Below are 54,915 nucleotides of genomic sequence, written 5' to 3'. Positions count from 1 at the left end.
CGCATCTGCACGCGCAGGCTGGCGTCCAGGTTGGACAGCGGCTCGTCGAACAGGAACACCTCCGGCTTGCGCACGATGGCGCGGCCGATCGCCACGCGCTGGCGCTGGCCGCCGGACAGCTCCTTGGGCCGGCGCTTGAGCAGGGGCGTGAGCTGCAAGGTGGCGGCGGCGCGCTCCACCGCCTCCCGCACCTCGGCCGGCTTGTGGCCGGCCAGCTTGAGCGCGAAGGCCATGTTCTCGTACACCGTCATGTGCGGGTACAGCGCGTAGGACTGGAACACCATGGCGATGCGGCGCTGGGCCGGCGCCACGTCGTTGGCCAGGCGCTCGCCGATATGCAGCTCGCCGCCGGTGATGCCCTCCAGGCCCGCGATCATGCGCAGCAGGGTGGACTTGCCGCAGCCGGACGGGCCGACGAAGACGACGAACTCGCCGTCGCGGATGTCCAGGTCCACGCCGTGGATGACGGGATGCTTGTCGTAGTGCTTGACGACGTTCTTGAGGCTGACGCTGGACATGTTTTAGCTCGCGGTGACGGCTTGCGCTTCGCCGCGGGGCTCGTCGCCGGCGCCGGAATGCATGGGGATCAGCTGCGACAGGATGGCGACCGGGATGGCGCTGATCAGCACCCAGATGAAGAAGGCCTGGTAGCCCAGCGCCACCTGGATGTTCCCGCTGACCCATTTGAACAGCACGAAGCCCAGCTGCATGACGCCGGTGGAGAAGGCGTAGTGCGCGGTCTGGTATTTGCCGGGGGCGACCACCTGCATCATGTACAGGATGATGCCGACGAAGCCGAAGCCGTAGCCGAACATCTCCATGCTGAGCATGGCGCCGATCAGCGTCAGGTCCGTCGGCTGCCAGGTCGACAGCAGGTAGAACGCCAGGTTGGGCAGGTTGACCGAGAGGATCAGCCACAGGATGGCGCGCTTGAGGCTCAGCCACGAGGTGAAGTAGCCGCCGGCGATGCTGCCGACGATGAAGGCGATGGTGCCGCTGGTGCCGTACACCGCGCCCACCTCGGCGGTCGACAGGCCCAGGCCGCCCAGCTCGCGCGCCTCGCGCAGGAACAGCGGGCCGATGGTCTGGATCTGCGCCTCGCCGGCGCGGAACAGGATGATGAAGGCGATCGAGACCCAGATGCCGGGCTTGCGGAAGTAGTCGATGATCACGTCGCGCAGGGTGCGGGCGATGCCGGCGGCCGTGGTGTCCGGCGCGATCACGTTCTTCGCCAGCGGCAGCGACCAGCTGTGGTACAGGCCCAGCGCGACCATGGTGATGGCCAGGATGCAGAAGATGATGGTCCAGGCCGGGACCACGCCCTGCGACTTCTCCAGGTAGCCGGCCAGGATCACCAGGCCGCCCAGCGAGATGAAGCGGCCGGCGTTGAAGAAGGTGCCGGTCCAGCCGGCGTATTCGGCCTGCTGCTTCTCGGTGAGGCTGGCGATGTACAGGCCGTCGCAGGCGATGTCGTGGGTGGCCGAGCAGATCGCCACCAGGGCCAGCATGGCCACGCAGGCGGACAGCCAGAACGGCAGCTGCAGCGCCAGCGCCACCAGGCCGAGGCAGACGCCGCCCGCCAGCTGGAAGGTCACCACCACGATCTTCTTGCTCGAGACCAGTTCCAGGAAGGGGCTCCACAGCGGCTTGAAGATCCAGGCCGCGCCGATGTAGGCGGTCCAGTGGGCGATGTCCTCGTTGGCCACGCCCATGCTCTTCAACATCAGGCTGGCGATCAGCGCGACGGCGAAGTAGGGCAGGCCCTGGGCGAAGTACAGCGTCGGCACCCAGGTGAGCGGGCTGCGCTTGGTGGTGATGTCCATGTTGCGATGTCCCTTTAGTGTAACCCCAACCCAAAGCGAAGTCCGGGGTCAGGCCCGCCGGGTCTGACCCCGGCGGTTGCGGTAGGTTTTTATTCGAATCCCGGCACCGGGCAGCGGCCCTTGGCCTCCAGCTCGCCCGCCAGCCACGCGTTCACCGCCTCCAGCGCCGGCGCGGCGAAGCCGTAGGTCAGCAGCGCGGGAGCATCTATGTCCAGCGCCTGGTAGGGGTTCCACAGCGCCAGGTGCAGGTCCGGCCTCCACGTCGCGCGCGGATGCTCGCCGTAGCGCAGGCGCGAGGTCGAGGCCAGCACCGTGTAGCGCCCGTCCCGCGGCAGGGCGCTCCAGTCGAAGGTGTTGGCGTCCGCGAAGGTCACCAGTTCGACGTCGTACAGCTTGCCCAGCGACGCGGCCACCACGCCGGCCGGCACGCCCGCCTCGGACACGCCGTCGCTCACCACGTCCTGCCGCGCCACCAGGCGCAGCCTGGCGCCGGGGGCCGGCCGCCGCGGATTGCCGCGCGCGGTCAGGGCGCGGCGCCAGCCCTCGGCCATGATGGCGCGGTCCGCCGCGTCCTCCTTGTACGAGCGCGGCTTGCACGGATAGGCCTGCGCCAGCGCCGACAGGCGCGCCAGGCGCTCGTCCACCTGCGCTTGCGCCAGCGTGCCGTCGGCCAGCGCGGCGGCGATGGCGTTCAAGGTCTCGTCCTGCGTTTCCGGCGTGCCCAGCGCCATCACCATGTCGGCGCCGGCCGCCAGCGCGCGCACGGCGGCGTTGCCCACGCCGTAGCGGCCGGCGATGGCGTGCATGTCCATGCCGTCGGTGATGATCACGCCGCGGTAGTTCCATTGCTTGCGCAGCAGGCCGTCCAGGATGGCGGGCGACATCGTGGCCGGGTTCTCGGGGTCGATGGACGGGTAGACGATGTGCGCCGTCATCATCGCCGGCGCCGTGCCGGCCGCCAGCTTGAAGGGTTTGAACTCGAAGTTCTCCAGCTCGGACAGCGGCTTGTCCACGGTCGGCAGGTCGCGGTGCGAATCGACGTGGGTGTCGCCGTGGCCGGGGAAGTGCTTGACGCAGCAGGCCACGCCTTCCGCGTGGCTGCCCGCCATCCAGGCCATCGCCAGTTCGGCGGCGCGCTGCGGATCCTCGCCGAAGGAGCGTTCGGCGATCACCGGGTTGTGCGGGTTGTTGTTCAGGTCCAGCACCGGCGCGAAGTTCCAGTTGAAGCCCAGCGACTTCACGGCGCGCGCCACGGCGGCGCCGGTACGCTGGGCCAGCTCGGCGTCGTCGGCCGCGCCCAGGCCCATGGCGGCGGGCGGCGCGGGCACCCAGGTCGAACGCACCACCGCGCCGCCCTCCTGGTCGATGGCGATCAGCGCGTCCGGGCCGATGGCCTCGCGCAGGTCGGCCGTCAGCTTGGCGAGCTGGATGGAGTCCGTCATGTTCCCCCGGAACAGGCACACGCCGCGGATGCCGTTGGCGCGGATGAAGTCCGCCGTCGCCGCGTCCAGCACGGTGCCGGGGAAGCGGATCATGATCAGTTGACCGGCGATTTTTCGCAGTTCTTGTTGGGTGTTCATTTAACGGCTCCATCCATGCCACGCATGAAATATCGTTGAGTAAAGAGGAAGGCTGCCAGCGTCGGCAGGATGGTGAGCACCGTGCCGGCGGCGATCACGCGGGTGCTGCTGCCGAAGGTGCCGCGCAGGTACAGCACGCCCACCGACAGCGGGAATTGATCGGGCTTGCTCATCACGATGGAGGGCCAGATGTACTCGTTCCAGGCCTCCACCGCCGTCAGGATGCCGACCGTCGCCAGCCACGGCGCGATCAGCGGCAGCATGACGCGGGTGAAGATCATCCATTCGGAGGCGCCGTCAACGCGGGCGGCGTCGATCAAGTCCTGCGGCACCTCCTCGAAGGCCTGCTTCAGCAGCAGGATGGCGACGGCGGTGACCACGTTGGGCAGGATCACGCCGGCGTAGGTGTCGACCAGGCTCAGTTTCGTCACCGTGATGAAGTTGACCAGGAAGTTCACCTCGGACGGCAGCACCAGCGTGGCCAGGATCACGCCGAACACCAGGCGGCGGCCCTTGAAATGCATGCGCGCCAGCGGGTAGGCCGCCATGGAGCACAGCACCAGCTTCCAGAACACCGTGAACGCCGCGATCAGCACCGAGTTCTTGAAGAACGCCAGGAAGGGGATCACGCGGAAGGCCTCGGCGAAATTGTCCAGCGTGGGCGCCTTGGGCCAGAAGGTGGGCGGGAAGGCGAAGATGTTGCCCTCGCTGGACAGCGCGGTCACCACCGTCCACCAGAACGGGAACACGCACACCAGCGCGATCGCGCACAGCGCCAGGTAGTGCAGGAGATAATGTAGCGAGATTCGGGCGCGCGGATGGATTGAAGCGTTCATCGATGCCTCGGCTTCAGGTAGCGCAGGCACAGCATGGCGATGCCGACACAGAAAATCGACACGACGAAGCTGGCGGCCAGCGCGCGCGGCAGCTTCAGGTGCTTGAGGCCCTGGTCGTAGGCGTAGTACAGGGCGGTGAAGGTGGAGTTCATCGGGCCGCCCTGGGTGAGCACGTCGACCTCCTGGTAGGCCTTCAGCGCGGCCAGCACGGACAGGATGGAGCACACCATGATGGTGGGCCGCAGCATGGGCACGGTGATCCGCCAGAAGCGCTGCCAGCGGGTGGCGCCGTCCAGGATGGCGGCCTCCTGCATGTCGGCGGGGACCGCCTGCAGCGCGGCCAGGTACATCACCATATACCAGCCCAGGCCGCGCCACAGCGTGACGAACATGATGGCGAACAGCGCCAGCGTGTCGTTGGAGAGCCAGCCCACGGGCGCGTCGACCAGGCGCATGGCCATCAGCACGTAGTTCAGCGCGCCCTGTTCGTGGAACATGAAGCCCCACATGATGCCGACCACGGACACGGTGGTCACCACCGGCACGTAGAACGCGGCGCGGAACAGGCGGATGCCGGGCAACTGGTTGTTGACCAGCACCGCCAGGCCGAGCGCGCCGACCTGCACGAAAGGCACCATCAACAGGAACACCAGCGAGTTTTTCAGGCCGGTGACGAACATCTCGTTGTCGAAGATGTAGCGGAAGTTGTCCAGGCCGACCCAGTGGGTGGGGCGTATCAGGCTGTAGTCGGTGAAGGCCAGGTAGGAGCCGAAGCCCACCGGCCAGAACGAAAACGCGGCCAGCAGGAGCAGGGCGGGGGCCAGGAACAGCCACGCCTGCAGGGTGGTGCGGCGCGCGCTCACGGCATCGCCCCGTTGGCGAGCTGAGCCCCATTTGGGGCCTGGCCCCAAATGGGGCTCAGCTCGCTTTGCGGGCCGGCGGCGCGCGTTTTCGCGAGCTTCTTGTTCCAGATCGCGGCGGCGGCGTCGAGCGCCTGCTTGATGTCCTGGCGGCCGGTGACGCCGGCCTCCACCGCCTTCACCAGCGAGCGGCGCAACTCGTCGTAGTCCTCCACGCCGGAGACGTACATGGTGCGCGAATACGGCATCGACACGGCACCCGCCGATACCGCCTTCTCGGCCGCTCCCGCGCCGGGCGGCACGTCCATGAAGAACGGGTCGCGCGACGCGGCCGCCGCCGCCGGGTACACGGCGGCCTGCTTCGCGAACGCCAACTGGTTCTCGTCGTTGGTCAGGTAGCGCGCGAACTCGCCTATCGCGGGCAGCATCTTGCCGTCCACGCCGGCCGGCACGGCGAAGTGGATCAGCCAGCCGCCGTCGGCGATGCCGGTCGGCCCCAGCGGCGCCGGCGCCACGTCGGTGACCGCGTAGATGTCCCTGGCGTCGGTCTGGATGCGCTTCACGGCCGTCGGCGGCGCGAGCAGCATGCCGAGCCGGCCGCCCTTGTAGGCGTCGATGGCGGCGGGGAAGTTGTCCTCGGCGAACAGGCTGTCCTTGAGCAGGCCGCCGGCCTTGTAGGTCTCGGCCAGCTTGGCGATCAGCGCGACATGCGCGGGCGAGTTGAAGGCGGCGCGGCCGTTGGCGATCACGGGCAGGCCTTGCTGCATCATCAGGCCGTCGATCTTGGACAGCGCGGGACACAGGCCGGCCTTGCCGGTGCGCTGCGCGATCCGGCGCGCGAATTCGAGCTGCTCGTCCAGGCTGCGCGGCGCGCGCGTCAGCCCGGCGGCCTTGAAGATGTCGGTGTTGTAGGTGATGACGGCGACGTTGCTGTACAGCGGGAAGCCGTAGGTCTTGCCGCCGAAGGTCAGGTCTTGCAGCGCGCTGGCGAGGTAGCGCGGACGGGCCTCGCCCAGCAGCGCGTCGACCGGCGTGAGCAGGCCGTCGCGCGCGAATTCATCGGCCCACGGCACGTTCAGGTTGACCAGCGCCGGCGGCGTGCCCGCCACGATGCGCGTCACCAGCTTGGTCTGGATGATATCCCAGGGGAAGTCCACCCATTCCACCCGCGTGCCGGGATGCGCCGCCTCGTATTTCTTGACGATGCCTTCGAAGTAGGGCGTGAATTTGGGCTTCATGCTGAAGGTCCAGAATTCGATCTTTTCGGCCGATGCGGGCATGACGAGCCCCAGGGCCATCAATGCGGCAAGCATTTTCTTGATCTTCATCGATGGCTGGGCGGAAGGCGCGGTGGTTGCTTAGTTGGTCTTGGTGACTTTGCTCAGGTGACGCGGACGATCCGGGTCCATGCCGCGCGCGGCGGACAGCTTGGCCGCCATCACGTAGAAGGCCTGGATGGCGACGATGGGGTCGAGGTCCGGCGTCGCCGCGACCGGCAAGGTCAGGTCGCGCTGGGCCACCTCGGCCGGCGCGGCCAGCAGCACGCGCGCGCCGCGGCCGCGCATCTCGTCGGCCAGGGCCAGCAGGCCTGCCTGCGTCGGGCCGCGGGTGGCGAAGATCAGCAGCGGGTAGCCTTCCTCGATCAGCGCCATCGGGCCGTGCTTGATCTCGGCGCCGCTGAAGGCCTCGGCTTGCAGCGCCGAGGTCTCCTTGAACTTCAGCGCCGATTCCAGCGCCACCGGGAAGCTGATGCCGCGTCCCACCACCATGATGTTCCTGGCCGGGGCCAGCACGTCGATGGCCTGCGACCAGTCGGCTTCTCCGGCCTGCGCCAGCGATTCCGGCAGCGCGGCCAGGCCGGCCAGCAGCTCGGGATCGTTCTGCCATTGCGCCACCAGGCGCGCGCCGGCCACCAGCGACGTGATGAAGCTCTTGGTCGCCGCCACGCTTTGCTCCTTGCCGGCGCGCAGAGGCATGGCCCATTCGGCCGCTTCCGCCAACGGGGAGCTTATGTCGTTCACCAGCGCCACGGTGGTGGCGCCGCCGTCGCGGAAGTAGCGGATCGGCTCCACCACGTCCGGGCTCTGGCCGGACTGCGAGACCGCGATGGTGAGCGTGTCCCGGGTGATCAGCGGCGACTTGTGCAAGGTCACCAGCGACATCGGCAGCGAGGCCACCACGCGCCCCAGGCGCGCCATGATCAGGTAGGCGATGTAGTTGCACGCGTGGTCGGAGCTGCCGCGCGCCACCGTCAGCGCGGTCGAGAAGGACGTGCTCCTCAATTTGCGTCCCAGGTCCGCGTAGCGCTCCGTGTCGTTCGCCAGTTGCAGGGCGACGCATTCGGCGGCGGACAGGGCTTCTTTAAGCATCATTGAGGTCACAACGTTCTCCTTCGATATAAACGGCTTTGAGTTTGAGATCGCGATCCAGTACCACCAGATCGGCGTACGCGCCCGGCGCGAGGCGGCCGCGTTCCCGCAGGCCGAGGTAGTCGGCCGCGTGGGTTGAGACGCGGGCCGAGGCGTCGGCCAGGTCGAGTCCGAGTCCGACCAGGTTGCGCAGCGCCTGGTCCAGGGTGAGGGTGCTGCCGGCCAGCGTGCCGTCCGGCAGGCGCACGCCGCCCATGCATTTGTGCACGGTGTGCCGGCCCAGCATGTACTCGCCGTCCGGCATGCCGGTGGCGGCGGTGGAATCGGTGACGCAGTAGAGGCGCGGGATGGCGCGCAGCGCCGTCTTGATGGCGCCCGGATGCACGTGCAGCAGGTCCGGGATCAGTTCCGCGTATTCGGCGTGGGCCAGCGCGGCGCCGACCATGCCGGGCTCGCGGTGGTGCAGGCCGCTCATGGCGTTGAACAGGTGGGTGAAGCCGGCCGCGCCGTGCTCCAATGCCGCCACGCCGTCGTCGTAGGAACCCAGCGTGTGGCCGATCTGCACGCGCATGCCGGCGTCGGCCAGCTCGCGCACCAGCCCGAGGTGGCCGGCGATCTCGGGCGCCACCGTGATCACGCGCAGCGGCGCCAGCGTCTCCAGCCTGCGCACCTCGTCCAGCGTGGCGGCGCGCGCGAAATTGGGCTGCGCGCCGAGCTTGCCGGAGTTGATGTAGGGGCCCTCCAGGTGGGCGCCCAGCACGCGCGCCTCGTTCCTGCCGCGCTGGCGCACCGCCTTGCCGATCGCGGTCAGCGCCACGTCGATGTCCTCCGGCGGCGCGGTCATGGTGGTGGCCAGCATGCTGGTGGTGCCGTGGCGGGCGTGGATGCGGGCGACGGTGTGGACCGCGTCGCCGCCCTCCATCACGTCCTTGCCGGCGCCGCCGTGCACGTGCAGGTCGATGAAGCCGGGCAGGATGTAGTCGTCGCCGTTGCTGTCGGGTTGCGCCGCCGTGCCTTTGACCGCCGCGATGCGTTCGCCGAACGCGATCTCGCCGCTGATCCAGCCGCCGGGTGTCAGGATATTTCCGTAAATCGTTACATCGCTCATCGACGCGACTCCGCTACAAATTCATAATAATCGCTGCGGCAGTAGGAGTGGGTCAGCTCCACGGCCGCGCCGTTGTCCAGGTAACTCACGCGCGTGATGTGCAGCATCGCCTCGCCGGGCGCGATGTTGGCCAGCTTGGCCTGTTCCGCGCTGGCGTTCACCGCGCGGATGTGCTGCAGGGCGCGCATGGGCACCGTGCCATTCGCTTCCAGGTAGCCGTACAGCGAACCGGTGACGCTGTGCGGGTTGGGCATGTAGGCCGCCGGGATGGTCGAGGTTTCGATCGCCATCACCACGTCGTCCGCCGTGCGCAGGCGCTTCAGGCGCGCCACCGGCATATTGGGCGACAGTCCCAGCGACAGCAGCTCCAGCGGCGCGGCGATGCCGATCTCGCGCTGCAGCCAGCGCGAGCCCGCAGTGAAGCCGCGCTGGCGCAGCTCCTCGGAAAAGCTGGTCAGGCGCGACAGCGGCTGTTCCAGCTTGGGCGTGATGTAGGTGCCCGAGCCGCGTTTGCGGGTCAGCATGCCGCGGTCGCACAGCATGTCGATCGCCTTGCGGGCCGTCACGCGCGAGATGTCCAGCATTTCCGACAGCACGCGTTCGGACGGCAGCGCCTCGTTGGCCCGCCAGTTGCCGCTTGAGATACCGTCCGACAGCTTGTTCGCCAGCTGCATGTACAGCGGCGTGTCGCTCTCGTGATCCGGCCGGAAATCGCTCAACTGTTCCAGCATCGCCTACTCCCCCAAATGTTGTCGTATCAGCCGCAGCGCGCCGGCGGCGGAATCGCCTTGCGGCGGGACGATGCGCTGCAACAGGTCCACCGGCAGGTAGGCGCGCAATGGTTCTCCCAGGCCGCCGCACAGCGCGATCGGCAGCGTGCCGGTGCCGTCCAGCGCCTGCGCGATCAGCGCCACCTGCTTGCCCGCCTCGACCAGGATGGCGCGCGCGGTGTGGTCGCCGTCCGCGTGCTGCAGCACGATGCGCGCCAGTTGCGCGTAATTCGTTTGCGTGGCGTTGGCCAGCCACACCTGGATGGCGTTGCGCTCGCCGCCGCAGGCCGCGATCACCGCGCCGGAGAGGGCGCCGCCCTCGGCGCGGCCGTCGATCACCTGCTGTATATGGTTCACCGCGCGCAGGCCGATCCAGGCGCCGCCCGCCTCGTCGCCGGCCGGGAAGCCCCAGCCGCCCACTTCCTTGCGCGTGCCGTCGGTGCGCAGGATCTCGCCCACGCTGCCGGTGCCCAGCGCGATGATGGCGCCGGCCCTGCCCTGGTGCGCACCCAGCACGGTGGTGTAGGCGTCCGTCTCCAGCGCCACCGCCGCGTAGCCCGGATTGGAGGTCACGAAATTGGCCGCCCACTGGCGGTTGTGCACGCCCGCCAGGCCCAGGCCGATGGCGATGCGTTCGCGGTCCGGGTAGGCCAGGCCGCCGGCCTGGAACGCCTTGTCCGCCGCGTCCTCGACCGAGGTCCACGCGTTCTTGATGCCATGCAGCAGGCCGGATGGGCCGCTGTCGCCTTCGCCGACCGGCACGCCATTGGTCCGCACGACGCGTACCCGAGTGCCACTGCCGCCGCCATCGACGCCGATTAAGAATTCGATCATGTTTGTCTTCAAGTGAGGAGCTGTGGGGCACTATAAGTTTGCCTAACCAGCTTGTCAACAGGTATTTAACTGGTATTGTAATTTTCGGAAGTGGACTGGCGTGGAGGGGACTTTGTTGATGGTTAAGTGATTGTTTTTTAAGGAAAAGTAATTTTCGTGTTTTGGTATTGCATCTGGTCTGGCCTAATGCCAGTTTTCGCTCCGGAAAAGCAAAACGCCCGGCGCGTGGCCGGGCGTTGCAAGGGAGGGCGGGGAGCCTAGTTGGTCTGGCGCACGCCGCCCCGGTCTATCATCACCACGCGGGCGGCGTCGCCGGTGTCGCTCTGGTTGTTATCCGTGTTCAGCTTGCCCTGCACGTTGACCACCGCGCTGCCGGGGCCGCGCACCACCACGTCGGCCTTTTTCGCCAGCAGGCCGCGCGCCTCCAGGCTGCCGGAGCCGGTCAGGCGGGCGTCCAGGCTGGCGGTGCTGCCGTCCAGGCGAACCTGGCCGGGGCCGCTCATGGTCACCTTCACGTTCTCGCACTCGGCCGTGGTCTTCAGTTCGCCGGAACCGCGCACCTCGGCGTCCAGCGAGCCGCTCACCTTCTTCAGGTAGATGTTGCCGGGACCGCGGTTGCGGGTGACGGCGCGCGCCACCACCAGCTCCTTCGCGTCCAGGTCGCCCGAGCCGTTCACTTCCGCGCTCAGCGTGGTGCTGCTGCCGGACAGTTCCACGTTGCCCGAGCTGTCCAGGATCACGCGCACATTGTTGCTGGACAGGCCTCGCGCGCTCAGGTCGCCCGAGCCGTGCACCTCCGCGTCGAACTTCTTGATGTTGCCGGCGATGCAGGCGTTGCCCGGACCGCGCAGCATGGCCGTCGCGCTCTCCACGTTCAGCTTGCACGCCTCCAGGTCGCCCGAACCGCTCAGCTCGGCGCGGATCTCCTTGCTGCTGCCCTGCAGGCTGACCGTGCCCGGGCCGTGCAGCATGGCGTTGACGGTGTTGACGCGCAGCTCGTGCGCCTCCAGGTCGCCCGAGCCGCTGACCTCGGCGTTGAAGTCCTGCGTCACCTGGCCGGCCTGCACGTCGCCGGGGCCGCTGAGCTGCATGTTCAGGCTGGCCGAGCGCAGTTGGCGCAGGTCCAGGTCGCCGCTGCCGCTGCCGCGCACCACCAGGCTGGCAACATTGCCCTTGGCTTCCACGTCTCCGGAACCGGAGGCGGTCAGCGAGAATTGCGGGCCATGCAGGCGCTCGGCTTGCACGTCGCCGCTGCCGGATGTCTTCAGGCTTTTCAGGTCGGCCGCGCCGATGTAGACGGTGGCCGGCTCGGCGCTCTTGCCGAAACTGATGCTGAAACCGTTCTTCTTCAGCGAGCGCACGATCAGCGTGCCGTTCTCGGTGAGGACTTCGATGTTGTCCAGTTGCTTGCGGGTGCCGCGCACTTCCAGCGAGCGCTGGCCGTCGTCCTTGATGACGACGTTGAACGGGCCGGCCAGCTCGATGGCGCTGAACGCGCCCACCGCGCGGGTCTCGCTGGAGACGGCCTGCGCCGCGTTGCTCTCGGCATGGCTGGATTGGTAGACGCAACCGCCCAGCGCCAGCAGGGATACGACGGCGGTTTGTTTGATCAGCTTGTTCATTTTTGTTTTCACACTGTTGAGGTAGGTCTCGGCAAGTGTGTGAACAATATGATAAACAGTGGCGTTTGGCGCGGGAAAAGGGACGAACGCGCGTTTTGACGGGATCAGATGCAAAAAAGCGGCGCTGAAATGCAGCGCCGCCCGGTCCGGATTATTTCGGCGAGTTATTTCAGCAAATCGAAGTGCTGGGCCATGGTCGACTTGTGGTTGCGCACCGCTTCCACCGCCTCGGCCTTCACCTCGTCGCGGCCGCGCGTGCCCTCCTGTTTCTGCACCACGGCGCGCGGGAAGTTCACGCTGGACACGGCCATCTCGGTGGCGGCGCTGGCCACCACCAACGGCTTGGCGCTACCGGATTTCGGCGCGGCCGCGGTCGCGGCGTCGTCGGCGTAGGCGGAAGTGGCGAAGGTGGCGCCGATGGCGAACAGGGCGGCGAGCAGTTTCTTGGCATTCATGGTGAGGCTCCTTTTGGGTTCGGGGTGAGCAATCGCTCATCGATGGTGCTAGTCTATACATTGCGTTCCCAACAAAAAAGGCGAATAATCGCAATGCACAATTTCTGAATCAGCAATGATGGAGGCGGGGATGGACAGGCTGCAATCGATGCGGGTATTCGCCAAGGTGGTCGAGCAGGGCAGTTTCGCGCGCGCCGGCATGGCGCTGGAAATGTCGAACGCGGTGGTGACGCGCCACGTGGCGGACCTGGAGCAGCACCTCGGCACGCGCCTGCTGAACCGCACCACGCGCAAGCTGTCGCTGACGGAAACCGGCACCGGCTACCTGGACCGCGTGCGCCAGATCCTCAGCGACATCGATGACGCCGACGCGGCGGCCTCCGCCACCGCCTGCAAGCCCAGCGGCACCCTGCGCATCTACTGCCATCCCAATTTCGGCCAGACCCAGCTGGCGCCGCTGCTGCCCCGCTTCGCGGCCGAGTTTCCGGACGTGGTGCTGGACGTCACCCTGGCCGACAAGACGGTGGACCTGGTGGAGGAGGGCTACGATCTCGGCTTCTTCATCGGCGTGCAAAAGTTCGACGGCAGCATGATCGCGCGCCAGCTGGCCAGTTCCAGCGTGATCGTGTGCGCCTCGCCGGACTACGTGAGGCGGCGCGGCGCCCCGGCCCATCCGCGCGATCTCACCGAGCACGACTGCCTGAACCACGCCTTCGAGCAGGTGCGGCACACTTGGAACATGCAATGCGGCGGCAAGGAGGTGCGGGTGCCCATCGTCAGCCGCATGGTGTCCAACAACGTGGAGATCCTGCGCCAGGCCGCGATCGCCGGCATGGGCGTGGTGTTGCGCAGTACCTACACGCTGCAGGACGACATCGCGCTGGGCCGGCTGGTGCGGCTGCTGCCGGACCACTGCACCGGCAAGCTGACCGTGCTGATGGTCTATCCCAGCCGCAAGCTGTTGTCGGCCAAGGTGCGCGCCTTTGTCGATTTCATGACGGCGACCTACCCGGACCCGGAGGCCGATCCCTGGTTGTCGGCTTTATAAGCCTACAGTTTCCGCTGTTGCGGTCCGTTAAGTTGAGTAGCGGCATAGCTAGTCAAATGCATGTCCGTTTGGCGTGGAAATGTCATAATGCTTGCAGAGTTATGCCGGAGAACCGAGATGATCAAGTACATAGGGACCAGAAAGACCAGCGAAGGCGGCACGCTCTATGTTTTCCTGATCAACGGCCTGCAGAAGGAAGTCCGCGAGAGCGCGCTCAAGCAGCATCCCGGCTGTTACGACGCGCTGCCGGCGGCCGCCAAGGCCAGGATCAGTGCGAACCGCGCATGGATGTCCAAGCTATAGCCGTGCCCGCCTTTCCGCCGCGCCGCGCCGCCAGCCTGTGCCTCGCCGGCGCGCTGGCGCTGGGCGCGTGCGCCGTCCCCGCCCGTGCGGCGCCCCCCACCAATTTCGGCACCGTCATCGGCGGCGGCCTGCTGTGCAACGACCAGACCAGCAACCGCTACTACTACGACTACATGGTGCGGTTCTTCGGCCCGCCGTACAAGCGCGACGGCGGCGCCTGGTGGTTCCGCACGCAGGACGCGCGGCTGTGGAACACCGAGATCAGCGAGGTGATCGTCAGCGACGACACCTGGCCGCTGGTGTTCGTGGGCGCCGTGGCCGAGGCCACACCGGACGAGTTGGAGCAGGCGGTCGCCGCGCAAAGTGGCGTGCGGTATGCGAAAATCGACAGTTCGCGCTTTCCAGTGCGTGAGACGCGGCCGGGCAGCCGCATCGTGTATTTCGACCGCAGGTCCAAGATCTACTGCGCGAAGTTCCAGCCGCTGCCGCCCGCGCTCAAGTAAGGGCGTCTTACCAGGGACTTCATGTACACGCAATTCTTCCAGCTGAAACAATCGCCGTTTTCCATCGCGCCCGACCCACGCTACCTGTACATGAGCGAACGCCACCGCGAGGCGCTGGCGCACCTGCTGTACGGCGTGGAGGGCGGCGGCGGTTTCGTGCTGCTGACGGGCGAGATCGGCGCCGGCAAGACCACCGTGTGCCGCTGCTTCATGGAACAGATCCCCGCGCATTGCGAGCTGGGCTACATCTTCAATCCCAAGCTGACGGTGGAGGAACTGCTGCTGTCGGTGTGCGACGAGTTCCGCATCGAACTGCCGGAGGGCACGCCGGGCGCGCGCGCCGTCAGCGTCAAGGGCTATGTGGACGCGATCAACCGCCACCTGCTGGACAGCCACGCGGCGGGCAGGAACAGCGTGCTCATCATCGACGAGGCGCAAAACCTGTCGGCCGACGTGCTGGAACAGCTGCGGCTGTTGACCAACCTGGAGACCAGCGAGCGCAAGCTGCTGCAAATCATCCTGATCGGCCAGCCCGAGCTGCGCGCCATGCTGGCGCGGCCCGAACTGGAGCAGCTGGCGCAGCGCGTGATCGCGCGCTACCACCTGGGCTCGCTGTCGGTGGAGGAGGCCGGCAGCTACATCGAGCACCGGCTGGCGGTGGCGGGCGCCCATGGGCCGCTGTTCCCGCGCGGCCTGATGCCCCATATCCACCAGTTGACCAAGGGCGTGCCGCGCCGCATCAACCTGCTGTGCGACCGCGCGCTGCTGGGCGCCTATGTCGAAAACGCCGCGCAAGTCACGCGCGGCATCGTGCGCAAGGCGGCGCGGGAAGTGTTCGCCGCGGACGCGGCGGGCGCCGGCACGCAGCGTCGCTGGCCCGCCGTCGCCGCCGGCGTGCTGGCCGGCGCCGCCCTCACCGCCGCCGCCGCTTGGCAACTGATGCCCCCCGCCGCCCCCGTAGTTGTCACTTCAACATCGGTGTCAGGCACCGGACAGGACACGAGCCCGGCCGCTGGCGGGGCGGCGCGCGTCGACCGGCCCACCGCCGTTGCGCCAGCCTCGCCGCGGGCGGGCAACGCCCTGGCCCAAAGCGGACGTGTCCCGACGGGCCCGGGCCCGGTTGGGGGGGCGCCCGCCGCGATGGCTGTTGGGCAGCTGCCCTTCGCGGCGCACGTCCCGGCAACGGTGCCCGGCGCGGCGCGGGACACGAGCCTGGCCGCGCACCTCCCAGCGGCGATGGCGCGGGCCGGCCACGACACGGGCCTGGCTGTGCGCCCCCCCGGGCCCGGCGCCGGCCTGGACACGAGCCAGGCCGCGCTGCGGCAATTGGCCAGCCTGTGGGGGCAAGCGGTGCCGGATGGCGAGTTCTGCGCGTCGGCCGCCAGGCTGAACCTGCGCTGCCTGCATGGCAAGGGTGCCTTGGACGAGTTGCGCCTGCTGGACCGTCCCGCCGTGCTGAAGCTGAACGACGATCCGGTCGCGCCGCGCTATGGCGTGTTGACGTCGCTGTCCTCGGGCGGGGCCACCCTGGCGGTCGCCGGCAAACAGGAAACGCTAAGCCTGCAGGCGCTGGCGGCCCGCTACGACGGAAGCTACACCACCTTGTGGCGCGCGCCCCGCGCCTGGCGCGACGAGGTTTCCGCCGGCGATCGCGGCCCGGACGTGGACTGGCTGGCCAAGCGCCTGGCCGCGCTGAACGGTGCCAGGAAACCGCAGGAAAACCAGCCGCTGGACGGCACCACGCAAGCCCGTCTGCGTGAATTCCAGGTCAGCCAGAAACTGAAGGCCGACGGTGTGGCCGGTCCCAAGACCTTCATCAGACTCAGCCAGTTGGGCGGCGTGCAGGAGCCGCGGCTGCTGGCGCCGGGCGCGGCGGGGAAATAACCATGTCCTACATACTCGAAGCACTCAAGAAGGCCCAGGCGGAGCGCCAACTGGGCGCCACGCCCACCATCCACGCGCCCACGCTGGACGTGGCCGCCACGCGCGGCGCGGGACGCCGGCCATGGCAGCCGGTCGCGCTCGCCGTGGCCGGCGTTGCAGTGGCGGGGTTGCTGGCGCTGCTGTGGCGCCAGCAGTCCGCCGCGCCGGGCACTGCGGCGGTTCCGGCCGTGGCGGTGGCAGCGGGCGCGCCGGCGGCGCAGCCGTCCAGCGCTCCGGTGGTCCAGCCTGCCATGGCGCCCGCCGCCGGACATGGCGACGTCACCGCGCCCGGCCTAGCCCCGTCCGCCGCGCGCGACGACGGCGCCGCAACGGTCGCCCAGCGCGCTCAAGACGCGCCTGCCGCCGCCAAGCGCGGAGCGGCGCCAGCCGGCCAGGGCGCCAACGACGCGCCGTCGGCGCCACCACTCGAGGCGGCGCCGTCCGCCCAGCGAGCCAACGACGCGCCGTCGGCGCCCCCGCGCGAAGCGGCGGCATCCTCCCGGCGCGCCAACGATCAGGGTCCGGCCGCCGCGCGCGAAGCGGCGCCGGTCGCCCTTGCCGCCGAATCCAGGTCCGCGAAGCCGGGCAAGCCCGCCGCGCCGTCCGGCCCGGAGGTCGCGATGGCCGATCCTGTTGGCAAACCGGCACTGGCCGCCAAGCCCGAGCCCGCGTCGGCCAGACCCAAATCCAAGCCGGCGCCAGCCGTGGATGAGGCCGAGGAAACCGCGCAACTGCTGCGCGAGTTGCCCGAACCCATCCAGCGCATCGTGCCGCCGGTCACCATGAGCGGCTATATGTATTCGAGGAACCCGGCGGACCGGCTGGTGCTGATCGACAAGGTCCTGCGCCGCGAAGGCGAGGAGGTCGCCCCCGGCCTGGTGCTGGAAAAGCTGCAGGCCAAGGCCGCCGTGTTCTCGTTCAAGGGCTATCGCTACCGCGTCCCATATTAATCAAAGGAAAGTAATGCACCCAGCACCATCCGCGCCGCGCGACGTGATCGGCATCGTCGGCAGCTCCGGCAGCGGCAAGACCACATTGCTGGAATTCCTGGTGGCCCGGCTGTCGGCCCAGGGCCTGCGGGTCAACATCATCAAGCACAGCCATCATGACATCGAGGTGGAGCCGCCGCGCAAGGATTCGGCCCGGCTGCGCATGGCGGGCGCGGCCGAGGTGATGGTGGCCTCGCCCTACCGCGTCGCCATCATCCAGGAGTTGCGCGGCGCCCCCGAACCCACGCTGGACGAGCAACTGTCCCGCATGTCGCCCGCCGACCTGACCTTGGTGGAGGGATTCAAGTCCTACGCCTACGACAAGCTCGAAGTGTTCCGCCCGCTGGCCGGCAAGGCGCCGCTGTACCCGTCCGATCCGCACATCGTCGCGGTCGCCTCCGACCAGCCCGCGCCGGACGACAAACCGGACGGCGTGTTGTGGCTGGACCTGAACGCGCCGGGCGTGGTGCTGGACTGGCTGCGCCTGCGTTTGAAAAAAAATGGCGAGGTGGCCTAAAGATCCGAACAAAACGTCCGTAAACAGGGGATAGGCCTTACTGGGGGAATCTCATGGACGTTACAGGAATTGCACGGTTGTCAACGACGATCGCGGACACCGGCACCAAGCAGGACGTGGCTGTGGCCGTGCAGAAAAAAGCCCAGGACATCCAGGCTTCCAGCGCCTCGGCCCTGATCGAGGCGATTCCGCCCGTGCCCAAGGCGTCCAATCTGCCGCCCAATCTCGGCAACACCATCAACACCACCGCTTGACCGGCGCGCGCCGCCGCGCTTGCCCGTCGAATTGCGTTACAGTACGAGCCCGGACCGCCATCGGCGGTCGCGGGTTTTTTGCTTTTTCGGCGGGGTGAGACATCCTGCCGAAAAAAACATAAAAATAGTTGTAATGTTTCGCCGCCCCGTACGACTACTGTTCAGCCGCAGACATCTGCGCTGTAAAATCCAAACACTTTTCACCTGAGGAGATACACCATGAACAAACGTCAAGCCCTGATCGCCGCCGCCCTGGCCTCCGTCTGCGCCGCGTCCGCCGTCACCGCCACCGCCGCCGACGCGCCCAAGGGCGACAAGGAAAAATGCTACGGCATCGCCAAGGCCGGCCAGAACGATTGCGCCGCGTCCAATGGTTCGCACTCCTGCGCCGGCCAGGCCAAGATGGACAACGCCGAGACCGAGTGGAAATACGTCGCCAAGGGCACCTGCGAGCAGGCCGGCGGCAAAACCAAGGCGCCAGCCAAGTAATCGCGTTGCCAGGGCGGAGCGGCTGCCATGCCACGCGAGTTCAACCCGGCGCTGGGTGTCGGCATCGGATTGCGGGCTCCGCACTATCGTGATTTCCTCGAACGGCGGCCGCGCGCCGGCTGGATCGAGGTGCACACCGAAAATTACCTGGACCAGGGCGGATGGGACTGGCACGTGCTGCAAACGCTGCGGCGCGACTATGCCGTCAGCCTGCACGGCGTCGGCCTGGGCCTGGGTTCCGCGCGCGGCTTTTCGGCCGCGCATCTGGACCGCGTGGCGGACCTGGTGCGGGACGTGCAGCCGGCGCTGGTGTCCGAGCACTTGTGCTGGGGCGCCGTGTTCGACCGGCACCTGAACGACTTGCTGCCGCTGACCCTGAATCACGCCGCGCTGGACCTGTTGAGCGAGCGCGTGCAGCGCGCGCAGGACCGGCTGCGCCGCCCCATCCTGCTGGAGAACGTCTCCACCTACGTTCGCTTCCGCGACGACGCGATGAGCGAGGCAGAGTTCCTGGCCGAGCTGGCCCGGCGCACGGGCTGCGGGCTGCTGCTGGACATAAACAACCTGTACGTCAACCAGTGCAACCACGGCGAGGACGCGCTGGCCGCCATCGCCGCGATCGCGCCGGGCACGGTGGGGGAGATCCACCTGGCCGGGCATCTGGTGACGCCGGAGGCGGTGATCGACCACCACGGCGCCTCGGTGGCCGAGCCCGTGTGGCGGCTGTACGAGGCCGCGCTGCGCCGCTTCGGCGCGCTGCCGACCCTGATCGAGTGGGACACGGATATACCTCCGCTGGAGGTGTTGCTGGCGGAGGCGGAGAAGGCGAGGGCGGTGGCGGCAGGCATGCGCCAACCCCGGATGCCTACCCTGGGGGCGGACCCGGCGGGTCTGACCCCGGCACCCGCCGCGGCTTGTAGCGAGCGCCGCGCGGATGCCTCGGCCGGCCTGGCCGACAGCCAAAGCGCCTTCGCCGCCGGCCTGTTCGCGCCGGCCGACGCCGCCCCGGCGCTGGCCGCATTCGCGCCGGACGATCGCAACGAGCAGCGCTACGCCCTCTATCGCGGCAACCTGTCCGCCACGTGGGCCAAGACACTGGCCGCGGCCTATCCCGTCATCGCGCAACTGGTCGGCGACGAATTCATGGCCGCGCTGGGCAAGGAATACGGCCGCGCGCATCCGTCCGCCAGCGGCGACCTGAACCAGTTCGGCGGCCATTTCGCCGCCTTCCTGGCCGGTTTCCCGCACACTGCCGACTTGCCCTACCTGCCGGACATGGCCCGCCTGGAATGGGCGCTGCACCGCGCACATTACGCGCGGGACGCTCCCGCGCTCGCCGCGGTGGACCTGGCCGCCGTGCCGCCGGACGAACTGGAAACCGCCCGCCTGCGCTTGCGCCCGGCCAGCGCGGCGATGGCGTTCGAGTGGAATGTCGTCCCGCTGTGGCTGTCCCACCAGCCCGACGGCCCGCCCTTCCCGGACGACATGCGCGTCGCCTGCCACGGCCTGATCGTCCGTCCGCACTGGAAGACGCGCCTGCTGCCGCTGGTGCCGCCCGCGCACGCCGCGCTGGCCGTGCTGCAGGCCGGCGGCGACTTCGGCGCCGCGCTGGACGCCGCCTTCGATATCGACGAAGCATTCGATGTCGCCGCCCAACTGCGGTCGTGGCTGGACCACGCCGTCTTCACCGCAATCGACCGCGCGCCCTGAGCGCGCACGCCGCGGCGACCGCCGCGCCCCAACGAAAGCCACTATGAACACCTTGATCGGATTGCACCGCCAGTTCTCCCGTTTCGACGCCTGCCTGGGCGACTGGGGCGGTTCCCTGGCCAGCCTGGCCATACGCTGGTACGTCGGCTGGCAGTTCATGAAAGCCGGCCTGGCCAAGATCGGCGACTGGGACGCCACGCTGTCGCTGTTCCGGGACGAGTACCAGGTGCCGCTGCTGCCGCCCGAACTGGCCGCCTGGCTGGGCGCCGGCGGCGAACTGCTGCTGCCCGCGCTGCTGTTCGCCGGGCTGCTGACGCGCCCGGCCGCGCTGGGCCTGTTCCTCGTGAATGCGATGGCGGTGATTTCCTACCCGCAGTTGTTCCAATTCGATTGCCCGGCCGCGATCAACGATCACTTCTATTGGGGCGCGTTGCTGCTGGTGGTGGTGGCGTTCGGACCGGGCCGCCTGTCCCTCGACGCGATGATCGGGGGCAAGCGGCCGGCGTAGGGGAGGGATGGCTAGCTGAAGGCCCGCATCAGCTTTTGCTCGCCGGTGCGGTCTTTGTGGACCAGGTTGGCCGCGTGCGTGGCGGCGATCATGCGCGACAGCTGCGCGTCCTCGAAGCGCGCCAGTTCCTCGGTGGCGGTCAGCAGGGCCTGCATCAGCTTGGCGCGCGCGCTCTGGTACAGCACGCTGCTGTAGTGGTCCGTGCTCTTCAGCAGCTCTTCCGCGTTTTCTATGACTTGGCGCAGATCGCCTATCAGGCGCTCCTGCGTGTGGAGTTGTTCAGGGCCATCCATGGCGCTCCCCTTCGGCAATGCGATCTATCGCTTCATGACTGGGCACGCCCCTTGGGGGCATGTCCTTCCTTTCAGCTTAGCGATTGCTTGCTCGAATGCAAGAAAAATTACCGTTGGATCACGCGCTGCCGTCGCCGGCCTCCACGCTGATCCGCACATCGCCTATGCTGACTTGCTGCCCCGCGCGTATCTTGCAGGTCTTGCGGAGTTCCCGCTTGCCGTCGACCTTCACCTCGCCGCTGGCCACCAGCGCCTTGCCGGCGCCGCCGCTGTCGCACAGGCCGACCACCTTCAGCAGCTGGTTCAGTTCGATGAACTCCGACGTCAATTCAAAACTCACTTTTTGCATTTTATCCCTAGTCCGGAAATGTTGTTATGTATTGATAAATTGTTCGTGTTTTGTCACTTGGGCTGGGTCATCTCCAGCGGCACGATCCACTGCGCGAACTGCTCGTCCGTCACGAAGCCCAGCGCCAGGGCGGCCTCGCGCAAGGTGGTGCCCTCGTGCTGCGCCTTCTTGGCGATTTGCGCGGCGCGATCATAGCCGATATGCGGCGCCAGCGCAGTAACGAGCATCAGCGAGCGCTCCATCAGCTCGTTGATGCGGCCGATGTTCGGTTCGATGCCCTGGGCGCAATGATGGTCGAAGCTGCGCATGCCGTCCGCGAGCAGGCGGGCGCTTTGCAGGAAGTTGTGGGCGATCAGCGGCTTGTACACGTTCAGCTCGAAATTGCCGGACGCGCCGCCCATCGTGATCGCCACGTCGTTGCCGAACACCTGGCAGCACAGCATGGTCACCGCCTCGCACTGCGTGGGATTGACCTTGCCCGGCATGATGGAACTGCCCGGCTCGTTTTCGGGGATGGTGATTTCACCCAGGCCGGAGCGCGGGCCGGACGCCATCCAGCGCACGTCGTTGGCGATCTTCATCAGCGCCGTGGCCAGCGTTTTCAGCGCGCCGTGGGCCGCCACCAGCGCGTCGTGGCCGGCCAGCGCGGCGAACTTGTTGGGGGCGGTCTCGAACGGCAACTGCAGGCGCGCCGCCAGTTCGGCCGCGATGCGGGTGGCGTATTCGGGATGGGCGTTCAGGCCGGTGCCGACCGCCGTGCCGCCCGCCGCCAGCTCCAGCAGCGGATACAGCGAGGCGGTGATCGCCTGGTCGGCGTAGTCCAACTGGGCGACGTAGCCGGAAAACTCCTGGCCCAGGGTCAGCGGGGTGGCGTCCTGCAGGTGGGTGCGGCCGATCTTGACGATGTCGGCGAAGGCGTGCGACTTGGCTTGCAGCGTGGCGCGCAGTTCGCGCAGCGCGGGCAGCACGTTGCGCGCCACCGCGAGCGAGGCCGCCACGTGGATGGCGGTGGGGAAGATGTCGTTGGACGACTGGCCCATGTTCACGTGGTCGTTCGGGTGCAGCAAACGGGCCTCGCCGCGTTCGCCGCCCATCAGCTCCGAGCCGCGGTTGGCCAGCACCTCGTTCATGTTCATATTGCTCTGCGTGCCGGACCCGGTCTGCCACACCGCGAGCGGGAATTCGCCGCCGTGCAGGTCGGCCAGCACCTCGTCCGCCGCCCGGGTGATGGCGCCGGCCTTGGCCGCGTCCAGCAGTCCCAGGTCCAGGTTCACGCGGGCGGCGGCGCGCTTCACGTTGGCCAGCGCGGCGATCAGCTCGGGCGGCATGCGCTCGCTGGAGATGCGGAAATGCTCGAGCGAGCGCTGGGTCTGCGCGCCCCACAAGCGCTCGGCGGGCACGTCGATGGGGCCGAAACTGTCGCGCTCGGATCTGGTGCTCATGGGAGTCCTCTGGTGGCCGTGGGTATGCCAGCCAGTGTAGCGCAGCAGGCAAAATCCGGCGCGGGACTTCAAAACGGCGAATTCCAGCCGTTAAGACTGTTACACTTCAGAAATTCCTAACAGCCCATCGAACATGCAGCGTCGCCGTCACCGTTTTTCCCTCTCTCGCGCCGGTGGTTTCGTGCTGGCGGCGTTGCTGTCGCCGCTGTCGCTGGCGGCCGAGTTGGGCGACATCGCGGTGCGGTCCCACGTCGGCCAGCAGTTGTCGGCCGATATCGAACTGGTGATGCTGGCGCCCGAGGACGCCGACGGCGTGGCGGTCCGCCTGGCCGGGCCCAATGTCTACCAGGGCGCGAATATCCGCATGAATCCGGCGCTGTCGACCTTGCGCATGTCGGTCGTCAAGCGCGACGGACGGCAGTTTCTGCACCTGACCACGTTCCAGCCGGTGGAGGCGGAATTGCTGCACCTGTACCTGGAACTGGGGACGGGCAGCCGCGCCGCCGTGCGCGCGGCCACCATCTGGCTGACGCCGGAGCCGCCGCAAGCGCCGCGCCCGGCCGTGGCGCGTTCCCCGGTGGTGGCGGTGCCGCCTCTTGCACAGCGGGCGCCCGCGCCGATGCCCGAGCCGATGCCTGAGCCGCCAACCGCGCCGCCCGCCGGCGCCAACCGCGCGCCTGCCTCAAGCTCCGTGGACCCGCTGCAGCGCTCGCCCGCCGCGGCGTCCGAGCCTTCCCAGGCGCCGCGCACGCCGATCGACGCCTCGTCGCCGTCGCGATCCACTGTGTCCGCTGCTGCGCGCCCCTCCGTCCCGGCAGCCGGCAGTCAACCATCCGAGGCGGCACTGGCCGCCGCGACGGCGCGCGCGGCCGCCGCGCGGTCCCGGCTGGGGGAGGCGTCCGCGCGGACTCCCGCCGCCTGCCCGGCAGGTGGTGGCGACAAGCTGAAGCAATGCGTGGCGCTGGATGCGAAGAACGCCGAACTTCGCGGCAAGATCGTCGACCTGGAAGGCAAGGTGAAGGAATTGCAGGCCGCGCTCGCGCCGGTCGCGGCCGCTGCTGCTGGCGCGACCGCAGCCGGCGGCGCCTCGACGGCCGCCACAGGCGCATCCGCAGCCACAGCCGCTCCCGCAGCCGCCGCGGCAGCTACAGCAGCTACAGCAGCTACAGCAGCTACCGCCGCAGCGGCACCTCCCGCAGCGGCAACTCCGGCGGCGGCCGTCAACAAGGCTGGCACCATCATCCCGCCGTCGGCGCCGCCGAAAAACGGCGCGAAGAAGGAAAAGCGCTCCGGCATCAACGCCACCACCATGATCGCGGGCGGCAGCCTGCTGGTGCTGCTGGTGATAGGCGCCATCGTCCATTTCCTGCGCAAGCGGAAGTTCCGTTTCTCCACCGAGAAGCTGAAGGTCTGGCAGGGCTGGCGCAAGAAAAAACCCGAGGAGGCGCCCCCGCCGCCGCCGGCGGAACCTATATTGGGCGAAGAATAGCGCCCATCTCTACCGGCGGGGCGTGGGGCTGCGAACTCCGCTATACTCGTTTGTGGTCATCGCGCCACGCAGCCCCCCCTCAACGCTGGTCAGGTGCTGAGTGGTGCCCACTTCATTTTCCCGGAAAGGCATCATGAGCACCGCACCGATACAGACGCAGTACGACGCATTCAAGCAACTTGGCCTGAAACTGGACATGTCGCGCGGCAAACCCGCGCCCGAGCAGCTGGACCTGTCCAGTGGCCTGATGGACGGCCTGGACGGCTACATCGCCCAGGACGGCACCGACACCCGCAACTATGGCGGCGGCGTCGGCATCGCCGAGGCGCGCGCGCTGTTTGGCGAGCTGCTGGACGTGCCGGCGGCCCAGGTCGTGGTCGACAGCAGCGCCAGCCTGTCGCTGATGCATGACGTCGTCGTCTACAGCCTGCTGTGCGGCCTGCCCGGCCACGCGCCATGGCTGTCGTCGCAGCCGGTGACCTTCCTGTGCCCGGTGCCGGGCTACGACCGCCATTTCGCCATCTGCGAAAACCGCGGCATCAAGATGATCAACGTGCCGATGGGCGAGGACGGCCCGGACATGGACGTGGTCGAGCAACTGGTGGCTTCGGACGCCAGCATCAAGGGCATGTGGTGCGTGCCCAAGTACAGCAATCCGGGCGGCGTGGTGTATTCGGACCAGGTGGTGCGCCGTCTGGCCGCGATGAAGACCGCCGCGCCGGACTTCCGCCTGATGTGGGACGACGCCTACCGCTTCCACCACCTGGGCGAGGAAAAGACCGGCATGCCCAACATCCTCGACGCCTGCGCCGAGGCGGGCAATCCGGATCGCGCGTTCGTGTTCGCCTCCAGTTCCAAGGTCAGCTGGGCGGGTTCGGGCGTGGCCGCGCTGGCGGCGTCGCCGGCCAACATCGCGTGGTGGACCCGGCACGCCGGCATCCGCAGCATCGGCCCGGACAAGGTCAACCAGCTGCGCCACGTGCGCCTGCTGCAGGACAAGGCCACCGTGGAGGCGCTGATGGAGCGGCACCGCGCGCTGCTCAAGCCGAAGTTCGACATCGTGCTGGCGCAATTCGAGGAATACCTGGGGCAGGTGCCGGGCGTGAGCTGGACCAAGCCCAGCGGCGGCTACTTCATCGACCTGGTGACGCCGCCCGGCGTGGCCAAGCGCACGGTCGCGCTGGCCAAGGAGGCCGGCATCGTGCTGACGCCTGCCGGCGCCGCCTTCCCCTACGGCAAGGACCCAGAGGACAGCCACATCCGCATCGCGCCGAGCTTCCCGTCGCTGGACGAGATCCGCCAGGCCGCCAAGGGCATCGCGCTGTCGCTGCGCCTGGCCATCAGCCAGTAGGTTACGCCAGTGAGCGACTCAGGGGCGGCCTGCGCCGCTCCGTGTAGCACGTTCGGAAACAAAAAAGCGCCTCAAAGGGCGCTTTTGTCGTTGGACGGGGCGGGGATTACTGGCGCACGCCCGGCACCTGGTTCAGCCAAGGCTCGGTCACGTCGCGGATGGCGCGGTCGTTGGCCAGGATTTGTTTCAGCAGCTCGATCTTGCGCTGGCGCTCGGCGCCGGCTTGCGGCGGAACGATCACGCCGGCGGTCACGTTGGACGCCACGGCGGCGGTCTGGTTTTCCAGGCGGCCCAGGCTTTCCCAGTCGCTCGCGCGCGCGGCTTGCACCATTTGATTGGTCAGTCCGGCAACATTTTCGTACATCGAGAGGACTTCGTTGGAGGTCATGGCGCATCCCGGCAAGTGGAAAAGGACTACTGCTTGTCTGGATTAACGTCTGGCCCAAGGGAAACTTTAGGGCTTTTTTGAAAAAAACCGAAAAAAATCGAAAAAAGTTTAAAGGTGGCTAAAAAGACAAGGCCGGCGCGGCCTGGAAGGGCGGCGCCGGCCTCGGCCGGAAAGGAAGGCGGGCTTAACTGACCAGCTCCTCCAGCCCCGCGCTCAGTTCGCTTGGCGGCGGCATGTCGTCGATCAGCGCGTTCGGCTCCAGGCCCAGCGCCTCGGCCAGCTCGGTCGGGTAGCAGGCGGCGATTTCCTCGGCCGTCAGCTTGTTCTCCTCCACGCGCGCGCGCCACGCGGCCAGGTGCACGACGCCGGCCAGGCGGGTCGCTTCCTCGTTGTTCAGCGGGTCGGGGAAGGTGGCGATGGTTTCCGAGAAGGCCTCGGGGAACTTCCAGCGGCGCGCCAGTTCGGCGCCGACGTCGGCGAAGGTGTAGCCGAAGGACTGCTGTTCCGCGTCCAGGCGGCGCGAATCGAGAGGGCCGGCCACCTTGTCCAGCTGCATGGCCTGTTCCGGCATGGCGGCGTGCACCACCAGTTGGCCGATCGCGTGCATCATGCCGATGGTGAAGGCGAGGTCGGTGTTTTCCTTGGTTTTCTTGGCGATCCACTTGGCCGAGACCGCCGTGTACAGGCTGTAGCGCCAGAACTGTTTCAGGTCCAGGCCGGGCACGGACTTGAAGCCGCTGACCAGGCCGGAACTGATGACCAGGGTGCGGACCGTCACGAAGCCCAGCATCAGCACCGCGTCCTCCACCGTGCCGATGCTGCGCGACACGTGGTAATACGCGGAATTGGCCAGGCGCAGCAATTTGGCGCTCAGCACCGGATCGGCCGACAGCTTCTTGGCGATTTCCTCGGTGGACACGCTGGCTTTATCAAAACTGCTGATCAGTTCTTCGACGACCTTGGGGGCGGTGGGCAACGCGGTGGGATTCTGGAAAAGCGCTTCGAGTTTCATTCTTTGTCTCCTGTGGAAGGCGTTGCTGTAGGTGAACTATATAGCGATTCTCGCGATTGTTGTGGGCTTATCGTGAGGTTTTTAACGACCGCGTCGCATCGCCGCCTCGCATCGCGCGGGAACGCCGGGATTCCGCGGCCCGGGCGCCGTATTTTGCAGTCTGTCGCACGGCGCTCGCTTCGCCCGCCCGGTCACCCTAGAGTGCAGCCTGGCCCACCACGCCAGATAAAAACATTAAAACAGGATAGAACTCCCATGAAGACCGCTTTCAGCCTCGCCCTGTGCGCGGCGCTCCACGCCACGCAGCCCGTCCACGCCGCGACGGACGCGCCATCGACCGCCACCGCCGCGCCATCCGCCGCCGTGCTGCCGGGCGACGACTTCTTCGCCTACGCCAACGCCGACTGGCTGCGCACCACCCGGATTCCCGCCGACCGCGGCAGCTGGGGCGGCATGTCCCAGCTGGCGGACGACACCAACCAGCGCATCGTCAAGCTGATCGAGGCGGCCGGCGCCGACCAGCACGCCGGCGCGGAGGCGCGCAAGGTGGCCGACTTCTACCGCGCCTACATGGACGAGGCGGCGATCGAGGCGCGCGGCGTGACGCCGCTGGCCGCCGAACTGCAACACATCAAGGAAATCAGCGACAAGGCCGGCCTGACCCGCGCGCTGGGCGCCTCCCTGCGCGCCGACGTGGACCCGCTGAACGCCACCGAGTTCCACACCGAAAACCTGTTCGGCCTGTGGGTGGCGCAGGGCTTGAACGACCCCAGGCAGAACATGCCCTACCTGCTGCAGGGCGGCCTCGGCCTGCCGGACCGCGCCTATTACCTGGAAGATAACGAGCGCATGCACAAGCTGCGCACCGCCTACCAGGCCCACATCGCCGCCATGCTGAAGCTGGCCGGTCTCAGCGATCCCGAAACGCGCGCCGCGCGCGTGTACGAGCTGGAGCGCAAGCTGGCGCTGAGCCACGCCAGCCGCGAGGATTCGGCGGACGTCGCCAAGGCCAACAACACCTGGTCGCCGCGGGACTTCGCCAGAAAGGCGCCCGGCATGGACTGGCACGCCTTCTTCAAGAGCGCCGGCCTGGGCGGCCAGAGCAAGTTCATGCTGTGGCATCCCGGCGCCGTCACGGGCGCCGCCGCGCTGCTGAAGGAGTGTTCGCTGGACGCCTGGAAGGATTTCCTGGCCTTCCACACCGTCAACCGCAACGCCGCCAGCCTGCCGCGCGCCTTCGGCGACCAGCACTTCGAGTTCTACGGCCGCACGCTGAGCGGCACGCCGCAGCAGGCGCCGCGCTGGAAAAACGCCCTGGCGGCGGTCAACGACGGTATGCCGGACGCGGTCGGCAAGCTGTATGTCGCCAAATACTTCCCGCCCGAGGCCAAGGCCAGGCTGGAAACGATGGTGGCCAATATCGTGCAGGCCTTCCATCGGCGCATCGACAAGCTGGACTGGATGGCGCCGGCCACCCGCAAGGAGGCGCACGCCAAGCTGGACGTGCTGTACGTGGGCATAGGCTATCCGGAGCGGTGGACCTCGTATGGCGAGCTGGCCGTCAAGCCGGACGACGCCTACGGCAACACCGAGCGCGCGCGCAAGCTGCGCTACGCGCAGCAGCTGGCCAAGCTGCGCCAGCCGGTGGACGGCAAGGAATGGTGCATGCCGCCGCACCTGGTGAACGCCGTCAACATGCCGATGCAGAACGCGCTGAACTTCCCGGCCGCCATCCTGCAGCCGCCGTTCTTCGATCCGCAAGGTCCGGACGCCGTCAACTACGGCGCCATCGGTTCCGTGATTGGCCACGAGATCAGCCACAGCTTCGACGACACCGGCGCCCAGTTCGATTCCACGGGCCGCCTGCGCGACTGGTGGAGCGCGGCCGACGCGGCCCACTTCAAGAAGGCCACCGGCGCGCTGGTGGCGCAATACTCGGCCTACCAGGCCTTCCCCGACCTCAAGCTGAACGGCCAGCTGACGCTGAGCGAAAACCTGTCCGACCTGGCCGGCGTGGCCGCCGCGCTGGACGCCTTCCACGCCACGCATCCGGCCACGGTGGACGGCGACCGCGCCTTCTTCATCGGCTACGCGCAAAGCTGGCGCAACTTGGCGCGCGACGCGTCGCTGCGCCGCCAGGTGATGACGGACGGCCATGCGCCCGCCCAATGGCGCACCTACACCGTGCGCAACCTGGACGCCTGGTACCAGGCGTTCGACGTGCGGCCGGGCCAGCGGTTGTACCTGGCGCCGGGCGAGCGCGTGAAGGTCTGGTGATGCCGGTCTGGTAACGCCGGTCTGGTAAAGTAGGGGCATGGACAAGGAACTCGAGCAGATCACCCGGCGCACGCTGGAGCATTACGAGCGCGGCGCGCGGCAATTCTTCGAAGGCACGCGCGACCACGACGTGAGCCAGAACATCGGCGCGCTGCTGGAGGCCATCCACGCCCCGGCCCCGTACCGCATCCTCGACCTCGGATGCGGGCCGGGGCGCGACCTCAAGACCTTCACCGAGCTGGGCCACAGCGCCGTCGGCCTGGACGGTTCTGAGCAGTTCGTGCGCATGGCGCGTGTATGGAGCGGCTGCGAAGTGTGGCGGCAGGATTTCATCGACCTTCAATTGCCCGATGGCGAGTTCGACGGCGTCTACGCCAACGCCTCGCTGTTCCACGTCCCCAGCGCCGCCTTGCCGGACGTGCTGCGCAGGCTGCGCGCCACGCTCAAGCCGGGCGGCGTGCTGTTCAGTTCCAATCCGCGCGGCGACAACCAGGAGGGCTGGAACGGCGCGCGCTACGGCAGCTATTACGACTACGACACGTGGGAACGGTATCTGCTGGCGGCGGGATTCATTGCCGTCCACCACTATTACCGCCCGCCGGGATTGCCGCGCGAACAGCAGCCATGGTTGGCCAGCGTCTGGCGCAAGGCCTGACGGATTGCCTTTAATGTTAGGCAACGTACTGAACCGCACACATGGCGCGCCTATGATGTTTGCAAGCACACCGCGATGGCGTGTGAGCTTCACTCACTTCAAGGAGGGCATCATGAACAAGGACCAAGTCAAAGGCAAGGCCAAGGAAATCGGCGGCAAGATTCAGGAAGAGGCCGGTGAACTGGTGGGCAGCTCCGAGCAGCGCGCCAAGGGCATCGCCAAGCAATCCGAAGGCAAAGTGCAGAAGAGTGTAGGCGACCTGAAGGAAGCCGTGAAAGACACGATCGACCGCGGCAACCGCTAATCATTGCGTCCAAGTAAAAAGCGCCCAGGGCTATTTAATGGCCCCGGGCGCTTTTTTTCGTCCCGGCATAAATCGCCCTGGGCTATTTATACGTTTCATATACGTTTCGCATAAATAGCCCTGGGCGTTTTTTGCTGGCGGGCATCACTCGGGCTTGAGGTGCTTCTTGAAGAAGGACTCGATGGTGCCGTAGACGTGGCGCTGGCTGGCCTTGCCGGACATGCCGTGCTTGGCGCCGGGGTAGGTCATCAGTTCGAATTGCACGTTGCGGTTGACCAGGGCGTCGATCATGCGCGTGGTGTTGGTGAACAGGACGTTGTCGTCGGCCATGCCGTGCACCAGCAGCAGCGGCGATTTCAGGCCGTCCACGTGCGCGAACACGCTGCTCTGGCGGTAGCCTTCGGCGTTGTCGGCGGGCTTGCCCATGAAGCGCTCGGTGTAGTGGGTGTCGTACAGCTTCCAGTCCGTCACCGGCGCCACCGAGACGCCCATCGCGATCTTGTCGGACGCCTGCGCCAGCAGGCGCAAGGTCATGAAGCCGCCGTAGCTCCAGCCGAACACGCCGATGCGCTTGGGATCGACATAGCTTTGCCGGCCCAGCCATTCAACGCCGGCCAACTGGTCTTGCACTTCCACCTCGCCCAGGCGCTTGTGGATGGCGTCGGTGAAGGCGCGCTCGCGCCGCCAGGAGCCGCGGTTGTCCAGCCGGAAGGCGAGGTAGCCTTGCTGCGCCATGTACTGGTCGAAGTAGTTGCCCCATTTGCGCCCCACGTGCTGCGCGTGCGGCCCGCCGTAGGTGGACAGGTACACCGGGTAGCGCTTGGACGCGTCGAAGCCGCGCGGCTTGATCAGCGCGTAGTGCAGCGTCTGCCCGTCCTGCGCCTTGATGGTGCCGAACTCGGTGGGCAGGTGCTCGGCCTTGTAGGGCGCGTACGGGTGCTTGTCGTCCAGCGCGTTCTGCTCCAGCCAGCCGACCATGGCGCCGTCCGCGCGGCGGATGCTGATCTGCGGCGGCGTGTCGGGCGACGACCAGGTGTCGACGAACACTTCGCCGTTGCGCGAGAACGCGGACTCGTGCCAGCCGTCCGCCTGCGTGATGCGCTTGGGCTGGTCGGCCGTGCCGCCGTCCAGCGCCAGCGCGTAGGTCTGCTTGTCGATCACGGCGTCGCGGTTGGCGGCCACGTAGACGCGGCCGGCCTTCTCGTCCACCGCCAGCACGTTGTCCACGCCCCAGTCGCCCTTGGAGATGGGGTGCAGCAGCTTGCCGTCCAGGCTGTACAGGTACAGGTGGTTGCGGCCGCTGCGCTCGGACGACCAGATGAAGGCGTCGCGCCCCCTCAGGAAGCGCAGGTCGTCGTGGATGGTGGTCCAGGTGTCGGCCTTCTCGGTGACCACGGTGCGCTGCCGCAAGGTGGCGGCGTCCACCGCCACCAGTTCCAGCGTTTTCTGGTCGCGCGTCTGGCGCTGGTAGTACAGCGCCTTGCCGTTGGCGCTCCAGTCGGCGCGCACCAGGTAGATGTCCTTGTCGGCGCCCAGGTCGACCTCGCGCTGCTCGCCGGTGGCGGGCGAGACGATGCGCAGCTGCACGGTGGCGTTGGGATCGCCCGCCGCCGGGTAGCGCTGCTCGACGACGTCGGTGCGGTCGGCGTAGATCTCGAAGCGGCGCGCGACCGGCACCTGCGCCTCGTCGTAGCGCTTGTAGGCGATGGCGCTGTCGTCCGGGGCCCAGTAGTAGCCGGTGCGCTGGCCCATTTCCTCCTGGGCGATGAACTCAGCCTCGCCGTTGTGCACGGTGCCGGCGCCGTCGGTGGTCAGCTGGCGCTCCTGGCCGGTGGCGAGCTCGATCACCACCAGGTTCTGGTTGCGCACGAAGGAGAGGTAGCGCCCCATCGGCGAGATCTTCGGGTCCAGCACGTTGCCGCTGGCGACCAGGCGCGGGGCGTCCGGCCTGGCCGCGTCGATCAGGTACAGGTCGCCGGCGATGGGCACCAGCAACTGCTTGCCGTCCGGCGACCAGCTGTAGCTGAGGATGCCCTTCAGGCTGGCGGTGCGCTCGCGTTCGCGGCGCGCTTTTTCCGCGTCGGACAGTTTTTCGTCCGGCGCCAGGCGCTGGGAATCGACCAGACGGCGCGCGGTTTTCGCCTTGATGTTGAATTCCCACAGGTCCTGCTGGAACTGGTTGTCGTCGCGGCCGCGCAGGAAGGTCACGCGCGCGCCGTCGGGCGACACTTTCATGCCGCGCACGGCGGCGCCGGCCAGGGCGGGGTCGCCGTGGATGCGGTCCAGGGTCAGGCGTTCGGCGGATACGGGCAGGGTCGCGGTCATGGCAACGGCGGTGGCAAGGGAGGTGAGGTGGAATCGCATGCGCAGTCTCGGAAATCGGGAAGGGTATTGCGGCGAAACAATACCAGACCGGCGCATCGCACGGATTTGGAATACGCGTTGAAAAACCGTCGTTCGTTCGGCGTTCGCACGGCCTAGGCTCCGCGCAGGCGTTGCACGGACAGCCGGTGCAGCGACATGGTCAGCAGCACGGCGGCGATGGTCAGCCCCAGCACCAGGCCGATCCAGAAGCCGCTGGCGGCCATCGGCGCGGCGGGCGCCAGCGGCGCCCACGACGGCGCCAGCCCCAGCACGCAGCCCAGCGGCAGCGCGAACACCCAGAACGCCAGCACCTGGATCTGCATCGGCTGGCGCGTCACCTTGTAGCCGCGGATGGCGCACGAGGCGGCGACCTGGGCCGCGTCGGACAGCTGGAACAGCGCGGCGAACAGCAGCAGGTGGGCGCACAGCGCCCGCACCGCCGGGTCCGATGTGTAGGCGGCCGCGATCTGGTGCCGGAAGACGGCGATGAACAGCGCCGACAGCAGCGCGAACGCGAGCGACATGGCGACCCCGATCCAGGCCGCGAAGCGCGCCCGCTCCGGCTTGTTCTCGCCCATGGCCTGGCCCACCCGCGTGATCAGCCCGATGCCGAAGCTGAGCGGCACCATGAACACCAGCGAGGCGAAGTTGAGCGCGATCTGGTGCGCCGACACCTCGACCACGCCGAAGCGCGCCACCAGCAGGCTGACCGCGCCGAAGGCGCTGACCTCGGCGAAATAGGTGACGCCGATCGGCAGGCCCAGCCGGAGCATGGCGCGGATCTCCGGCCAGTGCGGCCACTCCCAGTGCGTGAACGGATAGGTCTGGCGGTAGGCGGGCGCGTGGCGTATCCAGGCCACCATGGCGGCCAGCATCAGCCACATGCAGGCGGCCGTGGCCACCGCGCAGCCCACCCCGCCCAGTTTGGGCAGGCCCAGGTGGCCGAAGATCAGCAGCCAGTTGACCAGCACGTTGAACGCCAGCCCCAGCAGCGCGATCACCATGACCGGCTTGGTCTGGTTGATGCTGGTGCTGTAGCCGTACAGCGCGCGGTGGGCGGCGAACGCCGGCAGCCCCAGGCTGATGATGTGCACGAACAGGGAGGCGCGCGCGTTGACGGCGTCGTCCAGCAGCAGGTGGTCGAACAGCAGGGTGGCCAGGTTGGCCAGCAGCATCGCCACCACGCCCACGCCCAGCCCCTTCCACAGCGCCTGGCGCACCGAGTGCGGAATGGTGCCGAAGGCGCCCGCGCCCACCTCGTGCGCGACCACGCTGTTAATCGCCATCATGGTGCCGCTGACGGTGACGATGATGATGGACCAGATCGACGCGCCCAGCGACACGGCAGCCAGCTCGGCCGCGCTGGTGTGGCCCGTCATGGCGACGTCGGCCACGCCCATGCCCACCGTGGCGAGCTGCCCGATCAGCACCGGCCACGCCAGCCGCCACAGGGCGGCGGCTTCGGTGCGGAGCGTGGTCGGGCTGAGGGTGTCGGACATGGGGCGGCGCTTTTCGAAAGGGGAGCGCACGATTCTACTGAGAATCCTGGAATACCGCTGGCTCATGCGGTAGGATTTTGTTACACAGTCGTGTAGGCTAACGCTCCCGCTTGAACGTTGACTGTAAGAACGGACCTGCCCAGGTATAAAAATCAGAAGGAGCTATAAAAATGAAACGCACACTACTCGCATCACTGGCCCTGGCGACGCTGCTGGCCGGCCAATTCGCCGCCGCGCAGGCCGGCGAAATCACCCTGTACGCGCGCGACAACTTCCGCGGCGAGGAAGTCACCATCCGCGACGGCTCGCGCAACCTGCGCGACTCCGGCTTCAACGACCGCGCCTCCAGCATGGTGGTGCACTCCGGCGTGTGGGAAATCTGCGCGGACAAGGACTTCGGCGGCTATTGCGCCGTGTTCGAGCGGGGCGAGTACCCCAGCCTGCCGCGCTTCAACAACAGCATTTCCTCCGCGCGCCAGGTGGAGCGCGGCCGCGGCCAGGGGCATGGCCAGGGCCAGGGCCAGTTCCGCGACCGCGACCGCGACGGCGTGGACGACCGCGTGGAGCGCGAGCAGCGCCGCGAGGAGTGGCGCGACGGCCGGCGCGACGAGCGCGACGGCTACGGCGGCGCCCATCCCGAGCCGATCGAACTGTTCGAGCACGCCCGCTTCGAGGGCCGCCGCGTCGCCTTCCAGGGCGAGGCGCGCAGCATGCGCGGCGTGGACTTCAACGACCGCGCCAGTTCGCTGGTGATCTACCAGGGCCAGTGGCAATTGTGCGAACACGACAACTTCGGCGGCCAGTGCAATGTGTACGGCCCCGGCCGCTATGACAACCTGGGCAATATGAACGACCGCGTGTCCTCGCTGCGCCGCGTGCGCTAGGCGTAAGGTCCACCCAAACGCGCGCTGCGGCCGGCGCGTTCCTTGTAGTCTCATCCTCACTACGCCGTGTGGAGAGCGCACCGTGGAATACAAGGATTACTACCAGGCGCTGGGCGTGGACAGGCAGGCCAGCGCGGACGACATCAAGAAGGCTTACCGCAAGCTGGTCCGCAAATACCATCCGGACGTCAGCAAGGAGGCGGACGCCGACGTCCGGACCAAGGAGCTGAACGAGGCCTACGGGGTGCTGGGCGATCCCGAGAAGCGGGCCGCCTACGACGAACTGGGCGACGGCCGCTACCGGGCCGGCGAGCAGTTCCGTCCGCCCCCCGGCTGGGGCCGCGCCGGCCAGCCCGGCGACGGCGGCGGGGCCGATTTCGACTCGGACTTCTTCGCCGACCTGTTCGCCCACATGGGCGGGCGCGGGCGGCGCGGCGGCGGCTTCCAGACGCGCGGCGAGGACAGCCACGCCGCCATCGAGATCACGCTGGCCGACGCCTATCACGGCGCCAGCCGCACCGTCAGCCTGCGCGTGCAGGAGCCCGACGAGCACGGCCGCCTGCACACCCGCGAGCGCACGCTGGACATCAACATCCCCAAGGGCGTCGCCGCCGGCCAGCAACTGCGCCTGGCGGGGCAGGGCCATCCCGGCGGCGGCGGCGCGCCGCCCGGCGACCTGTACCTGGAACTGCGCTTCCGCGACGATGCGCGCTACCGCGTCGACGGCCGCGACGTCTACGAGACCGTGCCGGTGGCGCCATGGGAGGCGGCGCTGGGCGGCGACATCGACGTGCCCACCCCGTCCGGCCGCGTGACCGTGACCGTGCCGCCCAATTCGCGCAACGGCCGCAAGCTGCGCCTGAAGGGGCGCGGCATTCCCGGCGCCGCGCCGGGCGACCTGTATCTGCTGCTGGAACTTGCGCTGCCGCCGGCCGACACCGAGCGCGCGCGCAAGCTGTATGAAACGATGGCGCGCGAACTGGCCTTCAACCCGCGCGCGCACCTGGGAACATGAGGGGGCTCCAATGGGTGGAAATGAGGCGAGACAGCCGCTCAGCGGCGAAGTGCTGGACGGCGCCGGATTGACGCTGGAGGAGCTGGCGCGCGCCTGCGCGGTGGAACCGGAATGGGTGGTGCAGCGGGTGCGCAGCGGCATCCTGCTGAACGACGCGGCCGACCAACCCGGCGCCTGGCGTTTCGGCAGCGTGGAGCTGGTGCGCGCGCGCCGCCTGCTGCGGGTGGAATCCGATTTCGAGGCCGGCGACGAGCTGGCCGCGCTGGTGGTGGACTTGTGCGAGGAGGTGCGCCGGCTCAGGGCGAAGCTGCAAAGCGGGGCCGCCCGATAGCGTCCTGTACCAAAGTACGGCTTACAGCCACCCGCACGCTCGATACAGTCTGGACGGCCGCGGCTTCCGGCCGGGAAAAGTGTTGCAACTATTCAACATCGGTGGATTGCTCGCCGAGTTGAGGAGACTTATGCCATGACGGAAGAGTATGCTCTGGAGAGCACGGTTCTCCCAGCGGGCGCCGCCCGCGCCGGCCGAGGACGATGTATTTCGAGAGAGACAATATGGGCAAAACCATCATGGTGGTGGACGATTCGGCTTCGCTGCGGCAGGTCGTGGGGATCGCGCTGAAGGGCGCCGGTTACGAGGTGGTGGAGGCGGCCGACGGCCAGATCGCGCTGGGCAAGCTGGGCGGCCAGCGGGTGAATCTGATCGTGTGCGACGTCAACATGCCCAATATGGACGGCATCACCTTCGTGCGCGAGCTCAAGATGCTGCCCAGTCACAAGTTCACGCCCGTGATCATGCTGACCACCGAAACCCAGGAGGCGAAAAAGCGCGAGGGCCAGGCGGCCGGCGCCAAGGCCTGGGTGGTCAAACCCTTCAAGCCCGAAGTGCTGCTGGGCGCGGTGCAAAAGCTGGTTCTGCCCTGACCGGAACGGCCGCACTACCCACAATTTCGAGGAGATCCACGGTGTTCAACAAAATGACGGTGGCTGCAAGGCTGGGTCTGCTGGTGGCGGTGCTGTGCGCCATCATGCTGGGAATAGGCTACGAGGGCGTCAGCGGCATGTCGTTCAGCAACGCCAAGCTGAAGACGGTGTACGAGGACCGCACCGTGACCCTGGTGCAGTTGGGCAAGGTGACCGAGGCAGGCATGGGCGCCCGCTATCGCCTGCAGGGCGCGCTGCAAACGGCCCCGGGCGCGGAGCTGGACGACGCGCTGCGGCGCATCGACCAGTTCGACGCCGTCGTCGCCAAGCAGTGGGCCGATTACGCCGCCACCTACCTGACGCCCGACGAGAAGCGCATGGTGAACGAGTTCCAGCCGCAATGGGCGGCCTATATGGAGCGTCGCCAGCAGGTGCTGGCGCAACTGAAGGCCGGCAACGCCAAGGGCGCGCAGGAGGCCTACCGCGCGGCCGAGCCGGCGTTCAACACGGCCTTCGAAACGCTGTCCCGGCTGCGCGACCTGCAGGAAAGCGTGGCCAAGCTGGAATACGCGGACGCGGAAGCCCAGTATGACAAGTCGCTGAACCTGAATATCGGCCTGATCGCCGGCGGCGTGCTGTTCGGCGCGATCCTGGCGTGGCTGCTGATCCGCAGCCTGATGCGCCAGCTGGGCGGCGAGCCGGACTACGCGGCGCAGATCGTCGGCCAGGTCGCGAACGGCAACCTGGCGTTGGAGATCCGCGTCCGCGACGGCGACCAGGACAGCCTGCTGTATTCGATGAAGCAGATGGTGGACAAGCTGTCGCAGGTGGTGGCCGAGGTGACCGGCGGCGCCCAGGTGCTGGCCGGCGCGTCGGAAGAGGTGAGCGCCACCGCGCAGTCGCTGTCGCAGGCCGCCAGCGAGCAGGCCGCCGGCGTCGAGCAGACCAGCGCCTCGGTGGAGGAGATGACCGCGTCCATCGCGCAAAACACCGAGAACGCGAAGGTGACCGACGCCATGGCCAGCAAGGCGGCGGCCGAGGCCACCGAGGGCGGCGCGGCCGTGCGGGAAACCGTGGCGGCCATGAAGAAGATCGCGGCCAAGATCGTCATCATCGACGACATCGCCTACCAGACCAACCTGCTGGCGCTGAACGCGGCCATCGAGGCGGCCAGGGCGGGCGAGCACGGCAAGGGCTTCGCCGTGGTGGCGGCCGAGGTGCGCAAGCTGGCCGAGCGCAGCCAGGTGGCGGCGCAGGAGATCGGCGAGGTCGCGGCCAGCAGCGTCGGCCTGGCCGAGCGCGCCGGCGAGCTGCTCGATTCCATGGTGCCGAACATCAAGAAGACCTCGGACCTGGTGCAGGAGATCACGGCCGCGTCGGAGGAGCAATCGACCGGCCTGGGGCAGATCAACGCCGCCGTGGGCCAGCTCAGCGGCACCACCCAGCAGAACGCCGCCGGTTCCGAGGAACTGGCCTCCACCGCCGAGGAAATGAGCAGCCAGGCCGAGGAATTGCAGGCCGCCATCGCCTTCTTCCGCGTGGCGGGCAGGGCGGCGACGCAGGCCCCGGCGGCGCCGGGCGGCCGGCGCGGCGGCGCGGCCAAGGCGGTCCCGCGCAAGCCGTCCATCCACCTGGCGGAACGCAAGCCCGCCGCGTCCACCGGCGGCCACCGCGGCGGCGCGCCCTTCCAGGACGGCGAGCCGGACGAGGCCCACTTCACCAGGTTCTGAGCGGCGGGCGTGACACCATGCGCATGAGCGCCCCAATGCCCGCCCCGGGAGGGCGCCCACGATGAAAAACATCGAGGTGCTGGTGGTGGACGACTCCGCCGTGGTGCGGCAGGTACTCAGCGGCCTGCTCAACGCGGTGCCCGGCATCACGGTCGCCCACGCGGTGGCCGATCCCCTGCTGGCCATGGAGCGGATGCGCCTGCATTGGCCGGACGTGCTGCTGCTGGACATCGAAATGCCGCGCATGGACGGCATCACCTTCCTGCGCAAGATCATGCAGGAGCGGCCGCTGCCGGTGGTGATCTGCTCCTCGATGACGGCCGGCAGCACGCAACTATCGGTGGAGGCCCTGTCGGCCGGCGCGGTGGCCGTGGTGAACCGGCCGCGCGTGAATGTGCGGCAATACATGCAGGGCCACGCGGATGAATTGATCGCAGCGGTACGGCTGGCGGCCGGGGCCAACGTGTTGCCGGCGGCGCCCGGCCGGCGCGGCGTGGCGACGCCGTCGCCCATGCCGCCCCTGCCGGTGGCGCCGGCCAAGCTGACGGCGGACGTGATCCTGCCGCCGGGCCTCGCCGCCGTCAATGTGCGCACCGGGCTGCTGGTGGCGATCGGCACCTCCACCGGCGGCACGCAGGCGCTGGAGGAGGTGCTGTCCGCGCTGCCGGCCGACGCGCCCGGCATCGTGGTGGTGCAGCACATGCCGGAAAAATTCACGGCCGCGTTCGCGGCGCGGCTGGACGCGATCTGCGCAATCACCGTCAAGGAAGCGGAAACCAACGACAAGGTGCGGCCCGGCCTGGCGCTGATCGCGCCCGGCGGCAAGCACCTGCTGGTGCGCCGCATCGGCAACCAGTACTACGTGGACGTGATCGACGGCCCGCTGGTGAACCGGCACCGGCCGTCGGTCGATGTGCTGTTCCGCTCGGTGGCCAAGTGCGCCGGCGCCAACGCGCTGGGCATCATCATGACCGGCATGGGCGACGACGGCGCGGCCGGCCTGCTGGAAATGCGCAAGGCCGGCGCGCGCACCGTGGCGCAGGACGAGAAAAGCTGCGTGGTGTACGGCATGCCCATGGAGGCGGTCAAGCTGGGCGCCGTGGAGAAAAGCGTGCCGCTGCAGGCCCTGGACCGCGAAATCCTGCAGCAGCCGGGACGCTAGCCGGATTCGGCTAGCGAATTCGCTAGCGGATCTGTTTGTCGCTGCGGGTGCGGTCGCCCTCGGCGCGCTTGATGTCGTCCTTCATCACCCCCGAGTTGTAGCGCTGGTGGGTGCTGTCGCCGCGGGCCCCGGTGGAGCGGTTGCGGCGCGTGGCCTCGGCCGAGACGTCCGACGCGCTTTGCTGGTTGATGGCCGAGCCCTGCTGCATGCCGCCACCTTGCTGCACATAACCTTGCTGCTGCAATTCCTGCATCCGCATGCCTTGCTGGTCCTGGCGTTGCTTGCGCTTTTGCTTCAGTTTCATGATGGTCTCCTTGTTGTAAGGCACCTTCATCGTAGGCCCGCGCCCGCCAAGGGACTATAGGACTACGCGCCAGTGGCGCGTAGGAACAGGCGCGGCAGCCGGTCAATACGGCTCGTGCGGCAGGCTGTGATCCAGCTCCAGGAATTGCCGCATCAGCCAGCGTCCGGCCGGGCCCGGCTCCTCGTCGCCGCGGTGGATGATGAACAGCGGATACTGCAAGGTATTGCCGTCCGCGATGTTCAGCTGCACCAGGCGGCCGTTGGCGAGGTCGTCGCTGATCATGGCCTGCGGCATGCTGCCCCAGCCCAGGCCGCCGCGCAGCAGCGCGTACTTGGACCCCAGGTCGCCCAGGCGCCAGTTGCGCAGGCCCAGCACGCCGAAATCCTTGCCGGCCGTCAGCTTGCTGCGGTCGGTCAGCACCAGCTGCAAGTGTTCGCGCAGCGCCGACACGGGAATCTTGCCCTCCATTTTGGCCAGCGGATGGCTGGGCGCGCACACCGGCATCATCGTCACCGCGCCGGCCGCGTGGCGCTCGATGGCGTCCGGCGGCGCGATCACGCCGCCGCAGATGCCGATGTGGCACACGCGGTCCAGCACCAGCTGCGTCACCGCGCCCAGCGCCTCGGTTTGCAGGCGCAAGGACACGGTCGGATAGACCTGCTGGAACTCGTTCAGGATGCCCACCAGCAGACAGGTGGGAAACATCACGTCCACCACCAGCGACACCTCCGCCTCCAGCCCGGCCGACAGCGCCTTGGCGCGCGAGCGCATGCTGTCCACCTTCATCGACACCGCGCGGGCGTCGGCCAGCAGCGCCTTGCCCGCCTCCGTCAGGGTGGGCTTGCGCCGGGAGCGGTCCAGCAGGGCGATGTTGAGCTGCTCCTCCAGGTTGGCGATGGTGTAGCTGATGACGGACTGGGTGCGGTGCAGCGCGCGCGCCGCGTGCGCGAAGCCGCCATGGTCGATGACGGCGATGAACACGCGCAACTGGTCGAGGGAGGGAAGGCCGGGGTCTCTCATCATCCAAAAAATCGATAGTAACGATAGATATAAACGGTATTTCCTCGATAGTAATCCCGATCTATGATGCAGGCAATCCCTCACGGGCTACCAATCAATCAGGAGCAGCATCATGGCAAACGTCCTTTACATCAACAGCAGCGTGCGCAACACCGGTTCCCTGTCGCGGCAACTGTCGGCGGAATTCGTCGCCAAGTGGAAGGCCGCCAATCCGGCCGACACCATCGTCGAGCGCGACCTGGCCGCCAATCCCGTGCCGCACCTGACCGAACAGATGATGGGCGCCTTCTTCACCCCGGCCGAGGCCCGCAACGCCGAGCAGGCGCACACCGTGAAAACGTCGGACACGCTGGTGGCAGAAGTGCAGGCGGCGGACGTGATCGTGATCGGCGCGCCGATGTACAACTTCTCGGTCAGCTCCACGCTGAAAGCCTGGATCGACCACATCGCCCGCGCCGGCGTGACCTTCAAATACACGGAAACCGGCCCCGTCGGCCTGCTGACCGGCAAGAAAGTCTACGTCTTCACCGCCAGCGGCGGCGTCTACAGCGAAGGCCCCGGCGCGGCCTACGACCACCTGGCGACCTATTTGCGCGCGGTGCTCGGCTTCCTGGGCATCACCGACATCAGCTTCATCCGCGCCGAGGGCGTGGCGATGGGCGAGCAAGCCTTGGCCGACACGCTGGCCAAGAGCCGCCAATCGATCGCCGAGCTGGTCGCCGCCTGACCCTCCGCACCGGTGTTTCCCCCCGGAAGCGGCGCCGACAGGCCTTTGGGGTCAGACCCCAAGCGGCGTCGACAGGACTTCGGGCGCAGTCCCTGCGGGATCGGATGTAGCCCCGCTGGGGCTACATCCCCCTCACAAGCGGCGTCAGCGGTGCGAGCGTCTGGAGGCTTTGCGGCGCAGCGGGTATGATCAATACTTCCCGCGCCACGGAGCCGAACCATGACACGCCACCTGCATCTGCTGATCATCGACCCGCAGAATGACTTTTGCGATCTGCCTGCGGACTATCTGCCGGAGAATCCGGCCACCAAGGGCCGCCACGCGCCGGCGCTGCCCGTGCCCGGCGCGCACCAAGACATGCTGCGCCTGGCCGGCCTGATCAACCGCGGCCGCCGCGGCATCACCGGCGTCAGCGTCACGCTGGACTCCCACCACCGCTACGACATCGCTCATCCGACCTTCTGGCAGGACGCTGACGGCGCCGCCCCCGTGCCGTTCACCCAGATCACCGGCGATGACGTGCGCGCAGGCAAATACCATCCGCGCGACGCGTCCGCCACGCCGCGCGTGCTGGCCTACCTGCACGCGCTCGAACGCAGCGGCCGCTACCGGCTGATGATCTGGCCCGTGCACTGCGAAATCGGTTCCTGGGGCCACAATGTGCACGAGGACGTGCGCTCGGCCTACAACCGCTGGGAGGACGTGTCGCAAGGCACGGTGGCGAAGATCGCCAAGGGCTCCAACCCCTGGACCGAGCACTACTCCGCCGTCATGGCCGAGGTGCCGGACGACGCCGACCCGGACACCCAGCTGAACCGCACGCTGATCGCGCGCCTGGCCGAGGCGGACGTGGTCTACATCGCAGGCGAGGCCGGCAGCCATTGCGTGAAAGCCACCACCGAGCACATCGCGGCCCAGTTCGCCGCACGGTTCGGCGAGGCGTCGCTGCGCCGGCTGGCGCTGGTGACCGATTGCATGAGCCCGGTGGCCGGCTTTTGCGACCAGTACCAGGACTTCCTGGAGGAAATGGAGGAGCGCGGCGTGCGGCTGGCGCAGTCCGGCGACGTGCTGCGGGACCTGCTGGACAACGCCGACCACCGGGAGGATTGAGCATGGTTCCCGTCGTCCGCAGCCTGCTCGAGACCGACCTGTATAAATTCACCATGTGGCAGGCGCTGCTGCATGGCCATCCGAACTCCCACAGCGAATACGAATTCGTCTGCCGCAACGCGCCGAGCTTCCCGCTGGCCGAACTGGTGGACGAGGTGAACGCCCAGCTCGACCACCTGTGCCTGCTGTCCTTCAACGACGACGAGCTGGCCTACCTGCGCTCGCTGCGCTTCATGAAGAGCGACTTCGTCGATTTCCTCGCCGTGTTCCGCTTCCAGCGCAAGTTCATCCACGCGCGCGCGGAGGGCGGCACGCTGGCCATCACGGCCGCCGGGCCGCAGGTGCACGTGATGGGCTTCGAGATCTTCGTGCTGTACATCGTCAACGAGCTGTATTTCCGCCGTTTCGACCAGGCCGCCGCGTTGGCCGAAGGCCGCGAGCGGCTGCTGGACAAGGTCGCCGCGCTGAAGGCCTTCGGCATGCGGCCGGCGCCGCGCCATCCCTTCGAATTCTCGGACTTCGGCCTGCGCCGCCGCTTCTCGTCGGCATGGCACGACGAGGTGGTGCTGCGCCTGACCGCCGAGGTGCCGCAATACTTCAAGGGCACCTCCAACGTCTACCTGGCCAAGCGGCTGGGCAACGTGCCGATCGGCACCATGGCGCACGAGTACATGCAATCCTTCCAGGCCTTCGGCGTGCGCCTGCGCGACTTCCAGAAGGCGGCGCTGGAGGACTGGGTGCAGGAATACCGGGGCGACCTGGGCATCGCGCTGACGGACGTGGTCGGCATGGACGCCTTCCTGGCCGATTTCGACCTGTATTTCGCCAAGCTGTTCGACGGCCTGCGCCACGATTCAGGCGACCCCAAGGCGTGGGGCGAGAAGGCGCTGGCGCACTACGCGGCGCTGCGGGTGGACGCCAACACCAAGCGCCTGGTGTTTTCGGACGGGCTGGACCTGGAAACCGCGTTCGGGCTGTACCGCCATTTCGCGGACCGCATCATGACCGGTTTCGGCATCGGCACCAATCTGACCAACGACGTCGGCCTGACGCCGTTGAACATCGTCATGAAGCTGGTGCGCTGCAATGGCCAGTCGGTGGCCAAGCTGTCCGATTCGCCGGGCAAGACCATGTGCAAGGACGAAACCTTCCTGGCCTACCTGCGCCAGGTGTTCCAGCATCCGGCCGCGTGAGCGGCGGGCGGGCCGCGCCGCTCAGGCCTCGATCGCGTTGAAGCGCCGCATGATGGCGTCGGCCTGGCGGCGCTGGTCGTTGTCCAGCACGTCGACCGCCACCAGCGCGACCGGGCGCGGACGCGGGTCGTCCGTGCCGTCGACGCTGTCCGGCGTCAGGGAATCCATGATGTTCTGCACGGTGCTCACGGTGGTGTTCGGCTCCAGCGCCTTGTGCGGGGTCAGCTTGACCGAGCTGTAGGGGAAGCCGTCCGCCAGCAGGGCGTTGCGGGCCTGTTCGGCGTCGCTCACCTGCATGAAGTTGCGGTAGATGGTGTCGGTCATGGTGTCTGGTCTCCCTTGCATGGTTGACCATATTCTGCGCCCGAAGGGCGCAGCGTGTCGCAACGGAGGGACGGCTTAGAAGCCGGTCAGGACCGTTTCGGTGTGTTCCACTTTTGGCGGCTGGGCGAAGAAGCCGCCCACCAGGCCGCGCCAGGCCTGGAAGTCCTCGCTGCCGCGGAAGTCCACGGTGTGGTTTTCCAGCGTGGCCCATTCGATCACCAGGTGGTAGGTGTCCGGACGCTCGATGATGCGCTCCAGGCGCATGGCCTGGCAGCCCTTGGCGCGCTGGAACAGCGGCACGGCCTCTTTGACGGCCGCCTCGAAGGCTGCGTTGGCGTCCGGTTTGATCTGGATTTCTGCGATTTCGTAAATCATGGTGGAGTCCTTGTGTAGGGAATCCAGCCATTTTGCCTGAAAGCACACATTTGCGCAGGCGGGCGCCGGTATGGCCTTGATGCCGGCGCGGGTATGTCTCAGCGGCTGCTGCCGGGGAGGACTTTGAAGTCCTCGCTGCGGGCCAGGTCGCGCAGCGGCTGGGCCAGGTCTCATACATAGCTCTGTTCTCTCAACCGTATGGCGTGTAGGCGAAGCCGTTGCCGATCAGGCCGGCCAGCGCGCCCTGGTTTTCGGCCCCTTCGCTGAAGTTGGCCAGCACGCCCGCCAGGGTGTCCTGTTTTTTGTCTAGCACCTCCAGCCAGTATGCCACTCCCGCCGCCTCGCCGGCACGATGCAGGATGTTCTGGTATAGCTTGTCGATGATCTGGGCGTTGCTGGGGCTGACGCCGTAGACGGTCTTGAATTCCGCCGACGCGGTGAAGCCGGCCGAGACCTCCCGCAGGCTGGCGCCCTGGTCCATCACGCTGATCCAGTAGCCCAGGCCGGCGCTGTCGGGGGCGCGGTTGAAGGCCGCCTGGTACAGGCGGTAGGCCTGTCCACCCACGCCGGCGATGTCGAGCGCGATGGCGGCGTCGCTGAAGCCGAGGCGCTCGACGTTGCTGACGATGTCCGCGCTGCCGCTGGCCAGGTCCGTGATCGTGTAGCCGGCGCCGCTCTTTTCGATGGAAAAGCCGGCGCGCGCCCCCGCGTAGGCCAGCGAGTCGGTGCCGGCGCCGCCGTCGATGAGCTCGCTGGCGGCATGGTTTTGCAGCTTGTCGTTGCCGCCGGTGGCGGTCAGCGTCTCGACCAGGCTCTGCGTCTTGTCGCTGAACTGGATGAATTCCACGTTCCTGAGCGCCATGACGGGCGTGTCCGCGCGGCTCAGCAGCCAAGTGCCCGAGGCCAGCTTTTCCAGGCCGACGCTGGCCAGGGCGAGATTGAGGATCACCGTGTCGGCGCCGTTGCCGCCGTCGAAATAGGCGGCGGTGACGCCGTCGCGGACGGTGATCGTGTTGTCCGCGCCGTCGAAGCGGAACACGCCGCCGCCCTGGGTGATGTCGAGCGCGGCGCCGGCCATGTCCACGGCGCCGGCCTGGATTGCCAGGGTCTCGGTTTCCTGGGTTTGCGACAACCCCGTGCGTATCAGCCCGGTCGCGTCCACGGTGGTCAGGGTGACGGTGGCGCCCGCGCTGTACTTGCCGCCGCCGTATATGTCCAGGCAATAGGTGCCGCCGTTCGCCAGGGCGGCGCCATTCTGGCTCCAGGTGTAGCTGAGGCTGGCCCGGTCCGGGACGTCGGCGAAGCACAGGCCGGGGATGGCGGTGTTCAGCGCCAGGTAGTCGGCGATCTTGCCGTAGAACGCCAGCGCGAAGGCTTCCTTCGCCGGCGCGTTGAAGGCCTTTCCCAGGCTGAGCATCTTGGAATCCTGCGTGGCGCGCCAGACGCCGGTGGCGCGGTAGTAGCCGCCCTCGTAGAGGCCGACCTTGCCCAGTTCGTCCTCATAGCCCAGCCAGGCTTGCCAGGGCGGGGCCGCCTTGGCGGTGGTGACGTTGGCGAGGTTCAGCGGCTCGGTCAGGGGCGTGGCGCCCAGGGCCGAATCCAGGTATTCGTCGCCCAGGTCGGCCACGCTGTGGCCCAGTTCATGCAGCAGGACTTCGGCCGAGCTCAGGTTGCCGGTGGTCGCCCACGACACGGGGCCCCCGGCGCCGCCGTAGGCCTTGGAGTTGATCAGCACGATGGTGATGTCCTGGGCGTCGCCGGGCAGAGCGGCGCCCACCGTCTCGTACACCTTGGTGGTGTCGCCATAGACCAGGCGGCCGTCGTCCAGGTAGCTATTGGCCTTGAAGTAGGTGTCGGCCACGCCCGAGGTCACGTCCCAGCGGGACTGGTTGGAGGCGACGAACAGGGCGTTGGTGTTGAAGTAGTTCTTGTAATTGGAGAAAGGCGAGTTCAGGGCGGCGTTGCCGGTGTCGAATATGTACTCGGCGAATTTGGCGGCGTCGGCGAGGAATTTGTCGCGCTCGGAAGCCAGATAGCCCTCCGCAACGAAGGTGATGTCTACGCGGGCGGAGGAGGCACCGGTGCTGATAATGGAAGTAACGTCGGCCAAGCGGATCTCCTCAGGGGTTTATTTTTGCTGTCGTGGGAGAAAGTTTAGCAGGCACGGCGGGGGCGGACAATGCGAGAAACCGCTTTTGTGGTGTCGCAAGGCTGGGGCTGTGGGGATGGGGCAAGGTGGGGTTTTGGCCGGCCGAAATAGGCGATGGGATGGGTGGCTTTGGGGTTTTCCGCTTCCTGCGCTTATGACGCATTCATCTATCTGAGTCGAAGCGATATAGTGGTTCCAGCCTTCGTTTCGGTCGCGTTGGTTGTGTCTATTATTGCCGTCACTTCTTCTGGATTTTTGGCGACGTTGGGAGTTTTGTTTCCAGTCTCCCGCCAATCTCATGGTTGATTGGAATTTCAGTTTGCAACCTCGTGGGTCTTTTGGTCATGCTGTTGGCTATCTACTTGTCCTAGTTCGAATTCCCCATGCCAGCTGGTCGCTGGCATGGCGGATTATTCATTTTGGTTCGGCCTCGTGGCGCTATTGTTTGTTGTCGGTGCGTGTGGTGCCGGTGCTTTTCATTCCCTTCTGCAGATCTTCTGGATTCTTTCCTTTTTGAAATCCATGGGTACGGTCGTTTTCGTCTACACCGCCGGATAATAGGTCGTCGGTGCGCGTTTCCGATTGCGAATTGACTTGTCCACTCTGGGACTTACTGCCTGTGCTGCCGGCGCCCATGCCGGAACTGCTTCCCGTCGCCGAATGGGTTTTCTCGTCGAAATTCCGGCCTTTTGGTTGATTGGCCATGATCGTCTCCTGATTGGTTAGCCAAGCGAATACCTTATACCTTTCCGCCCGCTCCGGGCGCGCGCTTACGGGCAGGGGCGTAGGGCGGGCGAGTCATGCCCCGTTTTGGTTCGATCAAGCTAGAAACTGGCATGAGCGGGACTGTTTGCCCATGCGCTGCTCGGTGTCTGGCTATAATGAGCGCCATGACAACCGAGAATTCCGCCCATGCATCCCGCGCCGAGTATGCCCGGCGCATGAACCGTGTACTCAACCATATCGAAGCGCATCTCGATCAGCCGCTGGATGGCGCTTTACTCGCCGATATAGCGAACTTTTCGCGTTTTCATTTCCATCGGATATTTTCCGCTTGGATGGGGGAAACCCTCGGCAGCTACTTGCGCCGGAGACGGCTTGAGAAGGCGGCTTTCAGGCTTTCTTGCGGAAGCAATGAGACCGTTCTTGAAACCGCGCTGGCTACGGGCTTTAATTCAGGCGAGGCGTTCGCGCGCGCATTTAAGCTTCGGTTTGGCTGCACGCCGTCGGAGTGGCGCGCGAATACGCCGCAGAGGATTGCGGAACAGGCGGCGGGCATTAAGCGGAGACCAGGGGAGAGCAATCCTGATCAGGTCTTTCGCAACGGCGATCAGGCGGACAACGGGGGATTGGAGGAGTATGGCGTCTCTTGTCTATCTTTTGGAGAGCTTACTATGGACGTGCGTGTTATTGACTTGCCGGCGGTTCGCGTTGCTTATCAGCGCTTTATCGGCCCTTATGGTCCGGCGATCGGGGAGTTTTGGCGGAGCACCATGGCCCCGTGGATGGAATCGCATGGGCTGAGCGGCGCCACTTGCTATGGGATCGGGTATGACGATCCTTCCGTTACACCACCGGATAAATGCAGGTATGACGCTTGTGTCGAAGTGCCGGAGGGTTTTCAAGCAAGCGGCAGAGCGGATATTCAGACTTTGCCGGGTGGGCGATATGCCGCGGCGCGGTTTAAAGGGCGGCCGGCGGAGATCGCGAACGCTTGGACTTGGGTTACCCGGGAGTGGCTGCCTTCTAGTGGACTGCAATGCGATGATAGGCCGTGCTTTGAAATGTTTTCGGCGGCCACTGGCATGGATCCAGTGACGGGGGAGTTTAGCTGTGATATTTGTATTCCGGTGAGGGCCTTATAGTTTTTTAGAAGGGCGATTTCGATGGCAAGTTTATGCGGGGCCAGCGCTAAGTCGTTTCTCTTTGAAAAAAGACCAAGCCTCTTCCGCTATTTCCAGGTCGGCATTTTGCCTGCCTGGGAAGCGGTTGAATATGCAGGGGTAGCGTTTTTTACCGCTAGGTTCGGCATGGCCGCCACCTTCAATTTTCACAAGCCTGACTTGCCGCGTGCTTGAGTTGGCACGCCAGGTGTAGCGTATTGCGCGGGTAGTCGGATGGCTTTGGGGAGTGGCCACGGGGGAAATGTCCGCCATTTTCGTCAAGCCGGCAAGTTCCCGCCAGATAGCGGCGGTGGTTTCGATCCCCAGCATGGGTGCCAGAAACCAAAGCGTGTACGGGGATTTGCCGCCAGAGTAGGGGATGAAAGGATCGGCCGTGCTGGCGACGATCAGGGCGGACAGCGGAATGGCTGGAGGTGGATAGGCCGCTTCCACCGGCATGCCCGCCAGCACAGCGGAAAACGCGGCCAAGCGTGGCGCCAGTTCGGCGGCGAGGCGGTAGGCCATCATGCCGCCCTTGGAGACACCGATCACATAAACACGTTCCGGATCGACGTCGTCTTCTGCAATGGCACGGTCGATGATGGCGTTGATGAAGCCGACATCGTCGACCTTCGGATTGCTGGCGATGGCCGCGAAGCCGTCGTTCCACGCCCGTTGGCCGCGCCGCTTGGTGCCGTCCGGCGCCACTACGACCAGTTGCTCGCGTTCCGCGATTTCCAGCCATACCGACAGCGGGGAGGGGGGAAATGCCATTCCCAACACCTGCGCTGCCGAAGCCCCGCTGCCATGCAGGACGATGATCAATGGTCGCTTGCCGACGACCGACTGCGTTGGCACAGCTTTCAGATAATGGCGAGGACCGTCAGGACTAGGCATGTCGACCTTCACAATCGGCGCTGTTGGCGTGTCCTTGCGGTCGATCCCACAAAAGAAGGTTCGTAGGATTTGCAAAAATCTCATGTCGCAAGCAAAGTGAATGAAAGGTTGCTATATTGCCATAATTAATTAGCCACTTCGTCGGGACGCTACACAAGGTCCCATTCTTGGTCATCAACTCCACCCTTATGAATCTAGATTTCGCCCTTATCGAACGGTGGCTCACCGGTCGGAGCCTTGCGCGAGGCCTGCCACTACCCGTCCATGACGGCGGCGGCTTGCGCGTCGAGGTGGGAAGTCCCGTGGAGTTGCGGCGCCACGTATTCCTCGACGCGGGAACGGCGCTGCAAGTCTGCGCCGCGCGGATCAACGCACCGCGTATCTTCGTGAAGGCGGCAGTCGAGCCTGGGGTTATGCGTGATGCGTTGCCGCCGCACTGGGAAATCGACGATCCCGGCTATCTGATGTACTGCCCGGCGGCTATGGTTGGCAACGCGGAATTGCCGTCCGGGTATCGCATCACTCTGGAAGCCGAGCATGGCGGACAGGTCGTGCGCGTCTTGCATGCCAGCGGCGAGTTGGCGGCGGCCGGGCGGGTCTCGATGCATGCCGGCTGTGCCGTGTTCGACCAGATCGTGACGGAGGAGGGGCATCGCCGTCTCGGTCTGGGAACTGTGGCGATGCTGACCCTGGACGCTGTGGCTAGTAGAGCCGGCGTCACGGAGCGGCTCTTGGTTGCCACGGAAGCCGGGCGCACACTATATGAACGACTGGGCTGGCACGTGCTGGCACCGTGGTCCACGGCGGTGCTGCTTGCGCATTAGGCACGCGGAAATCGCCAGCGGGGAGATTCAATCAACAGGAAACTTTCAACAGCTACCGCCAGGCCGGTACGAAGGTTGGGCGGCTGAGGATGGCTTTTATAGATGACGCACGCGGAAAATCGCCAAGGGCGATTTTCAATATGGACGAATCGGAGAGGGTTGCGCTTGCAAGCGCATCCCGCTTTTGCGGCGGCGAGCAGTGCTCGCCGAATTCCCGCAAAAGCCCCGCGTCCGTTCCGTCCGCGGAATCGATTCACGCAGTCGGCACTGTCGAACAAAAAAATTGGGCCCCAAGCTTGCGCTTGGGGCCCAATTTTTTTGTTCGGTGGTGGAGACGGCGGGAATCGAACCCGCGTCCGCAAGCACTCTACAGACAGTTCTACATACTTAGCACTATCATTTAATTTAACCCGTACGGCACGGATGTGCACGTTCCGTAAAGGCGATTCACCTTGGATTTAACGCTACTTCAAGTGACCCGTTGTAGCGCGATTCCCTGTAAATGACTCCTCAGCTTTTAACGGCCCACCCCAGGGACGAGGTGTTGAGGAGCTAACAGCAATTAAGCTGCCAGTGCGTACGAGTTATCGTTTGCAGTTATTGATTTCTGGGTGTATTTACGAGGTAACCAGCCCTCGGTATGCCCTGTTCTGCTTTGCAACCCACGTCGAAGCCAGGTCGTCCCCACAGAACTTCATTGTACCCGATTCTTCCACGACGTGGCGTTATGCTTTGGCGGGCTTCCGGAACGTGGCTTGCCCTTCCTGCAGCGTGCATTCGAACACGTGGTGGTCGGATTCGCCCACCTTGTCGGAGTACAGCCGCTGGAAGGAACTGGACACTTCCATGCCGAGGTCCACCCGCATGCCCACCAGCCGGTGCGAGTTCTGCAGGTTGCGCAGCCGCGTCTGCCGCGCGAGCTGTTCCCGCGGACTGCGCGTCTTGCGCGTCTCGTCCTCGAAATACTGGATCAGCACGCATTCGATGGCGTCCATCCGCTCCTTCAGCAACTGCTCCTGGGCCTGCTCGGAGCCGTCGTCGGACGGGTGCTTGGCGCCGAAGGTGTTGATGTTGAGCCGCTGCACCAGCAGGAAGTTGTCGTAGTCGGGCTGGTTGCGGTCGCAGATGCGGTTCACGCTGCTCAGCCGGCCCTTCAGCAGCCGGCCAGCCGGGTCGTGCGTCTGGCCGACGTAGTGCACCCGGCTGGGGAAACTCATCTTGATGTCGAAGGCTTGCAGCAGGTCGTGCGCGGTGTAGGTCTCGATCAGCGAGCCCCAGTTCAGGGTGATGAACTTGTCGAACATCTGCACCGTCGGCTTTTTCAGTGTGGCGTCGTCGGGGACCTTGAGGTCGATCGTGACCGATTCGCGGTCCTGGTTCGGGCCCACCAGCAGCGGCACCGTCAGCTTGAGCGAGAAGAAGCCCCAGCTGGTGCCGCGCTTGAGGTCGAAGCGCAGCCGCGGACGGCTCACCAGCAGGTACAGCAGGCGCTTGTCCAGCGTCGCCTCGATCGCGAACTGCATGCGCCGCAGGTAGCGCCCCAGCGGGTCGCGGAAGTCGGGCACGGGGGGGAAGTCCGTGATCAGGTCGTACCAGTAGAATTTGGGCTCGGTAGCGGTCACATCCCAGCTCTGCGGCAGATAACTCTGCGCAGCGGCGTCGGCGATCAAGTCGTCGCTAGTCATGGGTTGCTCCGGTAATCAGTTAGGGGTTGATAGTCACCTGCCCCAATAGTACGCCCATAATTGCCGTACGGCAATGTTCGCAAGCTAACTGTTATGCCGCTAGCGGCGTGGACGCGAGCGTCGATTGTACGAGTTTTAACAAGGCTTGTGGTGTTTCCAGCAAGTGGTGCGCGCCCCAGCCGGCCGGCTCGGTGGCGCCGCAGTAGCCCCAGGCGCAGGCCACCGTGACCATGCCGGCGGCGTGGCCGGCCTGGATGTCGCGCAGGTCGTCGCCCACGTACCAGCATTGCTCGGGCGCGATGCCGATGCGGCGCGCCGCCTCCAGCAGCGGCAGCGGATGCGGCTTGGCGTGGGCGGTGGTGTCGCCGGACACCACGCAGCCGGCGTGCTGCAGGCCGATCAGCGGCACCAGCGGGTCGGTGAAGCGGGCCGGCTTGTTGGTGACGATGCCCCAGGCCAGGCCGGCGGCCTCCAGCCCGGACAGCAACTCGGCGACGCCGTCGAACAGCGTGCTGCGCACGGCGATGGCGGCCGCGTAGTTGTCCAGGAAGCCGTCGCGCAGCTCGTCGAAGCCCGCGTCGTGCGGCATCAGGCCGAAGGCGGCGCCTATCATGCCGCGCGCGCCGGCCGAGGCGGTGGGGCGCAGCAGCTCGTATGGCGTGTCCTCCAGGCCGCGCGCGGCGCGCAGCAGGTTGACGGCGGCGGCGAGGTCGGGCGCGGTGTCGGCCAGGGTGCCGTCGAGGTCGAACAGGATGGCGCGCGGCGCGGTGTGGGGGACTGGGAGGCTCATACGATGGGATGGTTATGCCGGACGGCTGGTTGCGACCATGTAGTTGACGCTGGTGTCGTCGTTCAGCGAGTAGATCTTGGTCAGGGGGTTGTAGCCCAGCCCTTTCAGGCCGTCCACCTGCAGGCCGGCGCTGCGCGCGTACTGCGACAGTTCGGCCGGCGTGATGAACTTGGCGTAGTCGTGCGTGCCCTTGGGCAGCATGCGCAGCAGGTATTCGGCGCCGATCACGGCGAACAGGTAGGCCTTGGGATTGCGGTTCAGCGTGGAGAAGAACACCTTGCCGCCCGGCTTGGCCAGCGCGAACGCGGCGCGCACGATGGCGGCCGGGTCGGGCACGTGTTCCAGCATTTCCATGCAGGTCACCACGTCGTACTGGCCGGCCTCCTGGGCGGCCATGTCCTCGGCGGCGATCAGCTTGTAGCGCACCTGCACGCCCGATTCCAGGCTGTGCAGGTCGGCCACCTTCAGCGCCTTCTCGGACAGGTCGATGCCGGTCACCTTGGCGCCCTTGCGCGCCATCGATTCGGACAGGATGCCGCCGCCGCAGCCGATGTCGATCACGTTCCGGCCCGCCAGCGGGGCGCGCGCGTTGATCCATTCCAGGCGCAGCGGGTTGATTTCGTGCAGGGGGCGGAATTCGGACGTGGGGTCCCACCACCGGTGGGCCAGTTCGCTAAATTTTTGGAGTTCGAGTGGGTCGGCGTTCATAGTCGGCATCATAGCGGGATTTTGCCGCGCGCCAAAGCGCGGCCCCCAAAAAATACCCCAGGGGTGTTTTTCGGGGCGAAAAAAAACCGCCCGGCGCGAACCGGGCGGCTTGCACATCTCTTACAGCGGCTTACTTGACGCTGCGGGTGCCGACGACTTCGATTTCCACGCGGCGGTTTTTGGCGCGGCCGGCGGCGGTCTTGTTGTCGTCAACCGGCTGTTTCTCGCCCTTGCCTTCGGTGTACACGCGGTTCGCTTCCACGCCTTTGGACACCAGGTAGGCCTTCACGGCTTCCGAGCGGCGGATCGACAGTTTCTGGTTGTACTCGTCGGTGCCCACGGAGTCGGTGTGGCCCACGGCGATGATGACTTCCAGGTTGATCGCGCCCAGTTTCGAGCTCAGGTCGTCCAGTTTCTGCTTGCCTTCAGGCTTCAGCACGGCCTTGTCGAAGTCGAAGAAGGCGTCGGCCGCGAAGCTGACTTTCTCCGAGGTCGGCGCGACCGGAACAGGCTTGGCCGGGGCGGGGGCCGGTGCCGGGGCGGGGGCCGGGGCCACTGGCGGTGGAGGCGCGACGCACTTGCCGTCGACCAGCTTCTCCGGCTCTACGCACAGCGGCAGGTCGCAACCTGGCACGGCGTCGGCCGGGGTCCAGTAGCCGGTGCGCCAGCACAGGCCGAAGGGATCGCGGGCGATAACGCCGCGGGCATCTTGCACATACGCGCTTTTCGGCGTCGGGGCCTTGATGTCCGTGGTCACTGGAGCGAACGGTGGCTGGGTTGGCTGCTGGGCGATTGCCGAGCCGGCCATCACGGCCGATACGGCGAAGAGCGAGGCGATGATTTTTTTCATATTTTTCTTCCTTTCGGGGTGATATCCGCAGTAAAACTGCGCGACTTTACTAACTTTGGGGCGCATCCTACCACAAGGCCCCATACACGCGCCGGTCCCGATTGCGAAACAAGCAATTAACTTCTCGTCCATTTTGCCATAGGGTTTGCCTGGGCGTAAAAACGGCGCAAATTGAATCCGCCCCGCAACTGACCAAATTAGGTCAAACTGTTGTGTTTGCGCAACGCTTGGCGGAATCTTAACGGGGAAATATGTCAGGCGAATTACATGGGGCCGGCGCGCCGCCATGCTAAAATCGTACGCTTGTCTGCGGACAGCGGGTAACACTACGTCAGCGTGCGTAACAGATAAGTCAACCTCAGTAAAGAACAGACGACCCACCAATGGATCAATTCGCAAAAGAAACAATCCCTATTTCCCTCGAAGAAGAGATGCGC

The 54,915-nt window shown here is 66.8% G+C and carries 57 protein-coding genes and 1 other RNA gene (2 of these 58 only partly in view); 27 read left to right on the top strand and 31 right to left on the bottom strand.

Annotated features, from left to right (window positions below):
* The 12 genes from BM436_RS10095 to BM436_RS10040 all read right to left on the bottom strand — a co-directional run.
* Positions 1 to 518, bottom strand: partial view of an ABC transporter ATP-binding protein gene (locus BM436_RS10095; protein ID WP_093555380.1) — the 5' portion only. 601 nt of this gene lie to the left of the window's left edge; 518 of the gene's 1,119 nt are visible here — the first part of the coding sequence; its start codon is at positions 516 to 518; the stop codon falls past the left edge of the window.
* A gap of 3 nt (positions 519 to 521) precedes the next feature.
* A complete protein-coding gene (locus BM436_RS10090; protein ID WP_093555379.1) occupies positions 522 to 1,823 on the bottom strand; it encodes an MFS transporter in 1,302 nt (433 codons plus the stop codon).
* An 89-nt stretch (positions 1,824 to 1,912) separates the two neighbouring features.
* On the bottom strand, positions 1,913 to 3,403 hold the full coding sequence (nagZ, locus tag BM436_RS10085; protein ID WP_093555378.1) for a beta-N-acetylhexosaminidase: 1,491 nt from the start codon (positions 3,401 to 3,403) through the stop codon (positions 1,913 to 1,915).
* Complete coding sequence (locus BM436_RS10080; protein ID WP_093555377.1) at positions 3,400 to 4,239, bottom strand: carbohydrate ABC transporter permease; 840 nt, start codon at positions 4,237 to 4,239, stop codon at positions 3,400 to 3,402. Before BM436_RS10080 ends, nagZ begins: the two co-directional genes overlap by 4 nt.
* Complete coding sequence (locus tag BM436_RS10075) at positions 4,236 to 5,102, bottom strand: carbohydrate ABC transporter permease (protein ID WP_093555376.1); 867 nt, start codon at positions 5,100 to 5,102, stop codon at positions 4,236 to 4,238. The genes BM436_RS10080 and BM436_RS10075 overlap by 4 nt, the downstream gene beginning before the upstream one ends.
* The gene (locus BM436_RS10070; RefSeq protein ID WP_093555375.1) at positions 5,099 to 6,427 is read right to left on the bottom strand and encodes an ABC transporter substrate-binding protein; all 1,329 of its coding nucleotides are present in this window, start codon (positions 6,425 to 6,427) and stop codon (positions 5,099 to 5,101) included. Before BM436_RS10070 ends, BM436_RS10075 begins: the two co-directional genes overlap by 4 nt.
* 30 nt (positions 6,428 to 6,457) lie before the next feature.
* Complete coding sequence (locus BM436_RS10065; protein ID WP_093555374.1) at positions 6,458 to 7,471, bottom strand: SIS domain-containing protein; 1,014 nt, start codon at positions 7,469 to 7,471, stop codon at positions 6,458 to 6,460.
* Positions 7,461 to 8,576 (bottom strand): N-acetylglucosamine-6-phosphate deacetylase, encoded by a 1,116-nt coding sequence (gene nagA / locus BM436_RS10060; RefSeq protein WP_093555373.1) that lies wholly within the window; start codon positions 8,574 to 8,576, stop codon positions 7,461 to 7,463. Before nagA ends, BM436_RS10065 begins: the two co-directional genes overlap by 11 nt.
* Positions 8,573 to 9,307, bottom strand: a complete 735-nt coding sequence (locus BM436_RS10055) for a GntR family transcriptional regulator (protein ID WP_093555372.1) — start codon at positions 9,305 to 9,307, stop codon at positions 8,573 to 8,575. The genes nagA and BM436_RS10055 overlap by 4 nt, the downstream gene beginning before the upstream one ends.
* 3 nt (positions 9,308 to 9,310) lie before the next feature.
* Entirely contained in the window at positions 9,311 to 10,180 is an 870-nt protein-coding gene (locus tag BM436_RS10050; protein ID WP_093555371.1) for a glucosamine kinase nucleotide-binding domain-containing protein, read from the bottom strand.
* 257 nt (positions 10,181 to 10,437) lie between these two features.
* Positions 10,438 to 11,802: a GIN domain-containing protein gene (locus BM436_RS10045; protein WP_093555370.1), complete on the bottom strand. Its 1,365-nt coding sequence runs from the start codon at positions 11,800 to 11,802 to the stop codon at positions 10,438 to 10,440.
* A 164-nt stretch (positions 11,803 to 11,966) separates the two neighbouring features.
* Complete coding sequence (locus BM436_RS10040; protein ID WP_093555369.1) at positions 11,967 to 12,257, bottom strand: hypothetical protein; 291 nt, start codon at positions 12,255 to 12,257, stop codon at positions 11,967 to 11,969.
* 130 nt (positions 12,258 to 12,387) lie between these two features.
* On the opposite strand from BM436_RS10040, the gene BM436_RS10035 reads away from it, so the two are divergent.
* The 10 genes from BM436_RS10035 (at position 12,388) to BM436_RS09990 (ending at position 20,501) form a co-directional block, all read left to right on the top strand.
* Positions 12,388 to 13,305 carry a LysR family transcriptional regulator gene (locus BM436_RS10035; protein WP_093555368.1) on the top strand — a complete coding sequence of 306 codons (918 nt, stop codon included), beginning with the start codon at positions 12,388 to 12,390 and terminating at the stop codon, positions 13,303 to 13,305.
* Positions 13,306 to 13,422: 117 nt separating this feature from the next.
* The gene (locus BM436_RS10030; protein ID WP_093555367.1) at positions 13,423 to 13,608 is read left to right on the top strand and encodes a hypothetical protein; all 186 of its coding nucleotides are present in this window, start codon (positions 13,423 to 13,425) and stop codon (positions 13,606 to 13,608) included.
* On the top strand, positions 13,590 to 14,111 hold the full coding sequence (locus BM436_RS10025) for a hypothetical protein (RefSeq protein WP_229489840.1): 522 nt from the start codon (positions 13,590 to 13,592) through the stop codon (positions 14,109 to 14,111). Before BM436_RS10030 ends, BM436_RS10025 begins: the two co-directional genes overlap by 19 nt.
* 21 nt (positions 14,112 to 14,132) lie before the next feature.
* Positions 14,133 to 15,995, top strand: coding sequence for an ExeA family protein (locus BM436_RS10020; RefSeq protein WP_093555366.1), 1,863 nt, complete (start codon positions 14,133 to 14,135; stop codon positions 15,993 to 15,995).
* A gap of 2 nt (positions 15,996 to 15,997) precedes the next feature.
* Positions 15,998 to 16,984 carry a general secretion pathway protein GspB gene (locus BM436_RS10015; protein WP_229489838.1) on the top strand — a complete coding sequence of 329 codons (987 nt, stop codon included), beginning with the start codon at positions 15,998 to 16,000 and terminating at the stop codon, positions 16,982 to 16,984.
* Positions 16,985 to 16,997: 13 nt separating this feature from the next.
* The gene (gene mobB, locus BM436_RS10010; RefSeq protein WP_093555365.1) at positions 16,998 to 17,540 is read left to right on the top strand and encodes a molybdopterin-guanine dinucleotide biosynthesis protein B; all 543 of its coding nucleotides are present in this window, start codon (positions 16,998 to 17,000) and stop codon (positions 17,538 to 17,540) included.
* A gap of 77 nt (positions 17,541 to 17,617) precedes the next feature.
* Positions 17,618 to 17,794 (top strand): YjfB family protein, encoded by a 177-nt coding sequence (locus tag BM436_RS10005; RefSeq protein ID WP_229489834.1) that lies wholly within the window; start codon positions 17,618 to 17,620, stop codon positions 17,792 to 17,794.
* A gap of 219 nt (positions 17,795 to 18,013) precedes the next feature.
* Positions 18,014 to 18,283, top strand: a complete 270-nt coding sequence (locus BM436_RS10000; RefSeq protein WP_093555363.1) for a BufA1 family periplasmic bufferin-type metallophore — start codon at positions 18,014 to 18,016, stop codon at positions 18,281 to 18,283.
* Between the two features lie 27 nt (positions 18,284 to 18,310).
* The gene (gene bufB, locus BM436_RS09995) at positions 18,311 to 19,993 is read left to right on the top strand and encodes an MNIO family bufferin maturase (protein WP_093555362.1); all 1,683 of its coding nucleotides are present in this window, start codon (positions 18,311 to 18,313) and stop codon (positions 19,991 to 19,993) included.
* A 43-nt stretch (positions 19,994 to 20,036) separates the two neighbouring features.
* Positions 20,037 to 20,501: a DoxX family protein gene (locus BM436_RS09990; protein WP_093555361.1), complete on the top strand. Its 465-nt coding sequence runs from the start codon at positions 20,037 to 20,039 to the stop codon at positions 20,499 to 20,501.
* Between the two features lie 11 nt (positions 20,502 to 20,512).
* On the opposite strand, the gene BM436_RS09985 is transcribed toward BM436_RS09990, so the two are convergent.
* From BM436_RS09985 to fumC, 3 genes are all read right to left on the bottom strand, one after another.
* Entirely contained in the window at positions 20,513 to 20,794 is a 282-nt protein-coding gene (locus BM436_RS09985) for a DUF883 domain-containing protein (protein ID WP_093555360.1), read from the bottom strand.
* Positions 20,795 to 20,912: 118 nt separating this feature from the next.
* A complete protein-coding gene (locus tag BM436_RS09980; RefSeq protein ID WP_093555359.1) occupies positions 20,913 to 21,143 on the bottom strand; it encodes an RNA-binding S4 domain-containing protein in 231 nt (76 codons plus the stop codon).
* 53 nt (positions 21,144 to 21,196) lie between these two features.
* Positions 21,197 to 22,585 (bottom strand): class II fumarate hydratase, encoded by a 1,389-nt coding sequence (gene fumC / locus BM436_RS09975; protein WP_093555358.1) that lies wholly within the window; start codon positions 22,583 to 22,585, stop codon positions 21,197 to 21,199.
* 133 nt (positions 22,586 to 22,718) lie between these two features.
* Here fumC and BM436_RS09970 point away from each other — a divergent pair, with 133 nt between their 5' ends.
* Entirely contained in the window at positions 22,719 to 24,074 is a 1,356-nt protein-coding gene (locus BM436_RS09970; protein ID WP_143133054.1) for a type IV pilus assembly protein FimV, read from the top strand.
* A 133-nt stretch (positions 24,075 to 24,207) separates the two neighbouring features.
* A complete protein-coding gene (locus tag BM436_RS09965; RefSeq protein WP_093555356.1) occupies positions 24,208 to 25,425 on the top strand; it encodes an aspartate aminotransferase type Ic in 1,218 nt (405 codons plus the stop codon).
* A 106-nt stretch (positions 25,426 to 25,531) separates the two neighbouring features.
* On the opposite strand, the gene BM436_RS09960 is transcribed toward BM436_RS09965, so the two are convergent.
* Together BM436_RS09960 and BM436_RS09955 are read right to left on the bottom strand one after the other, a co-directional pair.
* The gene (locus BM436_RS09960) at positions 25,532 to 25,813 is read right to left on the bottom strand and encodes a flagellar protein FliT (RefSeq protein ID WP_093555355.1); all 282 of its coding nucleotides are present in this window, start codon (positions 25,811 to 25,813) and stop codon (positions 25,532 to 25,534) included.
* A 184-nt stretch (positions 25,814 to 25,997) separates the two neighbouring features.
* Positions 25,998 to 26,825 carry an HDOD domain-containing protein gene (locus BM436_RS09955; RefSeq protein ID WP_093555354.1) on the bottom strand — a complete coding sequence of 276 codons (828 nt, stop codon included), beginning with the start codon at positions 26,823 to 26,825 and terminating at the stop codon, positions 25,998 to 26,000.
* Positions 26,826 to 27,080: 255 nt separating this feature from the next.
* Here BM436_RS09955 and BM436_RS09950 point away from each other — a divergent pair, with 255 nt between their 5' ends.
* The 3 genes from BM436_RS09950 (at position 27,081) to BM436_RS09940 (ending at position 30,061) form a co-directional block, all read left to right on the top strand.
* On the top strand, positions 27,081 to 29,102 hold the full coding sequence (locus tag BM436_RS09950; protein WP_093555353.1) for a M13 family metallopeptidase: 2,022 nt from the start codon (positions 27,081 to 27,083) through the stop codon (positions 29,100 to 29,102).
* Between the two features lie 37 nt (positions 29,103 to 29,139).
* The gene (locus BM436_RS09945; RefSeq protein ID WP_093555352.1) at positions 29,140 to 29,757 is read left to right on the top strand and encodes a class I SAM-dependent methyltransferase; all 618 of its coding nucleotides are present in this window, start codon (positions 29,140 to 29,142) and stop codon (positions 29,755 to 29,757) included.
* Positions 29,758 to 29,869: 112 nt separating this feature from the next.
* On the top strand, positions 29,870 to 30,061 hold the full coding sequence (locus BM436_RS09940; RefSeq protein ID WP_093555351.1) for a CsbD family protein: 192 nt from the start codon (positions 29,870 to 29,872) through the stop codon (positions 30,059 to 30,061).
* 144 nt (positions 30,062 to 30,205) lie between these two features.
* On the opposite strand, the gene BM436_RS09935 is transcribed toward BM436_RS09940, so the two are convergent.
* Positions 30,206 to 32,425, bottom strand: a complete 2,220-nt coding sequence (locus BM436_RS09935; protein WP_093555350.1) for a S9 family peptidase — start codon at positions 32,423 to 32,425, stop codon at positions 30,206 to 30,208.
* A gap of 113 nt (positions 32,426 to 32,538) precedes the next feature.
* Positions 32,539 to 33,924 carry an MATE family efflux transporter gene (locus tag BM436_RS09930; RefSeq protein WP_093555349.1) on the bottom strand — a complete coding sequence of 462 codons (1,386 nt, stop codon included), beginning with the start codon at positions 33,922 to 33,924 and terminating at the stop codon, positions 32,539 to 32,541.
* A 170-nt stretch (positions 33,925 to 34,094) separates the two neighbouring features.
* Here BM436_RS09930 and BM436_RS09925 point away from each other — a divergent pair, with 170 nt between their 5' ends.
* From BM436_RS09925 to BM436_RS09900, 6 genes are all read left to right on the top strand, one after another.
* On the top strand, positions 34,095 to 34,808 hold the full coding sequence (locus BM436_RS09925; protein WP_093555348.1) for a beta/gamma crystallin-related protein: 714 nt from the start codon (positions 34,095 to 34,097) through the stop codon (positions 34,806 to 34,808).
* 82 nt (positions 34,809 to 34,890) lie between these two features.
* Complete coding sequence (locus tag BM436_RS09920; RefSeq protein ID WP_093555347.1) at positions 34,891 to 35,823, top strand: DnaJ C-terminal domain-containing protein; 933 nt, start codon at positions 34,891 to 34,893, stop codon at positions 35,821 to 35,823.
* Positions 35,824 to 35,833: 10 nt separating this feature from the next.
* Positions 35,834 to 36,154 carry a chaperone modulator CbpM gene (locus BM436_RS09915; RefSeq protein ID WP_093555346.1) on the top strand — a complete coding sequence of 107 codons (321 nt, stop codon included), beginning with the start codon at positions 35,834 to 35,836 and terminating at the stop codon, positions 36,152 to 36,154.
* Positions 36,155 to 36,378: 224 nt separating this feature from the next.
* Positions 36,379 to 36,747: a response regulator gene (locus BM436_RS09910; RefSeq protein WP_093555345.1), complete on the top strand. Its 369-nt coding sequence runs from the start codon at positions 36,379 to 36,381 to the stop codon at positions 36,745 to 36,747.
* 41 nt (positions 36,748 to 36,788) lie between these two features.
* Positions 36,789 to 38,477 carry a methyl-accepting chemotaxis protein gene (locus tag BM436_RS09905; protein ID WP_229489825.1) on the top strand — a complete coding sequence of 563 codons (1,689 nt, stop codon included), beginning with the start codon at positions 36,789 to 36,791 and terminating at the stop codon, positions 38,475 to 38,477.
* 61 nt (positions 38,478 to 38,538) lie between these two features.
* Complete coding sequence (locus BM436_RS09900) at positions 38,539 to 39,639, top strand: protein-glutamate methylesterase/protein-glutamine glutaminase (protein WP_093555344.1); 1,101 nt, start codon at positions 38,539 to 38,541, stop codon at positions 39,637 to 39,639.
* Between the two features lie 22 nt (positions 39,640 to 39,661).
* Here the strand turns inward: BM436_RS09900 and BM436_RS09895 are convergent, their stop codons facing one another.
* Both BM436_RS09895 and BM436_RS09890 read right to left on the bottom strand, forming a co-directional pair.
* Positions 39,662 to 39,943, bottom strand: a complete 282-nt coding sequence (locus BM436_RS09895) for a hypothetical protein (RefSeq protein WP_143133053.1) — start codon at positions 39,941 to 39,943, stop codon at positions 39,662 to 39,664.
* 102 nt (positions 39,944 to 40,045) lie between these two features.
* Positions 40,046 to 40,963, bottom strand: a complete 918-nt coding sequence (locus BM436_RS09890) for a LysR family transcriptional regulator (protein WP_093555472.1) — start codon at positions 40,961 to 40,963, stop codon at positions 40,046 to 40,048.
* A gap of 112 nt (positions 40,964 to 41,075) precedes the next feature.
* Between BM436_RS09890 and BM436_RS09885 the strand changes: the two genes are divergently transcribed.
* From BM436_RS09885 to pncB, 3 genes are all read left to right on the top strand, one after another.
* Positions 41,076 to 41,690 carry an FMN-dependent NADH-azoreductase gene (locus tag BM436_RS09885; protein ID WP_093555342.1) on the top strand — a complete coding sequence of 205 codons (615 nt, stop codon included), beginning with the start codon at positions 41,076 to 41,078 and terminating at the stop codon, positions 41,688 to 41,690.
* Between the two features lie 219 nt (positions 41,691 to 41,909).
* Positions 41,910 to 42,800, top strand: coding sequence for a cysteine hydrolase family protein (locus BM436_RS09880; protein ID WP_093555341.1), 891 nt, complete (start codon positions 41,910 to 41,912; stop codon positions 42,798 to 42,800).
* A gap of 2 nt (positions 42,801 to 42,802) precedes the next feature.
* Positions 42,803 to 43,993, top strand: a complete 1,191-nt coding sequence (gene pncB / locus BM436_RS09875) for a nicotinate phosphoribosyltransferase (RefSeq protein WP_093555340.1) — start codon at positions 42,803 to 42,805, stop codon at positions 43,991 to 43,993.
* A gap of 21 nt (positions 43,994 to 44,014) precedes the next feature.
* Here the strand turns inward: pncB and BM436_RS09870 are convergent, their stop codons facing one another.
* From BM436_RS09870 to BM436_RS36110, 4 genes are all read right to left on the bottom strand, one after another.
* Complete coding sequence (locus BM436_RS09870; RefSeq protein ID WP_093555339.1) at positions 44,015 to 44,317, bottom strand: hypothetical protein; 303 nt, start codon at positions 44,315 to 44,317, stop codon at positions 44,015 to 44,017.
* A 75-nt stretch (positions 44,318 to 44,392) separates the two neighbouring features.
* Positions 44,393 to 44,692, bottom strand: a complete 300-nt coding sequence (locus BM436_RS09865) for an antibiotic biosynthesis monooxygenase family protein (RefSeq protein WP_093555338.1) — start codon at positions 44,690 to 44,692, stop codon at positions 44,393 to 44,395.
* A 190-nt stretch (positions 44,693 to 44,882) separates the two neighbouring features.
* Entirely contained in the window at positions 44,883 to 46,802 is a 1,920-nt protein-coding gene (locus BM436_RS09860; protein ID WP_093555337.1) for a M64 family metallopeptidase, read from the bottom strand.
* Positions 46,803 to 47,279: 477 nt separating this feature from the next.
* On the bottom strand, positions 47,280 to 47,546 hold the full coding sequence (locus tag BM436_RS36110; protein WP_143133052.1) for a hypothetical protein: 267 nt from the start codon (positions 47,544 to 47,546) through the stop codon (positions 47,280 to 47,282).
* 185 nt (positions 47,547 to 47,731) lie between these two features.
* On the opposite strand from BM436_RS36110, the gene BM436_RS09855 reads away from it, so the two are divergent.
* Positions 47,732 to 48,706: an AraC family transcriptional regulator gene (locus tag BM436_RS09855; RefSeq protein ID WP_093555336.1), complete on the top strand. Its 975-nt coding sequence runs from the start codon at positions 47,732 to 47,734 to the stop codon at positions 48,704 to 48,706.
* Between the two features lie 30 nt (positions 48,707 to 48,736).
* On the opposite strand, the gene BM436_RS09850 is transcribed toward BM436_RS09855, so the two are convergent.
* Positions 48,737 to 49,696 (bottom strand): CE1 family esterase, encoded by a 960-nt coding sequence (locus tag BM436_RS09850; protein ID WP_218164834.1) that lies wholly within the window; start codon positions 49,694 to 49,696, stop codon positions 48,737 to 48,739.
* Positions 49,697 to 49,788: 92 nt separating this feature from the next.
* Between BM436_RS09850 and BM436_RS09845 the strand changes: the two genes are divergently transcribed.
* Positions 49,789 to 50,445, top strand: a complete 657-nt coding sequence (locus BM436_RS09845) for a GNAT family N-acetyltransferase (RefSeq protein WP_229489823.1) — start codon at positions 49,789 to 49,791, stop codon at positions 50,443 to 50,445.
* 326 nt (positions 50,446 to 50,771) lie between these two features.
* Here the strand turns inward: BM436_RS09845 and ssrA are convergent.
* From ssrA to ompA, 5 genes are all read right to left on the bottom strand, one after another.
* Positions 50,772 to 51,131: a transfer-messenger RNA gene (gene ssrA, locus BM436_RS09840) on the bottom strand.
* 39 nt (positions 51,132 to 51,170) lie between these two features.
* Positions 51,171 to 52,130: a hypothetical protein gene (locus BM436_RS09835; RefSeq protein ID WP_093555334.1), complete on the bottom strand. Its 960-nt coding sequence runs from the start codon at positions 52,128 to 52,130 to the stop codon at positions 51,171 to 51,173.
* Between the two features lie 91 nt (positions 52,131 to 52,221).
* Positions 52,222 to 52,920, bottom strand: coding sequence for an HAD family hydrolase (locus BM436_RS09830; protein WP_093555333.1), 699 nt, complete (start codon positions 52,918 to 52,920; stop codon positions 52,222 to 52,224).
* Positions 52,921 to 52,932: 12 nt separating this feature from the next.
* Positions 52,933 to 53,628: a bifunctional 2-polyprenyl-6-hydroxyphenol methylase/3-demethylubiquinol 3-O-methyltransferase UbiG gene (gene ubiG / locus BM436_RS09825; RefSeq protein ID WP_093555332.1), complete on the bottom strand. Its 696-nt coding sequence runs from the start codon at positions 53,626 to 53,628 to the stop codon at positions 52,933 to 52,935.
* 130 nt (positions 53,629 to 53,758) lie between these two features.
* The gene (gene ompA / locus BM436_RS09820; RefSeq protein ID WP_093555331.1) at positions 53,759 to 54,478 is read right to left on the bottom strand and encodes an outer membrane protein OmpA; all 720 of its coding nucleotides are present in this window, start codon (positions 54,476 to 54,478) and stop codon (positions 53,759 to 53,761) included.
* Positions 54,479 to 54,861: 383 nt separating this feature from the next.
* Between ompA and gyrA the strand changes: the two genes are divergently transcribed.
* Positions 54,862 to 54,915, top strand: the 5' end (the start) of a protein-coding gene (gene gyrA, locus BM436_RS09815; RefSeq protein WP_093555330.1) for a DNA gyrase subunit A. The gene runs 2,601 nt beyond the window's last position; 54 of the gene's 2,655 nt are visible here — the first part of the coding sequence; its start codon is at positions 54,862 to 54,864; its stop codon lies off the right edge, out of view.

The sequence above is a fragment of the Pseudoduganella namucuonensis genome (genome assembly GCF_900116645.1).
Taxonomy (GTDB): Bacteria; Pseudomonadota; Gammaproteobacteria; order Burkholderiales; family Burkholderiaceae_D; genus Rugamonas; species Rugamonas namucuonensis.
This window is presented reverse-complemented; position numbering and strand designations above follow the sequence as displayed.

Coding starts and splice junctions, on each gene's coding strand:
- BM436_RS10090 (WP_093555379.1), bottom strand. CDS start 1,823: ATGGACATCACCACCAAGCGCAGCCCGCTCACCTGGGTGCCGACGCTG.
- nagZ (WP_093555378.1), bottom strand. CDS start 3,403: ATGAACACCCAACAAGAACTGCGAAAAATCGCCGGTCAACTGATCATG.
- BM436_RS10080 (WP_093555377.1), bottom strand. CDS start 4,239: ATGAACGCTTCAATCCATCCGCGCGCCCGAATCTCGCTACATTATCTC.
- BM436_RS10070 (WP_093555375.1), bottom strand. CDS start 6,427: ATGAAGATCAAGAAAATGCTTGCCGCATTGATGGCCCTGGGGCTCGTC.
- BM436_RS10065 (WP_093555374.1), bottom strand. CDS start 7,471: ATGATGCTTAAAGAAGCCCTGTCCGCCGCCGAATGCGTCGCCCTGCAA.
- nagA (WP_093555373.1), bottom strand. CDS start 8,576: ATGAGCGATGTAACGATTTACGGAAATATCCTGACACCCGGCGGCTGG.
- BM436_RS10055 (WP_093555372.1), bottom strand. CDS start 9,307: ATGCTGGAACAGTTGAGCGATTTCCGGCCGGATCACGAGAGCGACACG.
- BM436_RS10050 (WP_093555371.1), bottom strand. CDS start 10,180: ATGATCGAATTCTTAATCGGCGTCGATGGCGGCGGCAGTGGCACTCGG.
- BM436_RS10045 (WP_093555370.1), bottom strand. CDS start 11,802: ATGAACAAGCTGATCAAACAAACCGCCGTCGTATCCCTGCTGGCGCTG.
- BM436_RS10040 (WP_093555369.1), bottom strand. CDS start 12,257: ATGAATGCCAAGAAACTGCTCGCCGCCCTGTTCGCCATCGGCGCCACC.
- BM436_RS10035 (WP_093555368.1), top strand. CDS start 12,388: ATGGACAGGCTGCAATCGATGCGGGTATTCGCCAAGGTGGTCGAGCAG.
- BM436_RS10030 (WP_093555367.1), top strand. CDS start 13,423: ATGATCAAGTACATAGGGACCAGAAAGACCAGCGAAGGCGGCACGCTC.
- BM436_RS10025 (WP_229489840.1), top strand. CDS start 13,590: ATGGATGTCCAAGCTATAGCCGTGCCCGCCTTTCCGCCGCGCCGCGCC.
- BM436_RS10020 (WP_093555366.1), top strand. CDS start 14,133: ATGTACACGCAATTCTTCCAGCTGAAACAATCGCCGTTTTCCATCGCG.
- BM436_RS10015 (WP_229489838.1), top strand. CDS start 15,998: ATGTCCTACATACTCGAAGCACTCAAGAAGGCCCAGGCGGAGCGCCAA.
- mobB (WP_093555365.1), top strand. CDS start 16,998: ATGCACCCAGCACCATCCGCGCCGCGCGACGTGATCGGCATCGTCGGC.
- BM436_RS10000 (WP_093555363.1), top strand. CDS start 18,014: ATGAACAAACGTCAAGCCCTGATCGCCGCCGCCCTGGCCTCCGTCTGC.
- bufB (WP_093555362.1), top strand. CDS start 18,311: ATGCCACGCGAGTTCAACCCGGCGCTGGGTGTCGGCATCGGATTGCGG.
- BM436_RS09990 (WP_093555361.1), top strand. CDS start 20,037: ATGAACACCTTGATCGGATTGCACCGCCAGTTCTCCCGTTTCGACGCC.
- BM436_RS09985 (WP_093555360.1), bottom strand. CDS start 20,794: ATGGATGGCCCTGAACAACTCCACACGCAGGAGCGCCTGATAGGCGAT.
- BM436_RS09980 (WP_093555359.1), bottom strand. CDS start 21,143: ATGCAAAAAGTGAGTTTTGAATTGACGTCGGAGTTCATCGAACTGAAC.
- fumC (WP_093555358.1), bottom strand. CDS start 22,585: ATGAGCACCAGATCCGAGCGCGACAGTTTCGGCCCCATCGACGTGCCC.
- BM436_RS09970 (WP_143133054.1), top strand. CDS start 22,719: ATGCAGCGTCGCCGTCACCGTTTTTCCCTCTCTCGCGCCGGTGGTTTC.
- BM436_RS09965 (WP_093555356.1), top strand. CDS start 24,208: ATGAGCACCGCACCGATACAGACGCAGTACGACGCATTCAAGCAACTT.
- BM436_RS09960 (WP_093555355.1), bottom strand. CDS start 25,813: ATGACCTCCAACGAAGTCCTCTCGATGTACGAAAATGTTGCCGGACTG.
- BM436_RS09955 (WP_093555354.1), bottom strand. CDS start 26,825: ATGAAACTCGAAGCGCTTTTCCAGAATCCCACCGCGTTGCCCACCGCC.
- BM436_RS09950 (WP_093555353.1), top strand. CDS start 27,081: ATGAAGACCGCTTTCAGCCTCGCCCTGTGCGCGGCGCTCCACGCCACG.
- BM436_RS09945 (WP_093555352.1), top strand. CDS start 29,140: ATGGACAAGGAACTCGAGCAGATCACCCGGCGCACGCTGGAGCATTAC.
- BM436_RS09940 (WP_093555351.1), top strand. CDS start 29,870: ATGAACAAGGACCAAGTCAAAGGCAAGGCCAAGGAAATCGGCGGCAAG.
- BM436_RS09935 (WP_093555350.1), bottom strand. CDS start 32,425: ATGCGATTCCACCTCACCTCCCTTGCCACCGCCGTTGCCATGACCGCG.
- BM436_RS09930 (WP_093555349.1), bottom strand. CDS start 33,924: ATGTCCGACACCCTCAGCCCGACCACGCTCCGCACCGAAGCCGCCGCC.
- BM436_RS09925 (WP_093555348.1), top strand. CDS start 34,095: ATGAAACGCACACTACTCGCATCACTGGCCCTGGCGACGCTGCTGGCC.
- BM436_RS09915 (WP_093555346.1), top strand. CDS start 35,834: ATGGGTGGAAATGAGGCGAGACAGCCGCTCAGCGGCGAAGTGCTGGAC.
- BM436_RS09910 (WP_093555345.1), top strand. CDS start 36,379: ATGGGCAAAACCATCATGGTGGTGGACGATTCGGCTTCGCTGCGGCAG.
- BM436_RS09900 (WP_093555344.1), top strand. CDS start 38,539: ATGAAAAACATCGAGGTGCTGGTGGTGGACGACTCCGCCGTGGTGCGG.
- BM436_RS09895 (WP_143133053.1), bottom strand. CDS start 39,943: ATGAAACTGAAGCAAAAGCGCAAGCAACGCCAGGACCAGCAAGGCATG.
- BM436_RS09890 (WP_093555472.1), bottom strand. CDS start 40,963: ATGAGAGACCCCGGCCTTCCCTCCCTCGACCAGTTGCGCGTGTTCATC.
- BM436_RS09885 (WP_093555342.1), top strand. CDS start 41,076: ATGGCAAACGTCCTTTACATCAACAGCAGCGTGCGCAACACCGGTTCC.
- BM436_RS09880 (WP_093555341.1), top strand. CDS start 41,910: ATGACACGCCACCTGCATCTGCTGATCATCGACCCGCAGAATGACTTT.
- pncB (WP_093555340.1), top strand. CDS start 42,803: ATGGTTCCCGTCGTCCGCAGCCTGCTCGAGACCGACCTGTATAAATTC.
- BM436_RS09870 (WP_093555339.1), bottom strand. CDS start 44,317: ATGACCGACACCATCTACCGCAACTTCATGCAGGTGAGCGACGCCGAA.
- BM436_RS09865 (WP_093555338.1), bottom strand. CDS start 44,692: ATGATTTACGAAATCGCAGAAATCCAGATCAAACCGGACGCCAACGCA.
- BM436_RS36110 (WP_143133052.1), bottom strand. CDS start 47,546: ATGGCCAATCAACCAAAAGGCCGGAATTTCGACGAGAAAACCCATTCG.
- BM436_RS09855 (WP_093555336.1), top strand. CDS start 47,732: ATGACAACCGAGAATTCCGCCCATGCATCCCGCGCCGAGTATGCCCGG.
- BM436_RS09835 (WP_093555334.1), bottom strand. CDS start 52,130: ATGACTAGCGACGACTTGATCGCCGACGCCGCTGCGCAGAGTTATCTG.
- BM436_RS09830 (WP_093555333.1), bottom strand. CDS start 52,920: ATGAGCCTCCCAGTCCCCCACACCGCGCCGCGCGCCATCCTGTTCGAC.
- ubiG (WP_093555332.1), bottom strand. CDS start 53,628: ATGAACGCCGACCCACTCGAACTCCAAAAATTTAGCGAACTGGCCCAC.
- ompA (WP_093555331.1), bottom strand. CDS start 54,478: ATGAAAAAAATCATCGCCTCGCTCTTCGCCGTATCGGCCGTGATGGCC.